At 46.6% G+C, this 56,311-nt stretch carries 62 protein-coding genes (1 of these 62 cut by a window edge); 40 read left to right on the top strand and 22 right to left on the bottom strand.

Annotated features, from left to right (window positions below):
• On the bottom strand, positions 1–155 hold the start of the coding sequence (locus M3212_RS12630; RefSeq protein ID WP_251194344.1) for a GNAT family N-acetyltransferase. It extends 271 nt beyond the left edge of the window; 155 of the gene's 426 nt are visible here — the first part of the coding sequence; the start codon lies at positions 153–155; the stop codon falls past the left edge of the window.
• Between the two features lie 42 nt (positions 156–197).
• Positions 198–932 (bottom strand): alpha/beta hydrolase, encoded by a 735-nt coding sequence (locus tag M3212_RS12625; protein ID WP_251194343.1) that lies wholly within the window; start codon positions 930–932, stop codon positions 198–200.
• Between the two features lie 237 nt (positions 933–1,169).
• Between M3212_RS12625 and M3212_RS12620 the strand changes: the two genes are divergently transcribed.
• The gene (locus M3212_RS12620) at positions 1,170–2,450 is read left to right on the top strand and encodes a molybdopterin molybdotransferase MoeA (protein WP_251194342.1); all 1,281 of its coding nucleotides are present in this window, start codon (positions 1,170–1,172) and stop codon (positions 2,448–2,450) included.
• Positions 2,414–2,935: a molybdopterin-guanine dinucleotide biosynthesis protein B gene (gene mobB, locus M3212_RS12615; protein WP_285874350.1), complete on the top strand. Its 522-nt coding sequence runs from the start codon at positions 2,414–2,416 to the stop codon at positions 2,933–2,935. The genes M3212_RS12620 and mobB overlap by 37 nt, the downstream gene beginning before the upstream one ends.
• 82 nt (positions 2,936–3,017) lie before the next feature.
• Here the strand turns inward: mobB and M3212_RS12610 are convergent, their stop codons facing one another.
• Together M3212_RS12610 and fdhD are read right to left on the bottom strand one after the other, a co-directional pair.
• Positions 3,018–3,245 carry a group-specific protein gene (locus tag M3212_RS12610; RefSeq protein WP_251194340.1) on the bottom strand — a complete coding sequence of 76 codons (228 nt, stop codon included), beginning with the start codon at positions 3,243–3,245 and terminating at the stop codon, positions 3,018–3,020.
• A gap of 245 nt (positions 3,246–3,490) precedes the next feature.
• Positions 3,491–4,279, bottom strand: coding sequence for a formate dehydrogenase accessory sulfurtransferase FdhD (gene fdhD / locus M3212_RS12605; RefSeq protein WP_251194339.1), 789 nt, complete (start codon positions 4,277–4,279; stop codon positions 3,491–3,493).
• A gap of 439 nt (positions 4,280–4,718) precedes the next feature.
• On the opposite strand from fdhD, the gene M3212_RS12600 reads away from it, so the two are divergent.
• From M3212_RS12600 to M3212_RS12565, 8 genes are all read left to right on the top strand, one after another.
• Positions 4,719–5,978 (top strand): L-lactate MFS transporter, encoded by a 1,260-nt coding sequence (locus M3212_RS12600; RefSeq protein ID WP_251194338.1) that lies wholly within the window; start codon positions 4,719–4,721, stop codon positions 5,976–5,978.
• A gap of 67 nt (positions 5,979–6,045) precedes the next feature.
• Positions 6,046–6,408 (top strand): DUF2294 domain-containing protein, encoded by a 363-nt coding sequence (locus M3212_RS12595; protein WP_251194337.1) that lies wholly within the window; start codon positions 6,046–6,048, stop codon positions 6,406–6,408.
• A gap of 128 nt (positions 6,409–6,536) precedes the next feature.
• Positions 6,537–8,897: an FdhF/YdeP family oxidoreductase gene (locus M3212_RS12590; RefSeq protein ID WP_251194336.1), complete on the top strand. Its 2,361-nt coding sequence runs from the start codon at positions 6,537–6,539 to the stop codon at positions 8,895–8,897.
• 366 nt (positions 8,898–9,263) lie between these two features.
• Entirely contained in the window at positions 9,264–9,815 is a 552-nt protein-coding gene (locus tag M3212_RS12585; RefSeq protein WP_251194335.1) for a phosphatidylglycerophosphatase A family protein, read from the top strand.
• A gap of 439 nt (positions 9,816–10,254) precedes the next feature.
• Complete coding sequence (locus M3212_RS12580) at positions 10,255–10,440, top strand: hypothetical protein (protein ID WP_251194334.1); 186 nt, start codon at positions 10,255–10,257, stop codon at positions 10,438–10,440.
• 250 nt (positions 10,441–10,690) lie between these two features.
• Positions 10,691–11,758 (top strand): C4-dicarboxylate TRAP transporter substrate-binding protein, encoded by a 1,068-nt coding sequence (locus M3212_RS12575; protein ID WP_251194333.1) that lies wholly within the window; start codon positions 10,691–10,693, stop codon positions 11,756–11,758.
• Between the two features lie 114 nt (positions 11,759–11,872).
• On the top strand, positions 11,873–12,352 hold the full coding sequence (locus M3212_RS12570; protein ID WP_251194332.1) for a TRAP transporter small permease: 480 nt from the start codon (positions 11,873–11,875) through the stop codon (positions 12,350–12,352).
• A gap of 1 nt (position 12,353) precedes the next feature.
• Entirely contained in the window at positions 12,354–13,637 is a 1,284-nt protein-coding gene (locus tag M3212_RS12565) for a TRAP transporter large permease (RefSeq protein WP_251194331.1), read from the top strand.
• A 144-nt stretch (positions 13,638–13,781) separates the two neighbouring features.
• Here M3212_RS12565 and M3212_RS12560 read toward each other — a convergent pair whose 3' ends face one another.
• Complete coding sequence (locus M3212_RS12560) at positions 13,782–14,102, bottom strand: helix-turn-helix domain-containing protein (protein ID WP_251194330.1); 321 nt, start codon at positions 14,100–14,102, stop codon at positions 13,782–13,784.
• 163 nt (positions 14,103–14,265) lie between these two features.
• On the opposite strand from M3212_RS12560, the gene M3212_RS12555 reads away from it, so the two are divergent.
• A complete protein-coding gene (locus M3212_RS12555) occupies positions 14,266–14,475 on the top strand; it encodes a helix-turn-helix domain-containing protein (protein ID WP_251194329.1) in 210 nt (69 codons plus the stop codon).
• 95 nt (positions 14,476–14,570) lie between these two features.
• On the opposite strand, the gene fumC is transcribed toward M3212_RS12555, so the two are convergent.
• Positions 14,571–15,962, bottom strand: a complete 1,392-nt coding sequence (gene fumC / locus M3212_RS12550; protein WP_251194328.1) for a class II fumarate hydratase — start codon at positions 15,960–15,962, stop codon at positions 14,571–14,573.
• Between the two features lie 407 nt (positions 15,963–16,369).
• Between fumC and M3212_RS12545 the strand changes: the two genes are divergently transcribed.
• The 4 genes from M3212_RS12545 (at position 16,370) to M3212_RS12530 (ending at position 20,007) form a co-directional block, all read left to right on the top strand.
• Positions 16,370–17,590 carry a NupC/NupG family nucleoside CNT transporter gene (locus M3212_RS12545; protein WP_251194327.1) on the top strand — a complete coding sequence of 407 codons (1,221 nt, stop codon included), beginning with the start codon at positions 16,370–16,372 and terminating at the stop codon, positions 17,588–17,590.
• Between the two features lie 162 nt (positions 17,591–17,752).
• Positions 17,753–18,148 (top strand): GntR family transcriptional regulator, encoded by a 396-nt coding sequence (locus tag M3212_RS12540; RefSeq protein WP_251194326.1) that lies wholly within the window; start codon positions 17,753–17,755, stop codon positions 18,146–18,148.
• Positions 18,135–19,013, top strand: a complete 879-nt coding sequence (locus M3212_RS12535; RefSeq protein WP_251194387.1) for an ABC transporter ATP-binding protein — start codon at positions 18,135–18,137, stop codon at positions 19,011–19,013. Before M3212_RS12540 ends, M3212_RS12535 begins: the two co-directional genes overlap by 14 nt.
• On the top strand, positions 19,003–20,007 hold the full coding sequence (locus M3212_RS12530; RefSeq protein WP_251194325.1) for an ABC-2 transporter permease: 1,005 nt from the start codon (positions 19,003–19,005) through the stop codon (positions 20,005–20,007). The genes M3212_RS12535 and M3212_RS12530 overlap by 11 nt, the downstream gene beginning before the upstream one ends.
• 84 nt (positions 20,008–20,091) lie before the next feature.
• Here M3212_RS12530 and M3212_RS12525 read toward each other — a convergent pair whose 3' ends face one another.
• Positions 20,092–21,042, bottom strand: a complete 951-nt coding sequence (locus tag M3212_RS12525; protein WP_251194324.1) for a DMT family transporter — start codon at positions 21,040–21,042, stop codon at positions 20,092–20,094.
• A 78-nt stretch (positions 21,043–21,120) separates the two neighbouring features.
• Between M3212_RS12525 and M3212_RS12520 the strand changes: the two genes are divergently transcribed.
• The 3 genes from M3212_RS12520 to M3212_RS12510 all read left to right on the top strand — a co-directional run bounded on the left by M3212_RS12520 (position 21,121) and on the right by M3212_RS12510 (position 23,777).
• Positions 21,121–21,690 carry a TetR/AcrR family transcriptional regulator gene (locus M3212_RS12520; RefSeq protein WP_251194323.1) on the top strand — a complete coding sequence of 190 codons (570 nt, stop codon included), beginning with the start codon at positions 21,121–21,123 and terminating at the stop codon, positions 21,688–21,690.
• 51 nt (positions 21,691–21,741) lie between these two features.
• Positions 21,742–22,686: an SDR family NAD(P)-dependent oxidoreductase gene (locus M3212_RS12515; RefSeq protein WP_251194322.1), complete on the top strand. Its 945-nt coding sequence runs from the start codon at positions 21,742–21,744 to the stop codon at positions 22,684–22,686.
• A gap of 281 nt (positions 22,687–22,967) precedes the next feature.
• On the top strand, positions 22,968–23,777 hold the full coding sequence (locus tag M3212_RS12510; protein ID WP_251194321.1) for a nucleotidyltransferase domain-containing protein: 810 nt from the start codon (positions 22,968–22,970) through the stop codon (positions 23,775–23,777).
• Positions 23,778–24,184: 407 nt separating this feature from the next.
• Here the strand turns inward: M3212_RS12510 and msrB are convergent, their stop codons facing one another.
• Positions 24,185–24,619, bottom strand: coding sequence for a peptide-methionine (R)-S-oxide reductase MsrB (gene msrB / locus M3212_RS12505; protein ID WP_251194320.1), 435 nt, complete (start codon positions 24,617–24,619; stop codon positions 24,185–24,187).
• Complete coding sequence (gene msrA / locus M3212_RS12500) at positions 24,612–25,154, bottom strand: peptide-methionine (S)-S-oxide reductase MsrA (protein ID WP_251194319.1); 543 nt, start codon at positions 25,152–25,154, stop codon at positions 24,612–24,614. The genes msrB and msrA overlap by 8 nt, the downstream gene beginning before the upstream one ends.
• Before the next feature lie 154 nt (positions 25,155–25,308).
• On the opposite strand from msrA, the gene M3212_RS12495 reads away from it, so the two are divergent.
• Positions 25,309–25,485 (top strand): hypothetical protein, encoded by a 177-nt coding sequence (locus M3212_RS12495; protein ID WP_251194318.1) that lies wholly within the window; start codon positions 25,309–25,311, stop codon positions 25,483–25,485.
• A 58-nt stretch (positions 25,486–25,543) separates the two neighbouring features.
• Here M3212_RS12495 and M3212_RS12490 read toward each other — a convergent pair whose 3' ends face one another.
• From M3212_RS12490 to M3212_RS12455, 8 genes are all read right to left on the bottom strand, one after another.
• Positions 25,544–26,620 carry a Ger(x)C family spore germination protein gene (locus M3212_RS12490; RefSeq protein WP_251194317.1) on the bottom strand — a complete coding sequence of 359 codons (1,077 nt, stop codon included), beginning with the start codon at positions 26,618–26,620 and terminating at the stop codon, positions 25,544–25,546.
• On the bottom strand, positions 26,617–27,702 hold the full coding sequence (locus M3212_RS12485) for a GerAB/ArcD/ProY family transporter (RefSeq protein ID WP_251194316.1): 1,086 nt from the start codon (positions 27,700–27,702) through the stop codon (positions 26,617–26,619). The genes M3212_RS12490 and M3212_RS12485 overlap by 4 nt, the downstream gene beginning before the upstream one ends.
• 56 nt (positions 27,703–27,758) lie before the next feature.
• Positions 27,759–29,273 (bottom strand): spore germination protein, encoded by a 1,515-nt coding sequence (locus tag M3212_RS12480; protein WP_251194315.1) that lies wholly within the window; start codon positions 29,271–29,273, stop codon positions 27,759–27,761.
• Positions 29,274–29,361: 88 nt separating this feature from the next.
• Positions 29,362–29,832 (bottom strand): hypothetical protein, encoded by a 471-nt coding sequence (locus tag M3212_RS12475; protein WP_251194314.1) that lies wholly within the window; start codon positions 29,830–29,832, stop codon positions 29,362–29,364.
• A gap of 3 nt (positions 29,833–29,835) precedes the next feature.
• On the bottom strand, positions 29,836–30,831 hold the full coding sequence (locus tag M3212_RS12470) for a DUF3231 family protein (protein ID WP_251194313.1): 996 nt from the start codon (positions 30,829–30,831) through the stop codon (positions 29,836–29,838).
• Between the two features lie 211 nt (positions 30,832–31,042).
• The gene (locus M3212_RS12465) at positions 31,043–31,195 is read right to left on the bottom strand and encodes a YvrJ family protein (protein ID WP_251194312.1); all 153 of its coding nucleotides are present in this window, start codon (positions 31,193–31,195) and stop codon (positions 31,043–31,045) included.
• A complete protein-coding gene (locus M3212_RS12460; protein ID WP_251194311.1) occupies positions 31,192–31,413 on the bottom strand; it encodes a DUF2922 domain-containing protein in 222 nt (73 codons plus the stop codon). Before M3212_RS12460 ends, M3212_RS12465 begins: the two co-directional genes overlap by 4 nt.
• Before the next feature lie 40 nt (positions 31,414–31,453).
• Positions 31,454–31,663, bottom strand: a complete 210-nt coding sequence (locus M3212_RS12455; RefSeq protein WP_251194310.1) for a DUF1659 domain-containing protein — start codon at positions 31,661–31,663, stop codon at positions 31,454–31,456.
• A gap of 178 nt (positions 31,664–31,841) precedes the next feature.
• On the opposite strand from M3212_RS12455, the gene M3212_RS12450 reads away from it, so the two are divergent.
• From M3212_RS12450 to M3212_RS12440, 3 genes are all read left to right on the top strand, one after another.
• Positions 31,842–33,563 (top strand): BCCT family transporter, encoded by a 1,722-nt coding sequence (locus M3212_RS12450; protein WP_434084048.1) that lies wholly within the window; start codon positions 31,842–31,844, stop codon positions 33,561–33,563.
• A gap of 162 nt (positions 33,564–33,725) precedes the next feature.
• A complete protein-coding gene (locus M3212_RS12445) occupies positions 33,726–34,043 on the top strand; it encodes a hypothetical protein (protein ID WP_251194309.1) in 318 nt (105 codons plus the stop codon).
• Between the two features lie 93 nt (positions 34,044–34,136).
• Positions 34,137–34,607: a spore coat protein gene (locus M3212_RS12440; protein WP_251194308.1), complete on the top strand. Its 471-nt coding sequence runs from the start codon at positions 34,137–34,139 to the stop codon at positions 34,605–34,607.
• Between the two features lie 61 nt (positions 34,608–34,668).
• Here M3212_RS12440 and M3212_RS12435 read toward each other — a convergent pair whose 3' ends face one another.
• Positions 34,669–35,535 (bottom strand): sulfite exporter TauE/SafE family protein, encoded by an 867-nt coding sequence (locus M3212_RS12435; protein ID WP_251194307.1) that lies wholly within the window; start codon positions 35,533–35,535, stop codon positions 34,669–34,671.
• Between the two features lie 323 nt (positions 35,536–35,858).
• On the opposite strand from M3212_RS12435, the gene M3212_RS12430 reads away from it, so the two are divergent.
• From M3212_RS12430 to M3212_RS12405, 6 genes are all read left to right on the top strand, one after another.
• On the top strand, positions 35,859–36,011 hold the full coding sequence (locus M3212_RS12430) for a hypothetical protein (protein ID WP_251194306.1): 153 nt from the start codon (positions 35,859–35,861) through the stop codon (positions 36,009–36,011).
• Between the two features lie 274 nt (positions 36,012–36,285).
• Entirely contained in the window at positions 36,286–37,149 is an 864-nt protein-coding gene (locus M3212_RS12425) for a transporter substrate-binding domain-containing protein (RefSeq protein WP_251194305.1), read from the top strand.
• A 106-nt stretch (positions 37,150–37,255) separates the two neighbouring features.
• A complete protein-coding gene (locus M3212_RS12420; RefSeq protein WP_251194304.1) occupies positions 37,256–37,909 on the top strand; it encodes an amino acid ABC transporter permease in 654 nt (217 codons plus the stop codon).
• Positions 37,902–38,624, top strand: coding sequence for an amino acid ABC transporter ATP-binding protein (locus M3212_RS12415; RefSeq protein WP_251194303.1), 723 nt, complete (start codon positions 37,902–37,904; stop codon positions 38,622–38,624). Before M3212_RS12420 ends, M3212_RS12415 begins: the two co-directional genes overlap by 8 nt.
• Before the next feature lie 137 nt (positions 38,625–38,761).
• On the top strand, positions 38,762–39,730 hold the full coding sequence (locus tag M3212_RS12410; RefSeq protein ID WP_251194302.1) for an aromatic acid exporter family protein: 969 nt from the start codon (positions 38,762–38,764) through the stop codon (positions 39,728–39,730).
• A gap of 37 nt (positions 39,731–39,767) precedes the next feature.
• Positions 39,768–40,277 (top strand): L,D-transpeptidase, encoded by a 510-nt coding sequence (locus M3212_RS12405; RefSeq protein WP_251194301.1) that lies wholly within the window; start codon positions 39,768–39,770, stop codon positions 40,275–40,277.
• A 237-nt stretch (positions 40,278–40,514) separates the two neighbouring features.
• Here the strand turns inward: M3212_RS12405 and prli42 are convergent, their stop codons facing one another.
• Positions 40,515–40,604, bottom strand: a complete 90-nt coding sequence (gene prli42 / locus M3212_RS12400; protein WP_251194300.1) for a stressosome-associated protein Prli42 — start codon at positions 40,602–40,604, stop codon at positions 40,515–40,517.
• A gap of 149 nt (positions 40,605–40,753) precedes the next feature.
• On the opposite strand from prli42, the gene mce reads away from it, so the two are divergent.
• The gene (mce, locus tag M3212_RS12395; RefSeq protein WP_251194299.1) at positions 40,754–41,188 is read left to right on the top strand and encodes a methylmalonyl-CoA epimerase; all 435 of its coding nucleotides are present in this window, start codon (positions 40,754–40,756) and stop codon (positions 41,186–41,188) included.
• Positions 41,189–41,252: 64 nt separating this feature from the next.
• On the top strand, positions 41,253–42,377 hold the full coding sequence (locus M3212_RS12390; protein ID WP_251194298.1) for a M20/M25/M40 family metallo-hydrolase: 1,125 nt from the start codon (positions 41,253–41,255) through the stop codon (positions 42,375–42,377).
• 165 nt (positions 42,378–42,542) lie between these two features.
• On the opposite strand, the gene M3212_RS12385 is transcribed toward M3212_RS12390, so the two are convergent.
• The gene (locus M3212_RS12385) at positions 42,543–42,749 is read right to left on the bottom strand and encodes a hypothetical protein (protein WP_251194297.1); all 207 of its coding nucleotides are present in this window, start codon (positions 42,747–42,749) and stop codon (positions 42,543–42,545) included.
• 290 nt (positions 42,750–43,039) lie between these two features.
• On the opposite strand from M3212_RS12385, the gene M3212_RS12380 reads away from it, so the two are divergent.
• The 8 genes from M3212_RS12380 (at position 43,040) to M3212_RS12345 (ending at position 53,077) form a co-directional block, all read left to right on the top strand.
• Complete coding sequence (locus M3212_RS12380) at positions 43,040–44,230, top strand: DNA polymerase IV (protein WP_251194296.1); 1,191 nt, start codon at positions 43,040–43,042, stop codon at positions 44,228–44,230.
• 65 nt (positions 44,231–44,295) lie between these two features.
• The gene (locus M3212_RS12375) at positions 44,296–47,706 is read left to right on the top strand and encodes a hypothetical protein (protein WP_251194295.1); all 3,411 of its coding nucleotides are present in this window, start codon (positions 44,296–44,298) and stop codon (positions 47,704–47,706) included.
• Positions 47,703–47,999 (top strand): EscU/YscU/HrcU family type III secretion system export apparatus switch protein, encoded by a 297-nt coding sequence (locus M3212_RS12370; protein ID WP_251194294.1) that lies wholly within the window; start codon positions 47,703–47,705, stop codon positions 47,997–47,999. Before M3212_RS12375 ends, M3212_RS12370 begins: the two co-directional genes overlap by 4 nt.
• 120 nt (positions 48,000–48,119) lie before the next feature.
• Positions 48,120–48,539 (top strand): flagellar export chaperone FliS, encoded by a 420-nt coding sequence (gene fliS / locus M3212_RS12365; RefSeq protein ID WP_251194293.1) that lies wholly within the window; start codon positions 48,120–48,122, stop codon positions 48,537–48,539.
• A 25-nt stretch (positions 48,540–48,564) separates the two neighbouring features.
• The gene (locus M3212_RS12360; protein WP_251194292.1) at positions 48,565–50,013 is read left to right on the top strand and encodes a flagellin; all 1,449 of its coding nucleotides are present in this window, start codon (positions 48,565–48,567) and stop codon (positions 50,011–50,013) included.
• A 211-nt stretch (positions 50,014–50,224) separates the two neighbouring features.
• Positions 50,225–50,662, top strand: coding sequence for a YaaR family protein (locus M3212_RS12355; RefSeq protein WP_251194291.1), 438 nt, complete (start codon positions 50,225–50,227; stop codon positions 50,660–50,662).
• Positions 50,663–51,016: 354 nt separating this feature from the next.
• Positions 51,017–52,591, top strand: a complete 1,575-nt coding sequence (locus M3212_RS12350) for a methyl-accepting chemotaxis protein (protein ID WP_251194290.1) — start codon at positions 51,017–51,019, stop codon at positions 52,589–52,591.
• Positions 52,592–52,738: 147 nt separating this feature from the next.
• Complete coding sequence (locus M3212_RS12345; protein WP_251194289.1) at positions 52,739–53,077, top strand: hypothetical protein; 339 nt, start codon at positions 52,739–52,741, stop codon at positions 53,075–53,077.
• A gap of 107 nt (positions 53,078–53,184) precedes the next feature.
• Here the strand turns inward: M3212_RS12345 and M3212_RS12340 are convergent, their stop codons facing one another.
• A complete protein-coding gene (locus tag M3212_RS12340) occupies positions 53,185–54,369 on the bottom strand; it encodes an Acg family FMN-binding oxidoreductase (RefSeq protein ID WP_251194288.1) in 1,185 nt (394 codons plus the stop codon).
• Between the two features lie 10 nt (positions 54,370–54,379).
• Positions 54,380–54,973, bottom strand: a complete 594-nt coding sequence (locus M3212_RS12335; RefSeq protein WP_251194287.1) for a TetR/AcrR family transcriptional regulator — start codon at positions 54,971–54,973, stop codon at positions 54,380–54,382.
• Positions 54,974–55,251: 278 nt separating this feature from the next.
• On the opposite strand from M3212_RS12335, the gene M3212_RS12330 reads away from it, so the two are divergent.
• Both M3212_RS12330 and M3212_RS12325 read left to right on the top strand, forming a co-directional pair.
• Positions 55,252–55,884, top strand: coding sequence for a pentapeptide repeat-containing protein (locus M3212_RS12330; protein WP_251194286.1), 633 nt, complete (start codon positions 55,252–55,254; stop codon positions 55,882–55,884).
• 85 nt (positions 55,885–55,969) lie between these two features.
• Positions 55,970–56,152 carry a hypothetical protein gene (locus tag M3212_RS12325; protein WP_251194285.1) on the top strand — a complete coding sequence of 61 codons (183 nt, stop codon included), beginning with the start codon at positions 55,970–55,972 and terminating at the stop codon, positions 56,150–56,152.
• Positions 56,153–56,311 lie beyond the last annotated feature (159 nt).

Here is a 56,311-nt window from a genome sequence, read left to right as displayed (position 1 = left end):
TGGTCCTCGTCATAGACGACGAAATGGGTTGCCGTCTCTTCATATTGATCGATTTCTTCCTCCAAGGGCACCTTTTGTTCTTTAACGAAAACTTCCGTGCGAATATGGAAGGCATCGTCTAATTGCTGTTTTGTTTCCACTTTGATCACTTGCATCGTTCCAATTCCTTTCTGAGATGAAATGGTTCCAACACTTTGTTAGTAAGGTAAAAGAGTAATCAGTCCCCGTGGGAGGTCCTTTTGCCAGTATTTCCACGTATGATCCCCATCAAACTCTTCGTAAAAATAAGAAAATGGTTTTGCCTGTAACGCCTGGTTAAGCTGACGGTTCGGCTTTAAAAAGTCGAGTGTTTGTCCGTCGGTCGTTTTCACTGCGGTCTCTTCCAGACCGATCACGTGATAAATCGCCAGCTCTGTCGGTTTATCATAGTGCTCAACTGCCGTCAGTACGCGCTCATCAACATAAGGCGAATGCATCATCACCTGACCGAACAGGCTCGGGTATAATAAGGCGGTCATTAGCGAGACCGTTGCCGCTAGAGAATCACCGGCCAGGGTCCGAGATGAGGCAAGCTGATGGGTCGGATAGTGCTGATCGAGAAACGGCAAAAGCTCATGCGCGAGAAAACGGATATAAGCGTCTGTTTTCTCTCCTTGTGGATGATAGCGCCGGCGGCGTTCGTCGACAGAAGGATATGGAATTCCGACGACGATTGTTTCGCGGATTTCCGCTTCTTCAATTAAGGACTCGACCTGGCGGGGGATTCGCCCCAGCTGAAAATAGTCGTTGCCGTCCTGGCAGATCAGGACATCGTATGTATTCAAAGGTGTAAACTCGGGAGGCGTGTATACAAGTAGAGGGATATCCTCTTGTAGCTCCCGGCTCTGGATCACATGGTCATGAACGGTTCCCTTCAGGTTACGTCTTGTCATAGCGGTCAAATCCTTTCTATGATAGTGGCTCTGCCGATTAAACAGCTCTGTCAATCGAGCCGCTGCAAATTGGGCCTGTACAATCACAAAAACAGGATAACAGATCCAACTTTCATTCTACCTAATTCCAGAAAAGATTGCTACATTGACAGTGAGCCGAAAGATTGTCCTTGCAATGTCTTGTTCATCTATGGAATTATAGAGTCAGCAATTTTCTTAAAGGACGGAGTGAGCATAATGGTTGAAAAGAGAACACCGATTCCGGTTGGGGAAGCCGTTCAGCGTCTCAGTACGCAGAATGTGTCCGGAAAAACAGAATTAATTCCGCTTGAGCTGTCCTTTGGCAGAATCCTGGCTGAGGATATTTGCGCTTCTCACGATGTGCCTGCCTTTGACCGCTCGCCTTATGACGGCTTTGCTGTGCGAGCCGACGATACGCAGCATGCGAGCCAGGATCAGCCGGTCCGCTTCAAAGTGGTCGGTGAAATTGGCGCCGGCTCGCTTTTTAGCGGAGAAGTGAAACCGTTTCAAGCCGTGCGGATTATGACAGGAGCTCCGATTCCCGCCGGCTGCGATGCCGTCGTGATGCTCGAGCTGACGAAGGAACTAAGCCGGGACGAAATCGAGGTTAAGCGTGCTTTCCCGCGTGGCGCCAATATTTCAAGGCAGGGGGAGGACACGAAAAAAGGGACGGTGCTCGTCAAAAGAGGGATGACGATCAATCCGGGAGCCGTCGCCTTGCTTGCGACCTTTGGCTACCGTCATGTTAAGGTCGCTGTGAAACCGCTGATTGGCATTTTGGCAACCGGAAGTGAGCTCGTCGATGTTGATGAGCCTCTTGCACCGGGAAAAATCCGTAACTCCAATGCCTATATGATGATCGCCCAAATTGAGCGGGCGGGCGGGAAGGCTGTTTATTTCGGCAAGCTTGAGGACGAATTTGAAGCCTGTTTGCGAGCCGTAAAGCAGGCGTTGACCGAGGTTGATTTCCTCGTAATTTCTGGTGGGGTGTCGGTCGGTGATTATGATTATGTACCGGCAATTTTGCGAGAACTCGAAGCGTCTGTGCTATTCAACAAGGTCGGGATGAGGCCGGGAAGTGTGACCACGGCTGCAACGGTGGGAGAAAAGCTGATTTTTGGACTGTCGGGCAATCCGTCTGCCTGCTATGTCGGCTTTGAGCTCTTTGTCCGGCCGATGATTCGCAAAGCATTATTGGCTGACAAGCTTCATTTGCGCAAAGTTCAGGCGGTGCTCGGTACTGACTTTCCAAAGCCGAACCCATTCATGCGCTTTGTCCGTGCCCGTCTGTCGCAGCAGGCGGAAAAGCTGGTTGCGGCTCCTTCCGGCAAAGATAAATCAGGGATTGTCAGTTCATTGGGAGAAACGGATTGCTTCATTGTCCTCCCGAGTGGGACGCGCGGCTATGAAAAAGGAATGATTGTTGATGTGCTGTTACTCGATGATGAACAGGGGAGTGAATGGCCGTGGAGCAATATAGTCCCGTCTTACAAGTAGTCGGTTTTCAAAATAGCGGCAAGACGACACTGGCGGAAAAGCTGATCAAAACAGGAGGAGAGCTTGGCCTGAAAGTAGCGGCGATTAAGCATCATGGCCACAATACGCCGCAAAAACCCGAAGCAGGCCTGAAGGATAGTGAGCGGCACAGGCAGGCGGGTGCAGCGATTACGGCAGTGGAAGGCGGCGGCTCCCTGCAAATTCATATTCAGCAGCAATCCTGGTCTTTAGCCGAAATACTCGCTCTTTATGAGCAGTTTTCCCCCGATCTGATCGTCGTTGAAGGCTACAAAAAGGCGCCCTATCCGAAGCTTGTCCTCCTCCGGGGGGAGGAGGATCTGGAGCTTTTACAGGAGCTGACGAATGTCCGGGCGGTCATTACCTGGAAACAGTTGCGGCTTGGGACGCATCCGTTTCCTGTTTTTTCACTGGAAGAGGCGGACCGACAGCTCGCTTCATTCATTCAATCGGTTATGCCCTCGTAAAAAAGCCTGGTATAAAAGGTTGATTTCACCACCTTTTAACCCGGGCTTTTTGTCACCTTAAATCCTGCATTTGTCGCACTTTTTAATAAACTAGCTTCTTCAGTTTTTCATTTCGCTCCTGTTGTTCAGCTGCCGAAGCGAGGTCGTATTTTTTTAAGAGATGAAACAGTTCATTCAGCTCAGGCTGGGATGGTTCTGTTGTGAGGAAGGCGGAGCTTTGCTGATAAAGCTCGTTTGGCAAGAATGGCTTTTGCGCTTCCAGTTTGTGACGTACATCGTCAAGTGGATGATCCAGTTTACATGAATTCATGTGTAGTTCCTCCTTCAGTAGTGTAGGTAGATTCGGAAAGGCGCTGCGCACTTAAAAAGAATGTAACGGCTCGAAGGACGCTTACCGAGCTTAGACAAAACTCGGTAGCATACAGTAGCAATGGCTTCGCTCGCCACAAGTCCGTTATGAGAAACCCACTCATAACGGACTTTAAAAGATCGTGGCGGCTCCGCTCATTGCTTAGAGGATGGGCAAAATGATAAAAACAACCTTTTTGCCCATCCTCATAAAATAATCCGTTCGGGCTTCGAATAGATGTTAAAGGACGTGCCGCGGATAAAGCCGACGGCCGTAATATTTAAATCTTCGGCGAGGCGGATCGCCAGGTCGGTCGGCGCTGATTTGGACAGAACGATGCCGACGCCGATTTTGGCGGCCTTTGTCAAAATTTCAGAAGAAATTCGACCGCTGAATACGAGGATTTTATCCTTGACGGGTATCCCGTTCAGAAGGGAATAACCATACAGCTTATCAAGCGCATTGTGACGGCCGATATCGGAGCGGCTGACGAGCAGCTCATCGGTCGAACAGAGAGCTGCATTATGGACGCCGCCTGTGTTCTGAAAGACAAGGCTGTCGGCTTGCATCCGCTTCATTAAGGTCAGGCACTGCTCAGCAGTAACCGTGGTCGCTGCCATCGATGTTTTCGCAGTGCGGACATCATTTTGAAAATAAAACTGGCGGCTTTTGCCGCAGCAGGAGCCGATGAAGCGCTTCGAAAAGGATTGCTGGTTGATGAAGTCGTCTTTATAAAGCTCGACATAGGCAAAGCCTTGATCGCGATCAATCGTCATATCCTTGATCTCTTTTCTAAAACGAATCACTCCTTCAGAGGCCAGAAAGCCGAGGACGAGTTCGTCGAGATTCTCCGGGCTGCAAACCATTGTCGCAAACTCCACTTGATTAATAAAAATTGTCAACGGAAATTCGACCGCGATTTCATCGACACACGACGTAAATGATTTGTCTTTATATTTCACAATCTGTTCTTTCGAGCTCAATGACTCCGTCAACATGTCCCTCCTCCTTTTTCCCCATCTGTTGCTTTTATGACTATCATATAACCATACTCTTTGACAACTGACAAGTAGAAAGAAACTGTTATTCAAGAATATAAAATGTTGGAGTGAGGAGAGTGAAGGCAGCGGATTATCCGTTGCCGGAGACACGTGGAACAGCTTAGCAAAGCAATTTCTTTGAAATTTGTATGAGAAAAAATATTGAAAAGAGACAAGAAACACGTTATGATTGAATAGAATTCAATAAATTGTAACATTTAATGATCGAGGCAGCGACCCTGTCGTCGGTGTTAAGTGTTGCAATGAAAGCGATTACTATTGGTGCGAAAGTAGCGAATCCTGCTTGAGACTAATCGTCGTGCTTCTTAAAGGAATCTGTCTGTTCCTTTGAGCGAGTCACGGCGATTTTTATTTTGATCAGAAAAAAGGAGAGATGAAGATGGGGGAAGGGAAAAAAGTAAAAAATCGGTGGTTAATCGCGCTCGCTGCTGTGGGGATTCATATTTCAATCGGGTCGGTTTATGCGTGGAGCGTGTTCACGAATCCGATTATCGAGCAGCACGGCTGGGATTTAAGCGCCGTTTCGTTGACATTCAGTATCGCCATCGCTTTTCTCGGCTTGTCAGCAGCTTTTATGGGTCATTTTGTTGAGAAGTACGGGCCGCGCGTTTCCGGCTTAGTGGCGGCGACTTTTTTTGGAATTGGACTTGTCGGGGCCGGTTTTGCCATTTCGATCGATTCCCTGATTCTGCTATACATAACGTATGGAGCACTCGGCGGGATCGGCCTGGGGGTCGGCTATATTACACCTGTTTCGACGCTGGTCAAATGGTTCCCGGACCGCCGCGGGCTTGCGACGGGGCTTGCCATTATGGGCTTCGGCTTTGCGGCGATGATTGCCAGTCCGATCATGGCCAGTCTGATTCAGTCAGTCGGGATCGCAAACACGTTTTTCACATTAGGCATTGCCTATTTCGTCATTATGTTTGCCTCGGCATTATACATTGAGCGTCCGCCAGCAGGGTATATGGAAGAGGTGGAAACGGGTGAGAAGCGTGTCAGCACAGATCTTTCTCAGCTGACTGCCAACGAAGCGGTGAAAACGAGACGGTTTTGGTATTTATGGCTGATGCTCTTTATCAATGTTACCTGTGGGATTGCGATTTTGTCCGTTGCCTCGCCGATGGCGCAGGAAATTGCCGGCCTGTCCGCCGCAGCCGCTGCGACGATGGTTGGGATTATGGGCGTCTTCAATGGTTTCGGCCGTATCGGCTGGGCTTCGATTTCCGACTATCTTGGACGCGCCAATGTGTATACGCTGTTCTTTTTGATCCAGATCGTTTCCTTTTTTGCCTTGCCGAGCATTACCCATGCCGTATTGTTCCAAGTCGTATTGTTTTTAATCCTGACTTGCTATGGCGGGGGATTCGCCTCAATTCCGGCCTACATCGGTGATCTGTTTGGCACGAAGCAGCTTGGAGCGATACATGGCTATATTCTCACCGCCTGGGCGGGAGCTGGTCTGGTTGGCCCGATCCTTGCTTCATGGATTCGGGAAACGACAAACAGCTATGCCGGCACATTGTATATTTTCGGCTTTATGTTTATTGTGGCATTGGTTGTCTCCCTTGTCATTCGCATTGATATTAAGCAGCTTAAGAAAAAGAATGCTGTCACGAATTTAGCAAGCTAGTTTATTGACATTTTCATGGCGGCATTCTACTCTTTTAAGAGAGAACATGTAAACGAGGGCCACAGACATGAATAAATACGAAGCGGAATTCAGTAATTTAGTCCGTTCCTTTCGCAAAAAGCATATGGGAAAGGGACCGAGTCAAATTAATACGACATTTTGTAAGAATTGGGCGATTTGCGAAATGCAGGGGAACCTTTCTCCGGTAGAGAAATTCATTGCGACCGCCGACGAAGGCAAGCAAATGCTGCGTGCGGCGCGTACGGAAATGGTGAAAGAGATGTATCGCAAAAACCGTCCTGTTGAGATGGAGGAGTTTTTGCAGGCGAAGTTTGTTGATTTATTTGTCGATATTGATATTGAACGCGATTTTGGCATGTCGATCTTCGTATTTGATGATAATATAGAAGAGAAGTTTTCAAAAAAATAATTGGTTTGGCACTTAGTAGCGCACCTGCAAAAGACTCAACCACCGTCTACCCTTACCTGGATTCTGGCAAGGAGAAGCGGTGGTTTTTTGCGAGAATGACTGAAAATGCAAGAAGGAGTGATCTGTTTATGGGGAAAACAAAGCATTCAGGACCGATCAAACTGCCGCATACGCCGGCACCGAAGCTGTGGGCAAGCAAGGTACCATTCGGCTTAGGAAAGGTTAAGCCGAAGCATATTCGCGATACGATGAAGGTCGTCTGGAATAATCGAGATAATTTGCAATATGCGAAGAACATTATTACAAAAGGGGTCTGTGACGGCTGTGCCCTTGGCGTTGCTGGGCTGTATGATCAGACGCTGGCCGGGCCGCATCTTTGCACGACCCGTTTAAATGTGCTGCGGCTCAATACGATGCCGGCGATGAAGGAAGAGATTGTCCACGCTGATATTGATGAGTTGCGCAAGTATTCGAGCGCCGAGCTGCGTGAGCTCGGACGAATTCCGTATCCGCTCATCCGTCGCCCGGGCGAGCGTCGCTTTTCGCGAATTGAGTGGGATGAAGCGATGGACCTCATTGCTGATAAAATGAAGAAGCTCGATCCGAAAAACTACGCCTTCTATTTAACGGCGCGAGGCATTACGAATGAATCCTATTATGTCGCTGCCAAGGTAGCGAGATTTCTTGGAACGAACCATATTGACAATGCGTCGCGGATTTGTCACTCACCATCGAAAACAGCGCTTAAGCGCTCGCTCGGCATCGGGGCCTCAAGCTGTAACTACAAAGACTGGATCGGTTCAGATGTGATCGTCTTCTGGGGTTCGGTCGCAGCGAATAATCAGCCGGTGTCGACGAAATACATGTACGCGGCGAAACGAAAAGGAACGAAAATCATTTGCATTAACCCGTACCGCGAACCATCGATGGAGAAATACTGGATTCCGTCCATTGGCGAGTCGGCTTTATTTGGCACAAAGCTCGCGGATGATTTTTACCAGGTGAATATTGGCGGAGATATTGCGTTTATGCACGGGATTATGAAGCATTGGTTTGAGATGGAAGCAGCAGAACCGGGTTCAGCGATTGACCATGCTTTCGTGGAGGCTCATGTCAATGGCTATGAGGAACTAAAGGCGAAGGTCGCCGAGCAGTCCTGGGAAGCGATTGTTGCCTCTTCCGGGGTAACACAGGAAAGAATCGCGGAGCTGGCTGAGCTGCTTGCCAAGAGCAAGTCTGGGGTGTTTGTCTGGTCAATGGGACTGACAATGCACACCTTCGCTTCAGATAATATTTCCCAGGTGGCAAACCTTGCTTTGCTGCGCGGATTTTTAGGCAGAGAACATTGCGGTGTCATGCCGATCCGCGGTCATTCCGGCGTTCAGGGAAGCGGTGAGATGGGCGCTGATCCGTTCGTGCTTCCGGGAGGGGACTTTGAACCGGCCAATATTGAACGGATTGAAAAGCTCTGGAAATTTGAGCTGCCAAAATGGCAGGGAGATGTGCTTGGCGTGTCGCTTGAGAACATTATGCTCCCTGAAGACCATGAGCGGAAAATCAAGCTGTATTACTTATCGGGCGGGAACTTCCTTGAAACAATGCCTGATCCTGACTTTGTTGAAAAAGCATTATCCGAGCTTGAAATCCGCGTCCATCAGGATATTATTTTTAATACGTCGACGCTCGTTGACGCGAAGGAAGCGGTCATTGTCCTTCCGGCGAAAACACGTTTTGAGCAGGATGGCGGAGGTACGTCAACTTCAACGGAACGAATGGTCTACTTTTCTCCGCCGATTGATGGAAACAAACAGATGATTGAAGAAGCACGTTCCGAGTGGAAAATTTATCTTGATCTTGCGAAGCGGGTCAGACCGGAAGATGCCGAGTTGATCGACTTTGCGGACGGTCAGGCGATCCGCGACGAAATTGCATTGGCGAATCCGAATTATGATGGCATTCAGCATTTAAAGGAACAGGGTGATGTGTTCCAATGGGGAGGAGCCTGGCTCTGTGAGGACGGCGTTTGTCCGACACCGGACGGCAAAGGAAATTTAATCGCTGTCGACATTCCCGACTTGAACAAAACAGCCGGTGATTTTTATATCACAACAAGACGAGGCAAGCAATTTAACTCAATGGTGTACAGCGAGAATGATCCGAATAATGATGCGGATCGCTACGACGTGCTCATGAATGCGGAGGACGCGAAGGATTTAAGCATCACAGAACGGGAAAATATCGTCGTCTACAACCAGTACGGTGTGTTCAGCGGCAAGGCGCGTTTTATCGACATTGCCCGAGGCAACATTGAATTGTATTTCCCTGAAGGAAACTTCTTGTTGCCAAAAGGTGTGTACGAGGATCTGGCGAAAATCCCGAGCTACAACATCGCCGTCAAGGTTGAAAAAGCCGAGCGCTTTAACGCCCGCAAAGATGTCAGCTACCTGGAAAGAAGAATAGAAGAATTAGAAGAGACAGCAGAAGGTTGATTAACAACCGGACAGCAATAGTTATAGAAGGAAGCTGCTGAAAAAGTACGATTTCACTTTTTCAGCAGCTTTTTCGTAATGAGCCTAGTCGTTGCCTGATTTTGAAAGCAATGCGACGAGTGGGTTTAAAGATCGTGGCGGTTATGCTCATTGCTTAGAAGCAGCAAATTTATGATGGTTAAGCAAATAATAATACCTAATTCTTTATTATTCATTCGAGGCCAGAGTGAAGGAAGTATAGAGTTGGCGCTTTAAGACCGGCGCAAAAGGAGAACATCCTTTGGCCCAAGCTCTTCTTCTTTTTTCCTGTTACCAGACGGGCGGATGCGGGTATGGTAGAATATGATAGATAGAGGAGGGAAATCAATGAAGAAACCAGTACCATGTGAAGCAGTAGAGAAAGCAGCTCGTGATAAGCTGACAGAACGGGGCGTTGCCGTTCAGGATATTGCGAATATTGTGTATGATCTGCAAGTGAAATATAATCCCGATTTGACGATCGAGGAGTGCTACGAAAGCGTCGATGCCGTTCTTTGCAAGCGTGAAATTCAGCACGCAATCCTCGTCGGGGTTGAATTGGATATATTGGCTGAACAGAAAAAGCTGTCCGAGCCGCTGCAATCACTCGTCGAATCTGATGAAGGCTTGTTCGGGGTTGATGAAACGATAGCGCTCGGCTCCGTGTTCGGCTTTGGCAGTATCGCCGTGACAACATTTGGCTACCTTGACAAGGAAAAGGTCGGAATCATTGATGAACTGGACAAGCGGAAGCCGAAAATTGACACGTTTCTTGATGATCTTGTCGCAAGTATCGCGGCGAGCGCTGCAGCCAGACTGGCCCACCGCCAGCGCGATCGCGAAGAGAACCGCCGCCTGGAGGATATCAAGCAACGGGAAAACGAAGAATTAATTGGATAATAATCAAAACATACTAACAGAAGAGGCTGGGACAAAAGGTTGTTTTTTTACCTTTTGCCTAGCCTCTAAGCAATGAGCGGAACCGCCACGATCTTTTAAAGCCCGTTGTGAGAAACCCACTCACAACGGGCTTGTGGCGTGTGAAGCCATTGCCAATTTGTCTCAAAGCCTGTTTAGCGCAGTCTATTTCAGGAGCGGGGTCCCTCGTGATCATCATCTTGTTGTATTAGCCCGTTCTTCTCGTCCAATTTTTTTCAACGTTAACATTTGCTTAAAAAAGAGAATAATTTGTAAAAAAGCTGAAAATAAATATAATTATAATCAGTAACCAAAACGCTTAAGCTGTTAATGAAATTCCAGTATGATACCATTATCTCTACTTGATATAGTCACAAATGATAAGCAGAACGACGAAAAAGTGGAAAGGGAAGGGCCGGATATGAAGAAATTGCCGAAGTGGGTCTATTATAAGCAAGTGTTTCAATCGAAGTTTCAGGCTGGCTGCGTCAAAGCGAAAATCGAGGACAACTGGATCAATGGCTATGAAATCGGGCCGGTCGTTGAGATCAAAAAGCTGAAAACAAATCGCTATGTCGTGCGCTATACGTATGATGAAATTATGTGAAAAGCAAGGAAATAACAAAATGATAAGCCTCCATAAAAACGGTGGTTTCCCAACAATTTAAGCAGGGAAACGCCGTTTTTGTAGTATGGAGACTTTTATCCTGTAACAATATCAAAAAAAGGTATAAAATCGCAATTTTAGGCAATTTTTATTTATCCAGTGGTTGCTATAATTGGAAATGGGGATGAGAGCGATCGCGTTTTATGTAAGCGCTATCCTTCCTTAGATGACATAAAAAAGGGGAATTATGATGAAAAAAATCGGTAAGCTGTTACTATTTTTATTTACGGTTTTCTTGTTAACTGCTGTTGCGGCTTGTTCTTCCGGTACGAGTGAAGAGGGGGCTGCCGAGAATGCAGAGCCAGAGGCTGCTGATAACGAAGCGGACGAGGCCGTAGATGGAGAGCTCTATTCGATCAATATCGCTTATGGAAATCAGCCTGGTGAGCCTGTCGATGAGCTGGCGAAAAAGTGGAAGGAATTAGCCGAGGAAGCGAGTGGCGGAAGGCTGGAACTGGTTCTTTATCCGAGCTCGCAATTAGGCGCTGAAAAGGATGTCGTCGAGCAGGCGCAAATGGGTAACAATGTGATCGTGCTTGCCGGGTACGACTTCTTAATGGATTATGTTCCTGATGCCGGCATATTAACGGCTCCTTATTTAGTGGAAGACATAGATGAACTGCTTTACTTAACGGAGACAGATTGGTTTGAAGGGTTACGGGGAGATTTAAGGGAGCAGGGCATTGAAGTTGTGACAACAAGAACGGTGTATGGAGAGCGTCATCTTTTAACAAATGAAAAGGTGGAAACTCCTGAAGATTTAAACGGGTTAAAGATTCGTGTGCCAAATAATCAAATGTCAATTCAGGCCTTTGAAGCAATGGGGGCGGCAGCGACACCAACGCCTCTAGGAGAGCTGTATACGTCACTTCAACAAGGTCTTGTCGATGGAGCAGAAAATCCGCTGCCCGTTCTTCAAGGGGTGAAAGCACATGAGGTGTCGAAGCATCTTGCCTTGACAGGGCATCAGAAATTTATTACCGCCTGGATTGGCGGCACAAGCTTCGTCGAGACGCTACCTGAGGATCTTGTGCAAATATTGAGAGAAACAGGTGATGAGGCGAGTGAATTTGCAAGAGCGGTCCTGGATGAACAGACAGAGGATGTGTTGGCGGAATTTGAAGCGGCAGGTGTCGAAATAAACGAGGTTGACACGGAAGCGTTTAAACAATTGGTGCAAGATGTATATGAAGCGTTTCCTTCCTGGACGCCTGGTTTATATGACGAAATTAAGGAACTGCTGGAGAACCAACCATAAAAAATCGATACAATTGCGACAGACTGTATCGCGGTTTGAAAAAAGTCAGTCATGAAGCGTTTTGTTCATGGCTGGCTTTGTCGACTACGGTTCAGGTGTCAGGGGGAAAGCATAATGGTCAAGTGGTTAAAGTGGCTCGATGATGGTATTGCCACAATCGCCCTTTCGGCAATTATTTTGCTGACGGGTACGAATGTGTTTTCACGTTATCTGTTAAATAATCCACTGCCGTGGGTGGAGGAATTGACAATCGGGCTGTTTGTCTGGTTTGTCTATATCGGTATCAGCTCGGCGATGAAGCGCAATAGCCATGTTGGCGTCGATTATTTTGTTAATAAAATGCCGCGGCCGTTACGGATCATCAGTCTTTTCGTCCGGGCGGCAGCGATTTATTATGTACTGTTTTATATTTTTATTTACCTCGGCATGGACTTTACGATGCAGGCATCGAGCAAGCTGACACCAATTCTCGGGATCAGCTATCAGACGATCAACATCGCTGTGCCGATTGCCGGACTGTTTACGGCTATTTACTTTACGAGGTCGTTCATTCGTACCCTCCAGCTGGAATTTAGAAAGGAAGGAGGGGCTTAGGATGTCACTGGCTGTTGTTTTATCGGTTTTACTGATCTTATTTTTGCTGAATGTCCCGATTGCGTTTGCCTTAATCGTCAGCACTGCTGTTTATTTTTTCTTTACCGATGCTTTTTCGAGCACCGTTCTGATTCAACGATTAGTAGGAGGGGTGGAATCCGTTCCTTTGCTGGCGATTGTTTTTTTTGTGGCAGCCGGTATTTTAATGAATTATACAGGCATCACAACCAGAATGCTGCGCTTTGCCCAAGTGCTGACAAATCGTCTACCGGGATCATTAGCCCAGGTCAATGTCGTCTTAAGCACGTTGATGGGGGGACTGTCGGGTTCCAATGTCGCCGATGCGGCGATGCAATCAAAAATCCTAGTACCTGAAATGGAAAAGAAGGGCTACAGCCGTGCCTTCGCGACGGCGTTAACGGCGTCAACCTCCCTCATTACTCCGATCATTCCACCGGGGATTGCCTTGATTATGTACGGCTATGTGGGAAATGTCTCAATTGGAAGCTTATTTCTCGCCGGTGTGCTGCCGGGAATCGTGCTATGTTTATCTTTTATGATCTATGTGCATGTTTACGCCAAAAAACATAAAATTGAAACGGAAAATAAAGTTAAGGTGACGAGGAAGGATTTTTTCTTTACATTTAAAGATGCGATATTGGCGTTACTGTTGCCGATTATCATTATTGGCGGAATCCGCCTGGGGGTGTTCAGCGCTACGGAGGCCGGGGCGATTGCCGTATTTTATGCTTTATTTTTAGGGCTGGTCATTTACCGTGAGATGAGGATGAGACAGCTCGTTCATGCCCTTGTTGAAACGGTTCAAACGGCCGCATCGATTTTAATTATTATTGCTGCAGGCTCCGCGTTTGCCTGGGTGCTGACGCTCGAACAGGTGCCGCAAAGGCTAACCGAGTTTATGGTGGGGCATGTGTCTTCGCCAGCGATGTTTTTTATCGTGGTCCTGATTTTTCTACTGGTTATCGGGATGTTTATCGAAGGAAATGTGTCAATTGTTATTCTGACGCCATTATTTATGCCGATGATTCAGCAGTATGAGATCGATCCGGTCCACTTTGGTATTTTCTTTATTGTTTGTATCAGTATCGGTACATTAACGCCGCCGCTTGGCACGATTATGTATACGACGTGCTCGATAACGGGGACGAAGGTCGAACAGTTTATTAAATATAGCTGGCCGTTTTTATTGATTCTTATCACGGCCGCTCTATTGCTTGCCTTTCTGCCAGGTATTTCGCTTTGGCTACCAACGGTTCTGCAGTAGGGAAGAATGGTTAGGCGGCTGCCACATGCAGAGAGCGAAAGACAAACGAGCTTTGACCTATTGGCAATGGATTCGCTCATTGCTAAGGGGCTGGATCAAAAGGTTTTTTTACCTTTTGATCCAGCCCCTCTTCTTCGCTATCTGTTATTGTTTCGCGCGGTACTTCCTAAAAACAGCCAGTGATTCTTTCAAGTAGTTAATCTCTTCATCGGTGATCGTATCAGAATAGAAAAGCTTAAGCTCTTCAGACTGCTCTAACGGGGCCGGGTTGTCTGTACGGCCTATTAAATAATCGGTTGAGCTGTGAAAAAAGTCCGCCAGCTTTTGCAATGTTTCCATATCGGGCTTGCGGTTGCCATTTTCATATCCGGAAATCGTGGATGGTGCGACATTTAGTTGTTTTCCTAGCGCCTTCATCGTTAACCCATGCTTCAATCGCAATGCTCGTAGGCGTTGTGAAAACATGCTTACTCCCTCATTTCAGTACATTCTGATTCTATTATACTTTGCGTAATGCAAGCAGTCAGCACCCAACGAAAATTTACGCGAAATGAATTGACGATTATGCGTTATGCGTTGTAAACTTATAAAAGAATATGTAGAAATTCTTCATAAGGGTGTGAGTGTGATGAGCTTAGCGAAAAAAGCGAGAAAAAAGATGGGATACAGCTTAGATCAGGCAGCCCAGAAGATTGGAATTTCAGCAGGGTATCTCTCACAAATTGAAAATGGGCAGCGGCATATTAGTGCTGATAGAGCGGGACAAATTGCTCATATTTATAATAGTGAATGTGAAGAAATATTTGTAGCAACTCGCTTTGCTCGCCGGGAAAAGTAAACTTCAAGTCAACATGATAAAGAGAAGGCGGCTTCGTTTTACACATCGGAAGTGTGGAACGAAGCCGCCTTTCTTTGAAAATAGGCGGCAGACTGCTATTCCTTTTCCGGAAACGCCATCGCTTTTGGATCAATGAGCTCCTCAAATTGTTCCCCGGTCAGATGACCGCTCTGAATCGCGGCTTCTTTTAACGTAAGGCCTTCTTTAAAGGCAAGCTTGGCAATTTCAGCCGCCCGCTCGTAGCCGATATGCGGATTTAAGGCGGTTACGAGCATCAGCGAGTTGTGAAGATGCTCCCGAATCACGGGTTCGTTCGCTTCGAGTCCGAGCAGCGTGCGGTCGTGAAAGCTTTTGATCGCATCGGCGAGCAGCCGGATGGACTGAAGTGTATTGTAAATAATGACAGGTTTAAATACGTTTAGTTGAAAATGCCCCTGACTGGCGGCGAAGCCAATCGTCGCATCATTGCCGAAAATTTGGGCCGCTACCATCGTCAGGGCTTCACTCTGGGTCGGGTTTACTTTACCCGGCATAATCGAGCTTCCCGGTTCATTTGCCGGGATTGTAATCTCGCCAATACCGGAGCGCGGTCCGCTGGCGAGCAGCCGGACATCGTTGGCGATTTTAAAGAAATCAGCCGCTGTCGCTTTCAAAGCTCCATGAAAATAGACAAGCTCATCATGACTCGTCAGCGCATGGAAGTAGTTTGGTGAAGCGGCAAACGGAAGCGCGAGCTCTTCGGCAAGCCTTTCTGCGACCTGTTGCCCGAAACGGCGCCGGGCGTTAATTCCGGTACCGACAGCGGTGCCGCCAATTGCTAATTGATAGAGATGTTTCAATCCTTCCCCGATTAATTCTTCACTCTTCTCAACCATTCTCAGCCAGCCGCTTATTTCTTGACCGAGCGTCAGCGGGGTGGCATCCTGCAGATGAGTTCTGCCGATTTTTACGACATCCCAAAATGTTTCTACTTTTTGCGCCAATGTTTTCCGGCATTCCTTGAGGACAGGTACTAATTGTTCAGTCGTCGCCAGGACCGTAGCGATATGCATCGCAGTCGGAAACGTATCGTTTGAGCTTTGTGAATAATTAAGATCATCATTCGGATGGACTTTCTCGCTGGAACCCTGTTTTTCCAGTAGTTCGTTTGCCAGACGGGCCAACACTTCATTGACATTCATATTCGTTTGCGTTCCACTTCCAGTCTGCCAGACAGCGAGGGGGAAGTGGTCGGACAATTCACCACGCAGAACGCGCTCGGCGGCGGCAATTATCGCGTCTGCCTTCTGTTTGGGCATATCGCCGTTCTGCTGGTTGACGAAGGCGGCGGCCTTTTTAATATGAGCGTAAGCCCGAATGACCTCCTGCGGCATTTTTTCCTCACCGATTGCAAAATTTGTCAAGCTTCGTTGTGTTTGCGCGCCCCAAAGACGGTCAGTCGGGACGTGAACCTCACCTAATGTATCTCGTTCTACTCTTGTTTTCATCGTAGCACCTCTGTTTCATTTGCATTTTTTTAGGGAAGGGAAGAATGATGCAGCGATACCTTTTTTTATCATTTGTTGTCTCTACGAGTCTCATTCACGAAATGGCTAAAAAATAAACCCTATTTACTTTTAAAATTGAGCTTGTTATAGTTTACGAGGAAGTAAGACGTCTGACTAATAATTGCGCGCGGTAAAAAGGTCAGAAAGGGTAAAAAGTGCTCGGGTCGCTGGCTTTCGGGCGTTGCGCGTTTTGCCCGCATACCCGCGTCAAAATCACTAATTACTTAAATGACTTAGTGGGTATCTTTCCGCAAAACGGTGCATGCTAGTAGGAAAGTGGACAAAGTGGGTTTATTCGCATTGTTTGGGCTTTGCATCGTACATATTGAAATTGAGGTGAAACGAAGATGAATATTTTATGGGGCTTAATGGGCGTAGTCGCTGTGTTCGCTGTCGCTTTTGCCTTTTCGGCAAACCGTCGGGCGATCCGCTTGCGGACAGTACTTGGAGGATTGGCAATCCAAATGCTGTTTGCCCTGCTTATTTTGAAAACATACTGGGGGCAGGAGCTGCTCATTGGGCTGACGAATATGGTGCAATGGGTCATTAATTCAGCCAATGAAGGCATTCAGTTTGTTTTTGGCGGTTTTTTTGAGGAAGGAACCGGAATTGAGTATGTGTTTGCAATCAATGTGTTGTCAGTCGTGATTTTCTTCTCGGCGTTGATTTCGGTTTTGTATTATCTCGGCATCATGCAATGGATTATTAAAATCATTGGGGGAGCTCTTTCCTGGCTGCTCGGAACATCAAAAACCGAGTCGATGTCGGCCGCGGCGAATATTTTCGTCGGCCAGACGGAAGCGCCGCTCGTCGTGAAACCGTATTTAAGTAAAATGACGGAATCTGAGCTGTTCGCCGTCATGACAGGAGGTCTTGCTTCAGTGGCCGGTTCGGTGTTGATCGGTTACTCGCTGCTCGGTGTTCCGCTGGAATACCTGCTTGCCGCGAGCTTCATGGCGGCGCCGGCCGGCTTGATTATGGCGAAAATGATGGTGCCTGAGGTCGTGAAAACAACCGATGCCGACAGTGAATTTACCTTGACGAAGGATGAAGAATCCGCCAATGTTATCGATGCGGCGGCGCGCGGCGCGAGCACCGGTTTGACACTGGCTCTCAATATCGGAGCGATGCTGCTTGCCTTCGTCGCCCTTATCGCCTTAATTAATGGAATTCTGGCTTTTGTCGGCGGCTTGTTCCAATTTGAACAGCTCTCGCTCGAACTCATCTTGGGCTTTCTTTTCGCTCCGCTCGCTTTCGTTATCGGCGTGCCCTGGAGCGAGGCGGTCGTCGCCGGTGGGTTTATCGGTCAGAAGCTCGTGCTGAATGAATTTGTCGCTTATTTGTCCTTCAGTGAGACGATTGATCAATTAAGTGACAAAGCGGTACTGGTGATCAGCTTTGCCCTGTGCGGCTTCGCCAATCTGTCTTCGCTCGGCATTCTGCTCGGCGGTTTAGGTAAACTGGCGCCGGATCGCCGGCCTGATATTGCCAAGCTTGGCTTGCGTGCGGTGGCGGCCGGAATGCTGGCTTCCTTATTAAGCGCGGCCATTGCCGGAATGATGATGTAAGTTTGTTTGAACGGATAAGCTGTCTTTATCGGCTGATATCAGCGATAGGGACAGCTTTTTTCTGTGCACGGCAGGGATTGCCAAAGACAGGAAAGTTTGCTACACTTTGTTTGGATTAACTGTACTATTTGTCATAATACAATTAAGGGAGGTGGTTCAGTCGTGTATATTCAAATTGACCAAAGAAGCACCACGCCCCTTTATGAGCAGGTTACTCAGCAAATTAAGGAGCTGATTGCGAAAGGGATTTTGCAAGAAGGAGAACAATTGCCGTCCGTGCGTGAGCTGGCAGCGCAAATCGTGATTAATCCGAATACGGTCAGCAAAGCGTATAAAGAGCTTGAGCGGCAGGGCGTGATTGTCACGTTACGAGGAAAGGGAACGTTTGTCGCCGCGCGTGAGGATTATATCGTCGACCCGAAGCAGCTGGAACGGATTAAAGAGCAAATCCAGCAGCTTGTCATTGAAGCGACCTATGCGGGCATCCTGGAAAAAACCTTTGCCGGCTGGGTGAGAGAGGAATATGCGAAAGTGAGGGGGAAGGATCATGCAGATTGAGCAGTTGAGCAAAACGATTCATCAGAAAAAGATCTTAACGGATGTCAGTTTGACGATTGAGCCTGGGAAGGTAACTGGGTTAGTCGGACGGAATGGAGCAGGGAAGACGACGCTGCTGCGCCTGTTAGTCGGCATCCTTCAGCCGACAGCTGGCGATGTAAAGCTCGATGGAAAAAGCATTTACCGGTATCCGGAGCTGAAGCAGGATGTTGTGTTTGTGCCAGATTCGACAGAGGCGCTCAAAGGCTATCGTGTCAGTGAGATTGAGAAGCTGTATGGCGATATTTACCCACGCTTTGACCGAGTGTTATTTTATGAGCTGATTGATAAATTTTCCTTGCCGCACAATGGAAGGATCGGAGCTTTTTCTAAAGGAATGAAGGCGTTGTTTGCGCTAATTCTCGCTTTTGCGACGAAAGCAAGCTATATTTTGCTTGATGAACCGACGGATGGACTAGACGTGATCGTCAAAAAGCGCATCCTGCAGTTTATTATCGAAGCGGTTGCTGATTTTCAGGTCGCCGTTGTGATTTCCTCGCACCGGCTTGATGAGCTGGAGTTTCTCGCTGATTCGATCATCATGCTGAAGAACGGGGTCGTTACAGAGCATTATTCACTGGATACCATGAAAGAATCATTTAAGAAGGTTCAGGTTGTCTTTCCGGAAGGATTGCCGGCCTCTGTGAAAGCATGCAGCGTCTTGCTTCAGCAGACAGGCAAGGTCTATATTCTGCTTCTTGAAGGAGATCTTGCGTCGCAGACGGCGGCCATTCGCGCTACGGAGCCGCTATATTATGAAGAGCTGCCGCTAGCTCTCGAAGATCTGTTTGTTGCCAAATTGGGAGGTGATGAGTTTGTCAATTAAAGCGTTGTTCCGGAAGGAATGGAAGCAGTCCTGGGTGCTGTTGACGATGATTACGTTATTGTTTATCTTTTTATATCCGATGCGGACTTTTTTAGGATTGAATGATTGGCGGGAACGGGTGAACGATCCATACTTCTATCCCCAATATGAGGTTCCGGCGATCTTCGGAGTCAGCATGACAGCAATGATGATACTGATCTTTCTTGTTTTGCTTGCCGTTCAGTTTCTCGGGACGGAACGGAATACACGCCGGCATGATTTCGCCTTTGCCCTGCCGTTCAAGCGGCGAACGATGTTTTTCGTCAAATGGCTGTTTGGCGTCGGGACGGTGACGGTGGCGATGCTTGTCACGTTTACGATCGCTTATGCCGTCATTATGGGCTCGGAATTTGCCATTTATCTTGACGGCAATCAGTTCTGGGACATGTTTTTGTCACCGTGGCTCGGTTATATCGCGATGTATTCATTTACGCTGTTTATTGGTACGATTACCGGGGAAATGGTGTCGCAAATTGTGTTAACGTTTATCTTTACCATCTTCCCGATTGGTTTTATCGCGCTGCTCGCCAATTTTATTTCCACGCATACCGGGTCTTTTCCCGAGAATCTCGACATCTTCTTTTTTCAGCAGTTTGTCTGGCCGATTTACAACTTTGCCGGAATGACCGCTGCGGATGCCGGCTTGAATCTTTGGATTCCGGCAGTCGCGATTGTGCTTTTTCTTACTGTCGGGGCCTGGCTCTATGAGCGCAACCCGAGTGAATATAATGGCGAATTCTTATTGTTTAAACGCCTGGAACCACTATTCCGAATTGGCATCATCACTTGCTTTTCTTTGTTTGGTGGAATGATCGTGGCCGGACTCGTACCGTTTACCCTTAGTGAGGGAACGAAAATTATCTTTTATTGGCTCGGATTTTTTCTTTTTCTTGTTTTAAGCTTCTTTTTTACAAAGCGGTTGTTTGCGATGAATATTACAGTCAAAGGCAAATAATAGATTAAGCAAATGGGGAGGCCACTGAAAAAGTGAAAATCGTACTTTTTCAGCAGCTTCCAAACGGGCGGGCGTCTGATCTGATTAAGCTTTACTACGATCAGGCGCTTTGTCTGTTTTCGGCTGAATCGTCGATAGATAGACTCCGGTTAGGACGATCAGACCACCGAATAATTGGAACCATCCAGCCGACTCGCCGAGCAGGGCAATGGCAAGAACTGTCGTGAAAACGGGAACCAGATTAAAGAAAATGGACGCCTTCGACGGCCCGATGGCGGCTACTCCGCGGTACCAAAATAAAAGAGCAAGGGCACTCGGGAAAATACCGACATACAAAAATGCGGCGGATGTTGCCAAGCCGAAGGTGAAAGGCAGGCCGTGACGCCATTCGTAGGCGACAAAAGGGGAAAGCATCAGCACACCAATGATAAAGGTCATGACCAGGCCGGCGATGACAGGGTAGTCATCGCCATACAGTTTAATCAGAATCGAATAAATCGCCCAGCAGATGATCCCGGCCAGCATAATCAAATCGCCGATATTAAAAGATAATGAACGGATGACCGCTAATGAACCGCCGGACAGCAGCAGCAGGATTCCGCAAAATGACAGAATGACGCCGCCACTTTGAATGGCAGTGAGGCGCTCTTTCAAAAAGAAATAACCGAGAACCGCCGCCACAGCGGGAGTAAGCGCATCAACGATCGAAGCATTGATCGTTGTCGTATAATGAACGGAGACATAGAGGGCGACATTAAAAAGAAAAACGCCGAAGAAGGCGATGGCGGTGAGAGGCAGCCATTTATCCAGCCAAAGCTGACGATTGCGGATAATCGTTTTATAGCAGAGTGGCAAAAGGACCAGGGTACCGATAAAAAAGCGCGCCCACGCCAGGGTGAAAGGGGGCACATCATCGGCAAAGGCTTTTCCAACGATGAAATTTCCCGAAAAGAAAATCATCGCCAATGTCAGTAACAGATAAGGGTGAGTAAAACGCATCATAACCTCCAGCAAAATCAATAGGGATGAAATCATCGTAACATATCTTCTTGACATCGTACGGGAGAAGCAGTAATCTTTAATTGAACAGTGGTTAATAAAGGGGAGCGAAAGATGGCACCGAGGCGGAAAACAGAGGATGAATTAACGAAGAACCAAATTATTGAGGCAGCGAAAAAGCTGTTTGCTGAAAAAGGCTATCACCAGGTCAGCATGCGCAGTTTAGCCCGGGAGTTAGGCTGTAGTCATGGGGCAATCTATTATCATTTTCCTAATAAAGCGGCAGTGTTCACAGCTTTTATTGAGAGCGGCTTTCAGCTTTTGAATGCCCGGCTTACAGCTGTGATGGAAGAGACGTCGCTGACGAAAGAGGAAAAATTGATTGAACTATTTCGGCGTTTTCTCACGTTTGGGATTGAGTATCCCCATCATTATGAAGCGATGTTTCATCTGAAAGATGATGAACTCAGGCATACCGTACATGCTTCGTACGAAAGCTTTCAACTATTTGGGGAAGCGATTCAAAACCTCTCCGTAAAGCCTGTTTCTCAACGAGATGCATGGTCCTGTCTCTTTGCTCTACATGGTTTTGTGTCGTTTTTCCAACGGAGAGGGCAGACCGTTCAGGAGCTGAAGGTGATGATCGACCATCATGCACAATTTCTTGCCGGCAGCTTGCAGTAAAGCAGCTGCATGTTTAAAATTGACCAGTGGTTAATAAGGAGGAAGATAAGGATGAAAAAAGCGGTGGTAGTAGGGGCGACTGGAGCCATGGGGTATGCGTTGGTAAGTGAATTGCAGCAGCAAGGGACGGAGGTGCTGGCATTTTGCCGAAACGTCCAAAAGGCAGAGCGATTGTTTCAGGGAATGGCAAATGTAACGGTCGTCAAAGGGGATGTGCGCGACGAAAAGTTGTTACGGCAAATATTTGAAATGGTCGATGTTGCTTTTATCAGCATAAATATTCCTTATCAAAACTGGAAAGATGAGCTGCTCGCTTTGTTTACAGCTGTCTTTTCGGCCGCACAGGCAAGCGGGACCAGGCTGGCTGTCGTTGATAATATATACAGCTACAGCATGGAAAGCCAATGGCTGACAGAAGAGACGGCGCGCGAGCCGGTTACGAAAAAAGGACAGCTTCGAAAGCAGCTGCTGCAAGAGGCGGAATCGTGGCAGAAAAAAGGAGCGGAGATTCTGATCGCTCATTTTGCTGATTTTTACGGGCCTTATGCCGATAATACGATCCTTCAGCAGACCATTACATCCATGCTGCGTGGGAAACGCCCGCTGTTTGTGGGACCGATAAATACCAAGCGTGAATTTATTTATACACTGGACGGAGCGAAGGCCTTAATCACCCTGGCCCGTCACAGTGAGGCCTATCAGCAATGCTGGAACATTCCGGGTGGAGAGCTGGCGAGCGGGCAGGAGATCATCAGCATCTTACGCGAGCTGACTGGAAACCGGAAAAAACCATTTGTTGTTTCCGGTCAAATGATACGATTTTTAGGAATATTTTCAGGCTTCATGCGCGAGGTCAGTGAAATGATGGTCCTGACCGAAAAGCCGGTTTATTTAAGTGGAGCGAAATATGAGGAGAAAATCGGACCGCTGCCTAAAACAAAGCTCGCTGCCGGCTTGAAGGCGGTGGTTGAAAGCGAGCAGCCTCAGACGAAGTGAGAAGAGCAGTGGAAGAGGGGGTATGACCTTCAAGCAATGCTATGCTCAAGAGGCCGTAGCTTCGTACGCTACTCGTCCAGAGAGAAGAACCTGTGCAGAAATATAAAGTTATATTGATAATAAAGCTTTTTTTACTGCGTAGTGTCTAATGTTAATAAATTTGGTACAATTATTAAGTTATAAAAGAAAGGAGCATGAAGATATGTGTTGCTCATGTTGTCCAGTGGTAGATATGCAAAAGACTCTTTAATGAATAAAAAAATTAGGAGGTTATTTTGTATATGCTATTACAGGAAAAAGTAATTACAAAAATTAAAGAGAAGTGTCAGAGTGATCCTCACATATGTGCATGTATGATGTATGGATCGTTTACAAAAGGTGAAGGGGACCAATATTCGGATGTTGAGTTCTATATCTTTTTAAAAAATACAGAAATTGAACAATTTGAGTCTTCTAAATGGATTAGAAATATTGCCCCCTATGATTTACTCTTTTTTAATGAGTTTGGTTCTGAAGTTGTCGTGTTTTCCAACTTAATTAGAGGGGAATTTCATTTTCAGCCCGAATCTGAGATTGAAGTTATTAAGACATTTAAGGACACAGGCGTTTTCCCTGACACAGAATCTATGTTTATTTACGATATAACAGGAAAATTAAAAGCATGTTTAGATTATCTAAAAGGTGAAGGACCGGAAAGAATGACGAATGAGAATGTCAATTTTGCTTTTAATAACTTTGCTAACGCATGGCTTATGGGTGTAAACGTTTTAAAAAGAGGGGAAATTGCACGTTCAGCGGAATGTCTGACATATGTTCAAAAATACGTTTTACAATTGATTAGGATTCGTGAAAAAAATGTAGAACGTTGGCTGAACGCTACAAAAAACTTAGAAGATGACCTCTCAGAAAAGGCGTATGGTGAGTATGCTTCAATTACGTCAAAAGTAGATAAAGAAAACTTATATCTTGCCTATTCTAATGCAATTAATGTAGGTAAAGGGTTAGTTCTTGTACTTTCTAATTATTACCAGTTTGACATTGATCTAATGTTTATGAAGAAATTAAATTCTTATTTAACTAAACATTCTTAAACGCATTTTTTTACTTGTAAAGTAGGAAGCAAATGAAAAAATAGTGAACTTGAATTAACAGGTGCTTATAGAGGCTGGGAAAACGGTAAAAAAACTACCTTTTTCCCAGCCTCATGCTTGATGGAGGTATAAAACTAAATAACTTTATTGTCATGGTACAGCACTCCACTTCTCTCTGGGAGTTAAAAAGCTGTAACGACTTCGCAAGCCGAAAAGGCTGTCCTAGATGAGTCGGTGGTTCCGTTCTGCACAAACGAGCAGGAAAGAACCCCACTTTCCTGCTCGTTTTAAACCCCTGTGCAGACTCCACTCACCGTATCGCAGAGATCACCAAAGGGAAGGCAGCGGCTTCGTACGCTGCTTCGGACTTGTTCTAAAAGGTGAAGTTCGACCTTTTGGAACAAGTCCTATTCAAATAATTTCTTATAGGCGCTGTAGCCTTTTTCGTCGAGTTGTTCTTTTGGGATGAAGCGGAGGGCGGCTGAGTTGATGCAGTAGCGCAAGCCGTTTGGTCCGGGTCCATCCGGGAAGACGTGGCCGAGATGGGAATCCGCTTCCTTGCTTCTCACTTCGATCCGTCGCATGCCGTGGCTCAGGTCCTGCTTTTCCAAAATTTCTTCATCGGCAATCGGCTTGGTGAAGCTTGGCCAACCGCAGCCCGCATCATATTTATCGCGGGATGAAAACAATGGCTTACCGGAAACGATGTCGACGTAGATTCCTTCTTCTTCAAGATCGTAATATTCATTTTGGAACGGCGGCTCGGTCCCGTTTTCCTGTGTAACCTTATATTGCATTGGCGTTAAACGCTGTTGTAATTGTTCTTTGCTTTCTTTACTCATCATCAGCCCTCCAATGTGTTTGAATAAATGCTTCCCGTCCGGAACCAATCCGGTATCGGTTGTAATGAAGCGGGTTCTTTTTGTAATAGTCCTGATGATATTCTTCCGCCGGGTAAAACGGTTTAGCCGGCAGAATCTCCGTCGCGATCGGCCTGGTGAAGCGTCCGCTGGCGGCGAGCAGTTCTTTGGACTGTTCCGCTATTTTTCGTTGTTCTTCGGAATGGTAAAAAATCGCCGTCCGATAAGAAGAGCCACGATCATAAAATTGTCCGCCTGGATCGGTCGGGTCTATTTGCTGCCAGAAGATTTCAACCAGACGCTGATACGAAAAGATGGCAGGATCAAACGTGATTTGCACGGCTTCGTAATGACCGGTTGTTTCCGAGCAGACCTCTTTGTACGTCGGGTTCTCCGTATGTCCGCCGGTATAGCCGGATATGACTGAAATAATGCCGTCATATTGATCAAATGGCTTAACCATGCACCAGAAGCAGCCCCCGGCAAAGGTCGCTTTTTCATAAACAGGCTCTGTCATCTTTCTCACCTCTTTTTCTGCTTCTTACATGTAGTATACCACGCGTCGCCGGTATCTTCCCTTGATTTGCATTTGCTGATAAAGGTTTACATACCTTCGCCGCCGTTGATATGATACATGTACGACTTGAGAAGTGAGGGGAGTTTTTCTGGGGATGGATATCAATATTGGCTCATTCATTTATCAGTTGGTCAGCTTTCTTGTTTTGTTTTTCATTTTTGCTGCCATCATCTCGTTTTTTGGTAACCGAAAAAGACAAGTGGATCAGCTCGTTGAAATTAATAAAAAACTTGACCGGCTTCTTGCTGAAAAAGAAACCGATCAAAGATAAGGCTAGAAGTAGCCGGGAGAGCGGTAAGTCCAACTCCGGACCGGTCTGACTTGCTTTGTTATTGACGAATTCCGGTTTCTTTAATTTTGACGTTTACGGTGACATCAATTTCAGCATCCGGATAATACGCTTTCCACTCGTCAAGCTTAAAGCCGTAGTTGCGCGCTTTTACCCGGCTGCCGATCCCGAGCGGGTCAATGTTTTTTTCTTGAAAAAGCCTGAGCGTCGCCTTAATATCATCTTCTAATTGCTTTTTTAGCGTTTCGACAACTTCAGTGAGTGTTTTACTGTCAAGCTCACCGCCGGAGTATTCATTTAATTTTCCGGTAAAATTGACAACGATATTGATCTCGGGCGTATTCGTATTCGGCTCAATATGATAGTGGGCTTTTGAATGAATATTTTGAAGTACGGCATATTCACCCTCTTCGGGAAGCGAGATTTCATAGGTTCCATTTGCGAACGGCTCAAGCAGAATTTTCATCATAAATGCTTCTTCTAAATTCAATTTACCGGCATAACGGTCTCCTTGAAATAAAGCAACCCCGTCAATTTTAACCGTGTTTTCCTTCAAGCTTAAATACGGCAAAAATGGATCCTGCCCATCCTCATAATATTGTTTCAAAAACAAATGAAAATTGGAAGTTGGAATGTTCTGCCGGTCGATATTCTGTTCAATTAATTCCTTAATATAGACAGCGATGTCGATTTCCAATGGAGAAGATAGTTCAAGCATTCTTTTTGGGGAATCACGGGTGATACAAATGAAATTTCGCATCCCGATAGCTGAATCGCGGGAGAACGAATCAAGAATCTGCATGATTCCCATTTTTTGTGCCATCTCTTCACTGAACAAAATCGAGGAAATCTTCCCGCTGTGCAACGGTTTTGAGGATCTGGCATTCAGCTCCAGCCGAACATCGCGAGTTGTCGAGGCAATCGCAGAAATCGTTTCACTGCCAACCTGTTCTTCCATCTTATAAATCGGGATACTTGCCGTACCTTCTACCCTTTCTTCGTCGACATAGTCATATCCGACTGAATGAATAAACTGCAGTTCATCAAGGATCAGTGTTTCCACACATCCGCTTAACAGGAGAGGCAGGCCACATAATAAAAACAGTTGTCGTCTCATGTTTTCTTCCTTGTCCTCCATTTCATCAAAATAAACAAAACGGGTATATAGAGATACGTAACATAACGGCCGACAAGTGAAACCGCATTGTTTAACCCATCGATCAAGGAGCGGGTTTCAAAGAGCAGAGAAATGGCAAAGGCAACAATTGTTACGATAGGTAGCGTGATGCGGTGGGCGATCTTCAACTGCTGCTTGAGCAGGCGGCTCGCAGCCCAGATGCCAAGTGTAATATTGGGCAAAATGACAAACATCCACGTTGCGATGCCTAAATATTCAAAGCGTTCAATAAATGGAAGCTCGACGACCTTCCACGCACTTAATGTAGGAAATATGGTCGTTTTTAGCTGTTTTTCACTATAGAAAATAAACGATAAAATGGCGATCAATAAATAGATAAACGTCGTGAACAGGATCGCAAAATGAGCAAACTTTTGCGACCTTTTCCCGTCCTGGATAAAGGGATAAAAGACGAGCAGGATTTCCGGTCCGAGATAGCTTAATGTCATCGTCATCACAGCATCAAGCTGTACTTTCAAGGATGTGTCAAATAATGGAAGTAAGTTGCGGTAGGTGGCAAACTCAAACGTAGCGAACGCTGTTAAAAATAAGAATAACGGGATGACGACACCGAGAAAGCAAACGCCGGCAACGACACGAAAGCCATGAGTGACCGCATAATAAACAACAACAAGCAGACTGAGGGAAAGAGCCCAGGTCGGCAAATCAGGAAAAACCCACGTCTGTACGACCTCTATGTAGGTCCGCAGCACGGTAATCGCCAGAAACAGCAAATAAATCATAAAGAGAAAGCTGAGGACATGTCCAAATAGCTTGCCGAATAAAAAGCGGTTGATCTCGATAATATGTGATTGCTTATTCGTAAGAATGTGATACATCATCCAGATAACGAGATGATAGAGCAAACCTGTCAGGATGACGGCGATCCATGCCCGAAAGCCCGCCGCCTCGGCAATATAGCGGGCGAAGCCGAGTATGCCAACTCCGATTTGCATCGAATGAATCAGATAAAACACTAAAAACGGCGGAACAAGCAAGGATTGTTTGGCGTGTTCGGTCATTTCCTTTCCCCTTTCCTGCAAGTAAGCAATCTGGCCACTCCCGTCTGTTCTTCATCTTAGAGTCCTTCATCGATATCCTTTTTCTTTTTCGCTTTTTTTGCATTAAAGCGTTTCGACTTTTTCGTTTGTAGTTGTTGCGGACGTTCTGATTGAAAATTGAACGGCAGGCGATAGAAGGCATCCTTGAAGTCAGCCAGTCTTGGCGGATAAAGTGGCGCCAAATAAGGCCGGCCTAACGAAGATAAGGTAAGTAAATGAACTAACAAAAAACAGAACAGGACTGCCAGGGCGATTAGTCCCCAAAGCTGGGCGGCGATAATAAACGGAAAACGAAGGAGCCTGATCGTATTACCCATCCGGTAGACGGGAGTCGTAAAGGAGGCCAGCGCGGCCAGGGCGACAATAATTAACAGGATGTTACTTGTCAGTCCGGCTTCGACTGCCGCCGTCCCGATCACAATCCCGCCTACGATACCGATTGTTTGCCCGACCTTTGTCGGAAGCCGGGCCCCCGCTTCACGCAGCAGTTCAATTGTAACTTCAAGAAAGAGAGCCTCAAGAATCGGCGGAAACGGAATCGCGCTTCGCGAAAGAATAATCGTCGCCAGCAAATCCTGCGGAACGATTTCGGCATGATAAGTAAGCACAGAGACATAGAGAGGTGTCGCGAAAGTCGAGAACCATACGGAAAACAAACGAATCGACCGTAAGACGCTTGCGATATGCCAGGACATAAAGTAATCCTCAAAAGCAGCGAAAAACTCAATCAGTGTCGTTGGACCGGTGATCGCCTGCGGAGAGCCGTCAACAAGGACGATTACTTTTCCTTCCGAAAGAGCAGCGGCTACCCGGTCAGGCCGTTCGGTATCAATAAATTGTGGAAAAGGGCTCAATGAGTTATCCTCAATCATCTGATTGATGAAAGAGCTGTCGATCACCTGATCGAACTGAATGTCACTGACCCGCTGAATCATCGTCCTCACATTTGCTTCGTTGGCAATTGATTCAATATAAAGAACGCACACTCTTGATCTTGATAGATTTCCGATGATAAATTCAGTTGTTCGTAATTCTGGGACGGGAATCCGTTTTCGTACTAAAAAAATGTTGACATCGAGTGATTCAACAAAGGATTCCTTCGGGCCGACGACGCTGAACTCAACCTCCGGGATCGAAATGTCACGTTTTGTATCAGTCGGAATCGGAATAAGGAGACACAGCTTATCACATTCCTCAAGCTGAAGACAAACATGTCCTCTCATTAACGCGTCGCTGACCTGCTTGGCATCCGATGACAGCCGAAGTGTGCCCAATGTCACAAATGTTTTGATTTCTTCCAATGTGGAAAACGGGTTGCTCTGCAGTTTTTTGATTAATTCTTCGTGTAAGGAATCTTTGTCAACGAGCGTGTGGTAAAACGACAGCCATACAGCACGTGACGGTGTGAGCAATTGATAATGGGAAAAGTCACTGGAAGAGACGGCTTGTTGAATGACCGTCGTGATCGGCTCTTCGGGATCCATCTGCTTTGTTGGGATCGCCAACCGTTTTTTTAAAGTAAACCAAGACACAAAATCTCCCTCCCGCTGCTGACATGCTAGCAGTTTGATTTGGCGACTGAAGCTATGTATGAACGAAACCACAGCATGCGGTGAAGGATCATGACTGTGGCTTCATGATTGTCAAGACGATCAAACGTATACCTAATCCAATAAAGAAGCCGGTCAAATGAAATAGAATCGGTGACCAAATCACCCCAAGTAAAAAGCCAACTATCTTAACATGATGCGAATAAATCACGCCGACTGTTCCGAAATAGGCGGAAATCGCAAAGGGAATTGCCGCATAGCGCATTCTCTGGCCGGGGGCATCCCGGTACGCATCATACATCGAGAATAAGTATAAACAGGGGTAAAACATGATCCACTGGTAATTAACGGTGTCATTAGCCGTCTGGCCTTGTCCGTAAAAACTGGGAATAATCGCTGCATTTAATCTCGCCTGGACGTTAACGGCAAATTCAAGAGTGACAAAAATGAATCCTTTGACGTATTTCTTATTTAAGAGCTGCCCGAAGCCTGGAAAAGCAATGCTCCATAAAATCGCTTCCACTTTGCGTTCGTTTTCCATAGGCTAACGCTTCGCAAATCGGTTCCGATCAGGACCAACCGGCGGCTGTTCGTACCAATTTCGTTTTATCATCAATTTGGTGCCCTCTTGAGCAAACTTCATGACTTCCGCAGCGAGTCTTGTGTAAGCGGTGATCGTATCTTTCTGTGCCTCACTACTAATGGCAAGACCATAGTTGGAAATGCTGGTCGCACTTAAGTACAAAATATGGGTTATCATCAGCTTATCGGTAAATGGCGGCTTCGTAGAAGAGGTTGCTTCACAATCCCATGTTTCCGGAGTTGGCAAATGATGATCGTCCAAAAAGGCGCGAAAGATTTTTAAATGTTTCTCAGCAATGTCGCGTCCTTTAATAAAATAGTAGCGGACTTCTGTATCATGGGCGACTTGACTGAAGCCGATCAGGAGTGAGCGTCCGAGCACATTGTTTTGAATATTGCTAAAAAAATTAGAAATCTCTAACGCCGTCATAAGGCGTCTATCATTCGTCCAACGATCGACAAAAGTAGCTATTTGCACATAGGAAATCGAGGCTGGTGGCTCGATGGCAGGAGGACGAATCAGCTCACCGGTTTCAGCCATCGCTTTCACCACTTGATCATGCAATACGATACTTTTGTTCAAAGCCTGGTGCATCAGGTGGCGAATGTCATGGCGATAAGCGTTGCTTAAAGCTAAAGAATAGGTTTGCATCGAAAATTTGGCGATGTTGTTCAAATAAAACAAATAAAATTGGTCGGAGTATAATTTGGAAGTATGGTCATGCAGCTCCGCCTGCAAACTTTCCGAAACGGGTAAGCCTTCTGCCTTATAGAGATGAGTAAGCTTTGTCAGCTGATTGTCGCAATTGCTTTTCGCCGCCTGAAGCAACTGTTCGATTACCGGATTTTCCACATGCTGCAAAAATTGACTGAGCATGGTGCTGGTTAAATCATTACTGTGACGATCATTCCATAGCAGGCTTATTTCTGAAGAATTCAGTTTCACATTCGTCGTCATCACTCTTCCTCCGTCATCGTAATAGAAGTTCCATATCGATAGTGTGCGTGAACATTCCTTTTCTAAAACAGTAAAATACAGGAAAGAAAATTTTCTGTTTCAATTACAGGCTGTCAAAATAAAAAAATGTGCGGAACATCCTTATCTTTTGACAAAATGAGAGCCGCATCCGGGGGCTGGTTTCCCAAACCGGATGCGGCTCTCTCTCCAATCAGTCCGAGATGTTGAGCTTGCCTGGCAGCTGTTCGACTGCTACTGTGACATTATCGAGCTTCTTCTCTAAACGATGAAGCAAATAAAATGTGACCACAACAGGAAAGCCATATTCAGCGAGCAGTGGAATCCATAGATCGACGGGCGTCATAGCGGAAGCTCAATGTCCTCGACATTGCGTTCCACGAGGCGGGCGCCGCGGATGGCGACGACATCTCCTCCGCTTGAGAATAAGACATTTCCTTCGACAATCGCTGTCATGGCCTCAATAATGGCGTCAGAATCCACCGGTTCAAGCGGATTATCAAGCGAGATGGTCACCTGGCGTCCTGTTTCGTTTTCAAACAAAAGTTCAAGTTGCTTGCTCACTTGTTTCACTCCTTTTTTGATTAGTCTTTGTCAGTGGGTCTTACATAAGGGAATAATGATTCGTTCGTGTTGCTTCGGCGAGCGGGTATGCCTGCAAAGAGACGAGGGCCTCGGCAAGCGCAATCAACTCTTGATCCGTAGCATCTCCTTTGACATTGGCCAGCGCTTTTCGGCGAATGATGTTCTCGCCATTCTCGTTCACCCCGACAATAAATGTTAACGTGAGACGGGATTCCTGCTCATTGTTCATATGATCACCTCCTTCGTTATATAAATAGAAGCAGTGAAGCATAATAGGTGGGACAAGTCAGCATGGGGAGGAAAAAAGAATCATCCTGCAAGAAAAAGGTTTCAATCCGAGGTAAAAGAGGGTAAACTAAACTGTCTAAAAAGCTGTCAGCTAGGATGGAGAGAAGGGAAGAAAAAGAATGATTGAAATGGAAGAAAAAGACAGAAATCGTCCTGGAAGTGTGCTGATTATTTCCGCCATCATTGTAGGATTATTTGTTCTATGGGGGGCACTTTCACCAGGTTCATTAGAGCGTGCAGCAGAAGTCGGACTAGGCTGGATGATTGAAACATTTGGCTGGTTTTATATGCTGTCCACTGCTTTTTTTGTGTTGTTTGTCCTTGTAATCGCCATTAGCCCATTTGGCAAATTGAGGCTTGGGAAGCAGCATGAGCGGCCGGAGTATACATGGTATTCGTGGATCGGGATGCTGTTTGCGGCCGGAATTGGCGTCGGATTTGTTTTTTGGGGGGTAGCTGAACCAGTATTGTATTACCATGATGCACCTGTAGGCTATACACCGGAAACCCCGGCTGCCGCTGTGGCTGGACTGAGATATGCGGTTTATCATTGGGCGCTTCATCCGTGGGCGATCTTTTCGATTGTCGGTTTAACGCTTGCCTATGTGCAATTTCGCAAGGATCAGCCTGCTTTGATCAGCTCCGCCTTTTATCCGTTAATCGGAGACCGGATTCACGGCTGGGGCGGCCGGGCAATTGACATTCTCGCCGTTATTGCAACATGTACCGGGGTTGCGACAACGTTCGGGTTAAGTGCTCTTCAGATTACCGGAGGGCTCTCTTATATTTCACCGATTCCGAACTCTGTTTTCACCCAGATTACGATCATCATTATTGTCACGTTTCTGTTTATGTTTTCTGCAGCAAAGGGTGTTGATAAAGGAATCAAGGTGTTAAGTAATATTAACCTTGCTGTTGCGACTGTGTTGCTCGTCTTTGTCATCGCAGTCGGTCCAACACTGTTTATTGCAGAAAGCTTTGTGACGACACTCGGGGGCTATATTACGAATGTGGCGGCGATGAGTTTGACGATGACGCCGTTTACGGAAAGTGCGTGGCTTGGTACGAATACGATTTTCTTTTGGGCATGGCATATTGCCTGGGCGCCGTTTATGGGGCTGTTTATTGCCAGAATTTCGCGAGGGCGGACGATTCGTGAATTTATGGCGGGCGTGCTTCTCGTCCCTTCGTTGCTTGCATTAATTTGGTTTACGACCTTTGGAGGCACCGCGCTTAATCTCGAAATTGCCGGAGCAGCTCCCATTGGCGAGCTGGTGATGGGAAATGTTGAGCTCGCCCTGTTCGCCACGCTCGGGGAATTGCCTTTAAGCTCGATAACGAGTATTATCGCCGTTATTCTCATTTTAATCTTTTTTATTACGTCAGCCGACTCAGCTTCCTACGTCCTTGGAGCGATGACGTCACACGGCAGTCTTCATCCGAGCTTATTTGTTAAGATGTTGTGGGGCTTTTTGATTGCCGGTACGGCAAGCGTCCTGTTGGTTAGCGGAGGCGGGGGACTGAGTGCCCTGCAAACCGCTTCAATCATCGCCGCTTTACCGTTCGCGGCGATCATGATCGGGATGATCGTTTCCATTCTCGTCATGTTTAGCAGCGATTATCAGAAAGAAGGCAAACGAACACGCAAAAAGCGGATCAGGCAGTTAAAGGAAGAAATACGCGATGAATTTTATGATGATATGAAGGAAGAAGTATACGAAGAAATGAAGGAAGAAGTCTATGAGGAACTAAAGGATGAAATGAAGGAAGAAATGTATGAGGAACTGAAGGAAGATCTTTATGATGAATTGAATTCTGATTCCGATAAGGATAAAAAATAAACAGCTTAGGAATGTGAAGGCTGGAGCAAAAGGGTTTTTAAACCCTTTTGCTCCAGCTTCTTCTATTTTTTGGCTTGCCTAACACATTTGTGGTGCTTGTTTCATATTGTAATAATGCCATTTATGCAAAAACGAAAACAACGAAGGAAAGGGTGTTGGCAAGTGGCAGAACAATATCAGCAGCAGCTCATGGAGATCGTCGTCGACAAAGTTCTAAAAAAGTACAATGTGGACTCTTCAGTGGAGTTAACATCAGCCGAGCGTGACAAAGTGAAGGAAATTGTTGAAAAAATGCAGGCGGATGTTGAACACTTTTTGGCTAATCAGAATGTGCAAATAAGCGATAGAGACTTTAGCAGCGCCCCGGCACAGGGGGAGACTCCTGCCACGCAAACCGGTGGCCCGAAGCCGGGTAGAACCTTTGTCCAAAGTCCAAATAACGTCCACAATGTCAAAACGTTTACGAATAAAAAAAGATAAACAAAAAAATGGATGATAAGCCATCGGCAGAGAGACCAAGCACATGAGAAAAACTTGCATACAGTGAAGTAGAACGGAAGGGAGGAAGATTCAATGAATCAAGATGTATTTTATTCTGCAAGTGCAAGTGAAGAAAGACCAAAGTGGTCAGCGCTCGACCCTCAGGCTTGTCATCCATTGAGCAATAACAATGAGGGAGAGACGCAGGAAGGAAATCAGGTCAACAAAACATTGCAGCTATCCGAAGAATATATTTTTATTAAGGACTCCTGTGATGTGACGGTCAACACGACTGATACGAAGGCGGCACTTTCGCTTCAGGCCTCATTACAGGCAGCGATTGCCCTCGTGATCAGCATCTCGATTGCCGACAGTGAAAGAGCGGAGCAGATTACGCAGGAATTACTGCAAAGCACGAAAATGAAACAAATCACCTATCAAAAAACAGTTGTCGAAAATTCAAGAAATGTCGACGTCAGCACGACAGATACGCAAATTGCCGTTAACATTCAATTGTTGTTGCAAGTTTTGTTAGCCTTGCTTGTAAGGCTCGATATCCTTTAATGATAGTCATGTCTCAGCAGGTGAAGCCGCACCTGTTGAGACATTTTTTTGTTGAAAAAGTTTATCCGCCGGCCGCCTGTTCCTTTTTGCTGAGCCATTTTTGCCGGATGAGCGTCGTAAAGAAAAACAAGGCAAATGCGCCGATAATGATCAGCCCGATAAACGAAGGCAGGAAGAGATTGACGATAACGCTCATAATCATGCAAATATACAAGCTTCCCAACAGCAAACGCATAAACGACTCTTTCACTAACAAGGTTGATTTAGCACCGATCGGAGCACCGAGAAACGTCCCGATGATTAGAGAAATGCCGGCAATATAATCCAACGTACTTGATATACTATATGAAATAAAGCCGGAAGTGACAATAAAGACGACAGATGCCAGGCTTGTCCCGACCGCATGAGGCGCTTTTAACCCTAATAGCGAAATTAATAAAGGAACGATAAAAAAGCCGCCGCTGACTCCTAAAGCGGAAGAAATAAAACCCGCACCAAGTCCGATAAGGCCCGCAATCAATAAGGGAAAGGCAGGAGCCGGTCTGTTTGCAGGCCTGCTTTTTTGCTTTTTTAATAACGTCACGGCAAAAAAGCCGAGCAGCATAATGTAGAAAATCGAGATCGCTGTCTCCGCATAGCCAAGCGACTCTAATTTTGTAATAAGGGGGTGGGCGATTTGCGTCCCAATAATTCCCATCACGTTAATAATGGCAACATATTTCCATTGGATGTTCCCCATCCGGAAGTGGGCAATCGCTCCGGATATCGACGTTCCCAATGAAAGCATGAGGCTTGTGCCGATTACAAAAGTGGGCGGATAGCCGAGCAAAAGTAAAAGCGGAGTTAAAATAATGCCTCCGCCGATTCCGAAGAAACCGGAAAAGATCCCGATTAGGCCGCCAAGTAAAATAAATAGAATAATGTCCATAAAAACCTCCTTCCTTCTATTATAACGCGAATGATAAGTAATTCCAGCGCAGGTACAAGAAATGTCCTGTACCGCTCAAACCGAACCGCTGCCATACCCGAGCTGAAAGCAGAAAAACAATCAGTCTTGGTTGTTGTTGTAGGTAGAAAACGAGCAACGTAATTGCTGGCAATTTGGAGGGACTTGGAAGTAAATGAAAGAATGTCAAAGAAGTTTGTGAAAAATTGTAATTATTGCCAATACTCTTTTGTTTTAAGGAGGCGTTTAGTATGATGAAAATGGTTGGAAACACACCAGCTCTATTCATTAAGGAGGAATTCATAATGAGCAAAAAATTACTTTACATGATTCTAGCGGGAGCTCTATCTGTAAGTGTTTTAGCGGCTTGCGGAGATCCGGCAGAGGATCCGGCTGCCCCTACTGATGATTCAGGAGTTGAAGCACCGGCAGATGAAGCAGAAGAGCCGGCTAGCTAAAGAAGCAATATATACTAAAAAAACAATCTATTCGCCGAATAGATTGTTTTTTTAGTAGGACAATATGCTGATTTTTGCTGGAAAGAGTTATGTCACAAGAATAAACGGGTAAAGGAAAAGAAAGGAAAGTCATTTCGAATAAAGGGAAAATTCTGTCTTTAATCTCGCTGTTAGCTTTTTTTACAAAAGGTATTCCCTTTTTTAAGAGCCTTGTGTTATTATGCAAATGCGAGTATAAATATTATATTACAAGAAAGAAAACGGGGGTAACACGATGAAAAAATTATGGATGTTTGGGTTATCGGCGGCTTTATCGTTCGGTATTTTAGCAGGCTGTGGAACTGGTGGAGAAGAAGCGCCAGCTGGCGATGCACCGGCTGATTCAGAAGAGCCGCAAACGGAAGAGCCGACAGAGGCGAGTGAAGGAGAAGGCGGCACGCTTGTAATGGGAACTTCTGCTGATTATCCTCCTTATGAATCAATTGATACACAGACAGGTGAAATTGTCGGCTTTGATGTTGATATTGCGAGATATATTACAGAAGAGCTCGGTTATGAGCTGCAAGTTGAAGATATGGATTTCAATGGCTTGATTCCGGCGATGGAAGCAGGACGTGTTGATTTTGTGCTTGCCGGGATGACGCCAACGGAAGAGCGGCTGGAAAACGTTGATTTTTCCGATATTTATTATGATGCGAAGAATTTAATCGTCACAACGGAAGATGCAGGTATCTCCGCAGTTGAAGATTTAGCTGGCTTAAAGGTCGGTGTTCAGCTTGGTTCAATCCAAGAGGGAGACGCAGAGGCGCTGGCTGAAGAACATGGCTTTGAAGTAGTGAAGCTGAACCGGATTCCTGAAATTATGCAGGAACTGCTTGCCGGCCGTATCGACGCGATCCTGATGGAGGATACAGTTGCAGCAGGTCACATGGAAGCCCAGGACCAGCTTTTGAGCTTCGAAGTTGAAAGTGAAGAAGAAATGGGTTCAGCGATTGCCTTTCCGAAAGGCAGCGAGCTTGTTGAACCGTTCAATGAGAAGTTGAATGAGCTGATTGAAAGTGGTAAAATGGATGAGCTTATCCTGCAATGGTTTGATGCTGAAGGCGAAGTAGAAGACGCTGAAGCTGAACAAGAATAGAACGGTTGAATCCCGCGTGCAGTTGGTGTCCGCGGGATTCAATTCTTTAAAGAAAAGCCATGCGCGGCTTTTCTTAATAAGAATGAAATAGGAAGGACAAACTGACATGCTAGATTTTAATCAAATTGTGCCGCATATCCCTTTTCTTTTACAAGGGGTGATTGTCACCTTACAATTTGTTTCTGTCGCTTTGATTTTCGGGCTTGTATTGGGAATTGTCCTCGCGATCTTCAAAATAGGGCGTTTTGGAATTCTGCGCTTTATCGCTGATGCTTACACCTCCGTGTTCAGAGGAACCCCGTTAATTTTACAGCTTTCCATTATTTATTTCGGTTTACCGCAGTTTAATCTCGATATTTCGGCTTATCAGGCCGGGGTTTTAGCCTTCGGACTGAACTCAGCCGCTTATGTGTCGGAAATTATTCGTGCCGGAATTCAGGCAGTCGATAAAGGACAGAAGGAAGCGGCGGCGGCTCTCGGTATTCCTTACCGTCCGATGATGCTGAAAATTATTTTGCCACAGGCGTTTCGCAATATTTTACCGGCCTTATTTAATGAATTTATTAATCTGACGAAAGAATCAGCGATTGTCTCGGTCATCGGCGTGATGGATTTGATGCGCAGAGCACAGATCGTCAATGCGCAAATTTTTAGTTATTTTGAGGCGCTCTTGTTCGTCGGCTTAATTTATTATCTGCTTGTAATGGTGCTGACGTTGATTGGCCGGATGATCGAAAGGAGGTTACAGCGCGGTGATTAAGGTGGATGATCTTCATAAATCATTTGGAAAGGTTGAGGTGCTGAGAGGCATTTCAACGACGATTCATAAAGGGGATGTTGTGGCGATTATCGGTCCGTCCGGTTCGGGAAAGTCAACCTTGCTGCGGTGCATGAATTTATTGGAGAAACCGACGCAGGGGAAGATTTGGCTTGCTGAGAAAGAGCTGACAGGTCCGAAGACGAACATTATGGCCGCCCGTCAGCAAATCGGCATGGTCTTCCAGCATTTTCATCTTTTTCCTCACATGACTGTTCTTGCTAACTTGACGTATGCACCGATGACGGTGAAACGTATGGCACGGGAGGAAGCAGTTGAAAAAGCGGAGGAATTGCTGCGGCGCGTCGGTCTGTATGAGAAGCGCGATGAATATCCGAACCGCCTGTCAGGCGGGCAAAAGCAGCGTGTCGCGATCGCCCGGGCTTTAGCAATGGAGCCGGAGGTGATGCTGTTCGATGAGCCGACTTCCGCACTTGATCCGGAAATGGTCAAGGAAGTGTTGGCGGTGATGAAGGATTTGGCTGTCTCCGGGATGACGATGGCGATTGTCACTCATGAAATGGGCTTTGCCCGTGAAGTGGCTGATCGTGTCCTTTTCTTAGATCAGGGGATTCTGATGGAGGATGCCCCGCCAAGTGAATTTTTTACGGCACCGAAGTCAGAGCGCGCGAAAGACTTCCTCGAAAAGGTGTTATAAAGCAGTTAGGCTTGCAGACAGGCTCTGCAGGTCTTTTTGTGCCGGGTATCGCTGTCTTGGGTACCGCAGCGGAGGTGGACTTTTGAGACACCCTCTCCCCATGTTACACTATAGAAAAAAACGAGATGAGGCGAATTATGGCATTTAAGATAGGGTATCGCACATTGAAAACAGCTGTCGGGGCGGGCGTGGCGATTGCGATTGCGCAGGCCTTACAGCTGGAGTTTTATTCTGCGGCCGCAATTATTGCCATTCTCTGCACGTCGATTACGCGGCGAAGCTCATTAAAAGCTTCCGGATCAAGGATTGTGGCGTGTTTAATTGGTATGACCGTCAGCGGGCTGTTCTTTCAGCTGCTCGGCTACTATCCGTGGACATTGACAGCAATATTACTTGTATTCATTCCTTTAAGCGTGATGGCGAGGGTGAAAGAAGGAATTGTCACGAGCTCGGTGATTATTCTCCATTTATATACCATTCAAACGTTGTCAGTTGAGATTATCGTCAATGAATTATTGCTGATTGTCATCGGTGTCGGGGTAGCATTGCTGATGAATGTGTATATGCCGAATATTGACCGCGAGCTGCGTCATTATCACCAGGAGATTGAAGATCATTTCAAAACGATTTTGCGCGAGCTGGCGACTTATTTGCGCCATGGGGAAAGTGACTGGGATGGGAAAGAGATCCCAGAAACGGTGCAATTGCTTCAGGAAGGGAAGAATGTCGCCTTCCGCAACATTCAGAATCACATTCTCCGCTATGAAGATCAATATTACTATTACTTCAAAATGCGTGAGAAGCAGTTTGAAATCCTTGAGCGGGTTATGCCGTTTGTCTCTAAAATTACGTATTCGGTTCCGCAGGGGGAAACGCTCGCTGATTTCCTGTCCGAGCTGAGCGGCGCGGTCAGTCCCGCGAATCGGGTCCCGTATTTCCAGGAAAAGCTGAGAGCGATTAAGCAATCATTTCAAGAGACGGATCTTCCGGCGACACGGGAGGAATTCGAAGTGCGCTCGGCGCTGCTCTACATTATGTATGAAATGGAGCAATATTTGTATATTAAAGACCGTTTGTGGAACAAGGCGGATAAAAAGAAGCTCTGACTGAAATCCTAAGGAAAAAAAGATAGGATTGAAACAGATGAGAGTTCTAATCATTGCCTTGATCAGTTGTTTAATCTCTTCCCCGATTTGGCCGATCGGCGACAATCCGATGCAAGGAGATCCTTTTATTATTATCAACACGAACACGAACCAGCTTGCTTTTATTCAGGGGGGAGAGGTCAAAGAAGTGATGCCGGTCGCGAGCGGAAAACCGGGAGATCAAACGCCACTCGGTACCTTTACTGTCACAGTGAAGGCTCATACGCCGTATTACCGCAAAAAAAACATCCCGGGTGGCCACCCGAACAATCCGCTCGGGGCGAGGTGGATCGGCTTTGATGCGCTCGACACGAATGGCAGGGTGTACGGCATTCACGGCACAAACCGACCGGAATTGATTGGCAGAGCTGTGTCGGCCGGCTGTATCCGCCTGAGAAATGAAGCGGTGATCAAGCTGTTTGATGTGGTACCGCTCGGCACAAAGGTTCATATTACAAATGGCAGTCATTCGTTTGAGGAGATTGCCAAAGAGTTTGGCGCCATATGAAAAAAGCTGCTGAAAAAGTGAAAATCGTACTTTTTCAGCAGCTTCGACCAAAAGTTAGCCTTCAAGCAGTATGCGGACCCGTTACACTCTTAAAAGCCTGGAGAGGGCCCGGATTTCGTCTTCAGGCGAGTAGCGGACGAAGCAATGTCAACTGGAAAACATGCTCCCCAACCTGACAGTTTGACAAAGCTTTCTATTGAAAGGAAAGATTCATGCTTCTATCGCTGCTTTTTCTTATTAGAAAAAGGAGATGCCCATCAGGACGGAACCAAGAACCATAGTGGCTATCATAATGTAAATAATCGTCTTGCGAAATTTGCGTGGCATTGTGCACCCTCCTCTAAATCATACGTTCTTTTATTTTACTGTGTTCTGCTTTTGAGGACAAGGGGGAGAGAAAAATAAGCGGCGAAGAAGGATTTTTTGGTAAAATAGACGAAGTAAGGGAGAAGACAAAAGGGTTTGGGGGGAGCAGCATGAATGAAAAGTCACCAAAAAAAATTGATCATATTGGCATTGCCGTTTCTTCAATTGAAGAAGTGCTTCCGTTTTATGTAGGGAGTCTTAAGCTGCGTTTGTTGGGAATCGAAGAAGTACCTGCTCAAGGGGTGAAGGTCGCCTTTCTGGGTGTCGGGGAATCGAAAATTGAATTGCTTGAACCTCTTTCAAGTGAAAGTCCGATTGCCAAGTTCATTGAGAAGCGCGGCGAAGGACTGCATCATGTCGCCCTCGGTGTCACCGATATTAGAAAGAGAATTAAAGATATTCAGGAAAACGGCGTGGAAATGATCAATCATGACCCGGTTCCCGGAGCCGGCGGAGCGCAGGTCGCTTTTTTGCATCCGCGCTCCGCACGCGGTGTGCTGTTTGAATTCTGCGAAAAAGAGGAAGGAGCAGTTCCAAAGGGGTGATTTTCACCTTTTCGGGACTACTCCGAAGCAACTAAATCATTTGTTTACATACTGGAGGAAAATCATGATAAATGAACAACGATTAGTCGAAGAATTTCTGGAGCTTGTCCAAATTGATTCAGAAACGAAGCACGAACAAAAAATTGCGCCAATCTTAAAGGAGAAGTTCGAGAAACTCGGGGTAAATGTAATTGAAGATGATGCGGCGAAGAAAACCGGTCATGGCGCAGGCAATTTAATTTGCACCTTGCCTGGGGTAAAAGGAATCGAGACCATCTATTTCACCTCGCATATGGACACGGTCGTACCGGGTAACGGGGTTAAACCGTCAATTAAAGACGGCTATGTCATCACGGATGGGACAACAATTTTAGGTGCCGATGACAAAGCAGGGATCGCCGCGATGCTTGAAGCGATACGCGTCCTAAAGGAAGAGCGGATCGAACATGGCACGATCCAGTTTATTATCACGGTCGGGGAAGAATCAGGTCTAGTCGGGGCGAAAGAGCTTGATCCGAGTTTGATCGAGGCATCCTACGGCTTTGCTCTGGACAGCGATGGTCCGGTCGGGAATATTATTGTCGCTGCACCGACACAAGCTAAAGTAAAAGCGATCATCCACGGTAAAACGGCTCACGCCGGAGTCGCCCCGGAAAAAGGCGTTTCCGCGATTACAGTAGCCGCAAAGGCCGTCTCGAAAATGCCGCTCGGCCGGATTGACGAAGAAACGACGGCGAACATTGGCCGTTTTGAAGGTGGAACGCAAACGAATATCGTCTGTGATCATGTTGAAATTCTCGCCGAAGCGCGCTCCCTCATTAAGGAAAAGATGGAGGCACAGGTGGCAAAGATGAAAGCAGCCTTTGAGGCAACTGCCGCCGAGATGGGGGCACGGGCCGAGGTGGAAATTGACATCATGTATCCGGGCTTCAAGCTTGGCGACGGTGATGAGGTTGTGGAAGTCGCGAAAAGAGCGATGGCAGCGATTGACCGCCAGCCGGAGCTGCTGCAGAGCGGCGGCGGAAGTGATGCCAATATCATCGCAGGGCATGGTATCCCGACGGTTAATCTTGCTGTCGGCTATGAAGAGATTCATACAAAAAATGAACGAATGCCAATTGCTGAACTGACTAAGCTTTCTGAAGCGGTTGTGGCGATCATTCAGGAAGTAGCGAAGGGGAAGAAGTAACATTGGGGAAGTTTTGAGCGTCGAAGAATAGTTCCCGTTTCAAGGAGACGGTTACGCTCATTGCGCAGAGGCGGGGCAAAAGGGTCAATAACCTTTTGCCCCGCCTTTTTAAAGAGTAAAGGTAAAAATGTTCCGGCTGACAAGAAAAGTCGTCCATAGGCTTTTTTAATGGTAATACGTTTGGATTTCAGGAGGGCTTGCTTGACCAAACTCCATGCTTTCAAGAATATACTCTTCGGAGTCGCCGGTAATGGCTGCAATTTCCGCTATTGTCGGTGATTTTTTGTGTTTTTTACGCGCTATCCGCTGGACAAACTGAATCTGCTTGAACGAGAGGTAGAAGGACTCCTGTTTTTGTTTGCTTATATGCATAAAAGCAGCCTCCAATCTACAGGAAGGAAAGACTTCTCCTGTATGTTCACCATAACGAAATCCTCTCCATCTTTCAACCAACCTTATTCCTAAATCGAACATTCTTTCGTATAATAGAGGTGGACATATGGAAGGATATTGTCGGAGTGATGGAAGCTGAAGTGTTGCTGCAGTCTTAGAGCGGAGAGGAAGACCATCTCCGTAACAGCCGCAAACAACTACCCGCAATCGTCTGATTCGGGTTATGTTATCAAAAATGTCATAAAATAATGGGAAAGGAGGAAAAACAGATGAAGCCGGTTCGTTTAATCTTTCATCTTGATATGAACAGTTTTTTTGCCTCAGTGGAAATCGCACATGATAAGAAGCTGAAAGGAAAGCCGGTCGCGATTGCCGGCAACCCGAAGGAACGGAAAGGCATTATCGTGACGAGCAGCTACGAAGCGAGGGCAAAAGGGGTCAAAACAACGATGCCGATTTGGCAGGCGAAAAAGCTCTGTCCATCGTTAATTATCCTGCCGGCCAACCGAGAGCGGATCCGCCTGGCCTCCCAAAGAATGTTCGCCATTTTGGCGAGCTATACACCGCTAGTTCAACAGGTGTCCGTCGATGAGGGCTATTTGGATCTTACTCATTACTTAGGCCGGATTCATCCTGTGGTGCTCGCCGGGCAAATTCAGGCAAGAATTGCCGAGGAACTTGATTTGCCATGCAGCATCGGAATTGCGCCGAACAAATTTCTGGCGAAAATGGCGAGCGATATGAAAAAGCCGAACGGCATCACCGTACTGCGTAAACGTGATATTGAAAAAAAGCTTTGGCCGCTTGCGATTAGCGAGATGCACGGCATTGGCAAACGGACAATTGAAAAATGGCAGCGCCAGGGAATTTTAACGATTGGCGATCTGGCCAAGGCTGATCCATTGCTGGTAAAGCAGAAATTTGGCGAGCGCGGTCTTGTCTTGCGGGAACGGGCCAACGGACATGACGACAGACCGGTCGATCCCGATGCCTATGAGGAATTTAAATCGGTCGGACATTCAACTACGTTACGCGCTGATACACGAAATGAGCAAATCATTTTTCAAACACTTGCTGAGCTGGCGGCCAAGGTTCAAAAACGATTGAAGCAAAAAGGAGTGATGGCGCGGGGCGTTCAGCTGACGATCCGTTATCACGACTGGAAAATGGTGACCCGCAGTCAGAAAGTGCTAAATCCGATAAGAGAGCAAGCGGACATACTTCGGCAGGCAACTTCTTTGTTTAAAAAGGCATGGACGCAGGAGCCGGTGCGTCTACTCGGAATAAGCACATACGATTTGATTGAGCAGCAATATGCGTATAAACAGCTTGACCTCTTTTCTTATGAAAAAGAGCAGAAAGAGGAGCAGCTGCTCGAAACGATCAATGACATAAAAGCCAAGTTTGGTGATCATGCTGTCCAAAAAGGCTGGCTGCAAAATAGAGGCACGGAAAAGTAAACAATCAGCTGAAAAAAACCGATAAGAAAGTAAGGACTTTTTTACAAGCCAGGAGCGTGAACCGTATGCAAATACAACAATACACCCAAGCCGTCAGCCAGACACAGGAGCGGCCGGTACAGCTTAGAGAAGGCGATGTGTACCGGGCAACGATTAAGGAGCGGAAAGGAAAGGACGAGGCTGTGCTCTCGATCAGGGGACGAGAGGTTGTCGCAAGATTTGAAGGAGGTGTTCCTGCCGGAGAGCGGACGACGATTCAAGTAGTCGACCCCGCAGGTGAGTCGATTCAGGTAAAAGCACTTGGCAACAGTGACAGGAAGCTTCCCGCCGGTGAACAGGGAAGCGCAGCTCGCCAGCAAGAGCTGACTCAAACTTTGCGACAGCTCGGCGTCAGCCAGCCTACATCCGAGCTTAGACAGGCAGCGGCGATGCTGATGGACAAGGGCGTCCCGCTTTCCAGGGAAGCTGTCGCCGATTTGCAGCGTTTTCTCCAGCAAGGAAAGCCGGAACAAAGACTGCAAACGGTCCAGGCATTGGCGAGCAAACGGCTCGATGTGACATCCTCTCACCTGAACGCTGTTCACGAGGCGCTTCACGGTCGTCCGCTCAACCAGGTGCTGACCGATTTGGCAAGGGAGCTGGACCCGGACTTCAAGGCCCGGCCGGTGCAAAGGGAGCAGTTGGACCGCCAGCAGCCGCCAGCTCGCGAGGTTAGACAGGAAGTGCAGCGGATGACAACGGTGGAACGGGCAGCGGCCCATATCGAACGCCAGCTGCTACCATCTGTCACGAGTGAGCAGGCAAGGACGCTTTCAACTGCGATTGAACATGCCCGCACAGACGCGGCCCGCGGCCAGGAAAGAGAAGGAATCACGCGGTTGGTAAGGGCGCTGGAGCAGATCGAGCGTCCGGTATTACCGTCACAGGGGGAGCGCCCAGTTCAGGCAGAGCGTCCACAGCCGTCAGCGCCATCACCTGCCCGGACAGCGGAAGTAGAGCAGGTGCGTCAGGCAGTGGAGCGGGCGCCGAGTGTCGAGCGGGCGGCACAGCAAATAGAAAGCCGCTTAATCCGCTCTCAGGCGTTGAGCGCTGAGCAAACAAGAGATGTGACACGTGCGATCGAGCAGGCGAGAGCAGACGCGGCCCGCAGCCAGGAGAGAGAAGGAATCACGCGGCTGGTGAGAGCGCTGGAGCAGATCGAGCGTCCGGCATCACCATCGCAGGGGGAGCGCCCAGTTCAGGCAGAGCGTCCACAGCCGTCAGCGCCATCACCTGCCCGGACAGCGGAAGTAGAGCAGGTGCGTCAGGCAGTGGAGCGGGCGCCGAGTGTCGAGCGGGCGGCGCAACAAATAGAAAGCCGCTTAATCCGCTCTCAGGCGTTGAGCGCTGAGCAAACAAGAGAGGTAACACGTGCGATCGAGCAGGCGAGAGCAGACGCGGCCCGTGGCCAGGAAAGAGAAGGAATCACGCGGCTGGTGAGAGCGCTGGAGCAGATTGAGCGTCCGGCATCACCATCGTCACAGGGGGAGCGTCCCCAGTCGCCAGCAGCGGCACCTGCCCGGACGGTGGAAGTAGAGCAGGTGCGCCAGGCAGTGGAGCGGGCGCCGAGTGTCGAGCGGGCTGCTGAGCGATTGCAGGACTTCGCCCAAAAAGCACCGTTAGATCGCGAAGGTCGGCGAACTGTAGATCGAGCTATTGCTGAAGCAAAGCATCTTGATCGAATCGCGGCAGAACGAATTCTGCAAACATTACAACAGTCCGGTCAAGCGAATTCGCAGCAAAATCAAAGTAAGCTGATTCAGGAGATGCGCACAACTCTCGTCCGGGAAGGCGTCACAGAATCATTCCGAGATCAGTTGCAGGCTGTGCTGAAGCAGGCCGGATCGCGTCCGGAGTCAGCCGATCAGCTGCAGCGGGCTGTGCTGCAATCAGAGCAGCTTCAGGCAGTGGCAAAAGAGCGCCTTCTTGCTTCTTTGGCAAGAATCGAGCAAACGCTGCCGGCGCTTGCTGGTACTCAGCCACAGCAGCAAGCATTACCGCTTGAGGAAGCCATTCGGCAGGCGGAAACGACGTTGCAACGGGAGCCTGTGTTAGCGCGGGCGATTCAGCAAGCTCAAGCATTGCTCAGTGAACAGGCGCTTCCGCCGGAGCTGAGCCGGCAAGTGAATGAAAGACTGGAGGCGGCGCGGGCATTTGAAGAGCAGGGCCGGGAATTAAGAGCGCGACAAGAGCTTGCGTCACTTATTGAGCAGGTGAAAGCAGGCAGTCCGAGGGCAGAAGCTGTGCAGCAGACTGCTGAAAGCAATACATATGTGCAAAATGAGCAGTTTCAAACGAGCGTGGAAATGGCCAGCAAATCAATTGCAGTGACGACGATTACCGAGAAGCTGGCGCAAATGACAGCTGAATTTAAAGCGTTACAGCGCGATGTTACCCGGCAGCTTGATGTTGTATCCCGGCAAATCGAGCAGTTCCGCAATCAGGCCCAGCAGCAGGCAAAGCCGTTGCTTGAAACGACGATCAAAAAGCTCGATCATGCCATTTTGCGCAGTGAAATGATGCAGTTTGCTGATATGAAGACAGAACGCCAGCTTATGCAGGCCAGCAGTCAGCTTCATGAAGCGAAAAAACTGCTTGTCAAAGGGCAGCACCAGGAAGCGAACCGGATTGTCAAAGAGGTGACGCAGCTTGTCGAACGGCTCAATTTCAAACCCTCTGACACAAAGGTGAAGCACTACACGGCCGCGAGCGAGCAGGCGTTACGTGACGCTCAGCTTCCGGGGAGAAGTATGCCGCAACAGCTTGGGGAAATCGCCCGCGGACCGATGCAGGAAGGCTCCCCGCGCGCGATGTTCGAGATGATTCGCAGCCTTGGTCTAAATCGTGACAGCGAGCTTGCCCAGCAGCTTGCTTCCGCCCGGGATCAACAGCTGCCGGATGATCAGCGCAATTTAAAAACAACGCTGCTTCAGCTGGCACGCGGGGAAGAAGAGGGAGCCCGTGTCCAGCAGCTCGCAAACCAGGCGTTAAACAACTTGACCGGTCAGCAGCTGTTAAGCCGTTCCGATCAGCAAGGCAATTTGCAAAGCATGTTTTTTCAGCTTCCTCTTTTACTGGAGGAAAAGGTTCAGAATTTGCAAGTGTTTGTCAACTCGCGCAATGAGGGCGAGCAGGTTGATTGGGAGAACTGCAGCCTTTATTTTCTGATGGAAACGCCGAAAATGGGTGAAATCGGCATTGTTGTGTCGGCTACAGAACGGCAATTATCTGTAACATTAAAAAATGATCAGGCTGACTTTCAAAGAAAGATGGAACCGCTTGTCGAGGCGGCGGTGGAAAAACTGTCGGAGATCGGATATTCAATCAATGGAATAAAATATGCGCAGCTGTCAACGGCAGAGCAGGCGGAAAAAGAGGATACGGAAACACGCCAGCAGCCGATATTTACCGAGAAAGGATTTGATTTTAAAATATGATCGTTTCGAGGCATTTCAACCAAAAACAACGCAGGCAGATCAATGGCCCAACCGCTGCGGTCATCCGTTATGACGAGGAGAGCGATGCGCCGAAGGTTGTCGCACACGGCAAGGGCCAAGTCGCCAATCAAATTATCGAGCTGGCCAAGCAGAATCACATTCATATGCAGGAGGATCCGGGGCTTGTCGAAAACCTGCTTGATATGGATTTGGGGGACAATATCCCGCCCCAGCTTTATTCAGTGATGGCGGAGATTTTGCTTTTGATTGAAGAGATGGAGAAATCATATTAACGATTCATTTATGTAAGAAACATGGCGGCATAAACTTTTTTTATGACAATCTATTAAACAATTGGTACGAGCTTCCGATAATAAAAGTAGAAGCAGACAGATGGAGGTGAAGCCTTAGCCATGTTTCTGACAAATGAAGCACTTCATCAAAAGACACCGCAGGAAATCACGGCTCTTCTTTATGAAGCATTGCTGCTTAATTTAGAAGATGCAGCTACATATATTAAGGATAAAAGCTATATTGACGCCAATGAAAAACTGCAAAAAGCTAGCGACATTATCCATCGGCTCGGAGCCGGGATAAACTATGAAGCCGGCATTATCGCCGATCAGCTGGAGCAGCTTTATAATTACATAGCGGATAAACTTGTTGAAGCCAACTTTAAAAAAGATAAAGCGATGATTGACGAAGTCATTGCTGTGCTTAAGCCAATTATGGAATCATGGAATCAAGCGATGAAATCAAATCGCGATGTCCAATCAAAAGCTGTAAAGCAAAAAGTTAATGTCTATGAAAATCATTCAATTTACGATAATTAATTAATAGAGGAAGGGCGTTGTTTTCATGAAAATTAATAATAATATTCAAGCATTAAATGCATACCGCAACTTAAATAAAAACCAGTTCCAAACATCAAAAAACCTGGAGAAGCTTGCCTCAGGGATGCGTATCAACCGCGCTGCTGATGATGCGGCCGGGCTTGCCATCTCTGAAAAAATGCGCTCACAGATCCGCGGTCTGAAAATGGCGGAACGGAACGCGATGGACGGAATTTCGTTAATGCAGACAGCAGAAGGCGCTCTTCAGGAAGTGCATGCCATTCTGCAACGGATGCGTGAACTCGCGGTCCAGGGTGCCAATGATACAAACACTGAATATGACCGTCAGCAAATCCAAAAAGAGGTCGAGCAGCTCAAGCTTGAAGTCGACAGCATCTCTGAAAAAACAGAATTTAACACTCGTAAATTGCTAAACGGCTCCAGTGCAGTATTGGCTTCAATCAGTGAGGATACAGATAATGGTGCAAACGTAATTGGAATGCCGAAAGTCATTGATCCACGTTTACAATCAGGGGTTTATCATGTCAAGGTGGAAGGTAGTACAGAAGTCGTAACGTTGAATCAAGTAGGAGCTGGAATTGCCGACGAAGATAATATTTCATTGGATGAAGACCTAGGAGAGGGTGATGACTTCTATCCGCAAGCGTTTGGTGAATACACGATTAATGTTAGAAGCTTCTTAGCGAATGACCCTGACCCGGATGACCCGGCTAGTGATATTCAATACAGTGCAACAATTCAAGTCGTTGGTCCAAATGGCTTACCGCTTGAAGAACGTTCAGTCCCGGTACACAGTAGTAGTGTGACTCCTAATAATGAATTCTCAATTGGCGGACTCTCCATTAACACAGCAAATATCCGTGAAGCCGGTACAATCAAAGTCTCGATTGAGCAAAAGGCAACGTTTTCTGTCTACCGTGGTGAAGATACAGCCGATGAGAATAAAATTGCTGCTGAAAAAACAATCACAACTAGAAACGGTGTAATTACCCATGGCGGTATTGAATTTTCATTTGACAATTCAATTGCTGACGATGAAACAAAGTTCTCCATCACCAACAACGCCCTCGCTTTCCAAATCGGGCCGAACACGAATCAAAATGTAATGATTGATGTTCCGCGTCTTGATGTTGTAACACTTGGTATTGAAGAGGTGGACGTGACATCGCAGAAAGGGGCGAATGAAGCGATCTTTATCCTTGATAATGCGATTAATGTTCTTTCCGACGTGCGCGCTAAGCTTGGGGCAACGCAAAACCGAATGGAGCATACAGTCAATAATCTCCAAGTGACGCATGAGAACTTAACGGCGTCTGAGTCACGGATTCGCGATGCGGATATGGCGCTTGAGATGACGGAGTTTACCCGTAATAATATTTTGAACCAGTCGGCGACAGCGATGCTCGCTCAGGCGAATCAGTTGCCGCAAGGTGTTCTTCAGCTGCTGCAATAAGCTAAACAGCGGTTTTGAAAAGGAAATTCGATATGAAAGGAGCTGTTCCACTTGGACTTTGGGACAGCTCCTTTTTCAAAGAGAAGAGAGAGGGCCTTGCTCATTACAGGAATGCTCGTTACAGGTTTCGGAGAGAAACGTGTTGAGAAAAAGTGCCTTTGTTATGGTACACTGAAAAGACAAGATTATCGAGTAAAGAGGTGCGCATGATATGGACGTACAGCGAGTCGGTAAAACCGGCCTACAGCGGACAGGAACAAAAACTACCGGACCTGAAGCAAAGGTGTCCTTCAGTGAAGTGATTGGAAAGCAGCGCGATGAGAAAGCGTATGAACGTCTCTCCAAGCTGATGGAAAAAATCGATGATCAGGGAAGGGTGCTGGCAGAATCGAGAACGGTTGGCGAGCTGCGCAAATATAAACAGCTGGTGAAAGATTTTATGGAAGACGCGGTTTCGTTAGGACTGAGTCTTGAAGAACGACGGGGCTTTAACAGACGGGGACGGACGAAGATTTATAAAATTGTTCAGGAAGTGGACCGGAAGCTACTCGATTTAACAGATGCCGTGCTTGAAAAGCAGAAAAAAGGACTTGATATTCTAAATATGGTCGGCGAAATCAAAGGCTTGCTTGTTAATATTTATGCCTAGTTCGCCATTGTTTGCGATCCAACATGAAAAGCTGGACCCGATTTACAGGGTGCGGCTTTTTATTATGGAGAAGCTTTTATTATGTATAGTTGCTGGATAGGAAAGAATGGTATAACGGTTGAGGTGAACCGGAAAAACTATAATATAATTCAGTATTCTTTAGTTTAATTAATTGTCATTCATATTTTCATTATAAAAAGAGGAAGGTGATTTTATAGATAAATACTTCGAATTCATGTTAATCCACATGAAGATAACATAATTTTAACTAAAGGAAAGCGGGGGTTTGAATCAAGGAGTTTGTCTCTTATTCTACTGCTACAAATATCTATGCTATTTGATAAGGAGAGAAAAATGTTAAAAAAGAAAAACGAACTTATGTTGTATTTTGCCGCATTTGTCACGTTATTATCGTTTGTTGTTCATTTCCTCCATCGGGAGATCGGCTGGTTGGACACCTATTTGTTGCTATCGCCGTTTCATGACAGCCAAACAGCTCAGTTAACGTTTCTATTAAATGGGTTGTTGCTTATTCCGCTTCTACTGCTGCTTGCAGCGGTATTCGTTTATCGCAAAGACCGGTCTCACCCGGCTTTACCGTGGCTGATCATGCTTTCTTTGACGTTTGGCAGCATTTCGCTCGTTGCTGGCGGGGACGGAATGGTTGAATATCATTTTTCTATTTTTATGGTTGTGGCCAGCTTGGCTTACTTTGAAAATAGTAAAATCATTGTTGCCAGCACACTTATTTTTGCCCTGCAACATTTGGCTGGGTATTTCACCATTCCTGAATTAATCTGTGGGACGGATCATTACCCGTTTACATTATTGATGATTCACGCCTGTTTCCTCGTCTTGACAAGCCTTGTTACAATTGTGCAGCTAATGGCGCGCAATCATTATTATCGGATTGTCAATGAGAATGAACGAAAACAAAAAAATATGCTGCAAAGCTTAATTGAGCATATTTCAAAAATGTCGAAAGAGCTTTTAAACAATGTCGATGGACTGGAGAAGGGTGCCAAAGAGTCGACAACGGCTTCTCATTATATTATGGAATCAATGGTTGAAATGGTTGCCGGGGCTGATAATCAGGTAAAAGAAGCACAAAAGAGCAGTTTAATTGTGGGAAATATTGCAAATGATATCGACAATATCATTACCCAGGCAAAACACGCGGTTACATCCTCTGAACATACGGTAAGTCAAGCGAACCGCGGGAAAAGCAGCATGGTGGAGACGGTGAATACAATGGAGCAGGTTTCCTTCGCTGTGCAGAAGATCGAACAGGAAACGGAAAAGATGACGAAGCGGTCCGTCGACATACAGGAGATGCTGCTGCTCATCCAAAGCATCGCCAATCAAACGAATTTATTAGCGTTAAACGCCTCGATTGAAGCCGCCCGCGCGGGTAAGGAAGGACAAGGCTTTGCTGTTGTCGCGAGTGAGGTGCGAAAATTAGCCGATCAATCCCGCGGCTATGCAGAGCAAATTGTAACGACCATTACTGAATTGGTTGATGGGATGAAAAGTATGAGCGAGTATACAGAGTTGGGCCGAAAGCAGGCAGTACGTGGTGTGGACCAGGTCAAGCAAACAGGTGAATTACTAGAGACGATCGTGACCAATATTGAGCAAGTATCAAACGAAACGAGCACCTCCTATCATTTAGCCGCAAAAATTGGCGAGAAAATCAGTGAAATACAGCACTCCTTACAGCAGATGGAAAGCATCGCCCTGGAAAACAAAGCAGGCACTGAAAGCATTTCCTCTTCTTCGGATCAACAGCTGACTAATTTTGAGCAGGTCAATGACATTACGGCCGGCATTCAGCAGTTAACCGCCTCACTTACCAAGCAGATTGAAAAAGTGAGAACAGATATGCAGCAAGGCGAACAGAATAATGTCGGTAATGAAAGAGAGCAATGATGGAAGGGGAGAAGATTGATGAAACGTGAGCAAAATGATATTTTTTGAAAATGATAATTTATTCAGAATCTAATCATATTATCAAGCTAACAGCCAAATGATTTCCAATACTGGAAATGTGAATAATCTGAAGGAGGTTGAGATGAATTGCTCAGTCATTTTACTACAGAGGAAGCAGCGGGTTTTCAGGCGTATACAAGACTTACGGTTACCGCTCATGTAAAAGCAAAACGAGAGGGAGCAGACTTGCCTTACAAGCAGGCGCCGATCAGTTTCAAAGACTTCTTAGAAATGATAGACAAGGATGTCGTCGGAAATCATTTCTTGTCGAGGGAAATTGATCAATGGCAGCAAGAACATAGCGATCTGCAGAAGCGTATGGGCGGTGATCCTCAACGGGAAAAAGCAGCCTTGGGCTATCTTGAAAAAGCCTACCATCTAGGAATTGTCGACAAGTCAGGGCATTTGTACACAGCAAAAGCTTAATTTATAAATGACCGGGATAAAAGCCGCAGGACACTCCAAAAAGCTAGAAGAGAATTGATTCTACCTTTTGGGTTCCTGCGGCTTATGTATTTATAAAAAGAAGCGCTTTACATCATAACATCCTCCACAGCTCTGCGCGGACTTGGCAGAGGTGTTTTCAGCGGGTAGCCCAGTCGGAAAAGAAAAATACCATCCCAGCCAGGCGGGGTTAATTTGGATCGTTCTGCATGAAAGAAAGAAGTCTTCTTTAATGCCTGTTCCCGGTCGCTCATTTCATTTAATTGATTAAGGGGATGCATCCCTAATCCTTCCTTTGTGCCAAATAAATGAATCCGTTGCCAGACGCGCCCTGCCCGAACGGGCTGCTGCGGAACGGCTGCATTTCGAACAGAAAGCAGCCCGTAAGCAGCGGCGGTTGCCGTATGTCTATCTCTCGTGGCGTTCAGCCAAAACTGGTCATTCCTCTCTCGCGACAATGGCGGTAGCATCTTCCCAATTGCGCGAATAAAGAAGGATTCGCCCTGAGCATCTAATGTAATTCCGTCACGACTCTGTTGGACATCTTGCCAGCTATCCTTAAACCAGCGATTGCTTGCGATGCTCATTTCTTCATCGGCAATAATCGCTTCTGTCGATTGAACGATTAGGTCGCTGATCTTCTTTTTATCCTCAGTTGATGAAAACCAGCGCAAATCAACATTCTTTTCCTCCAGTGTAAGGTGTTCCATTTCTTGATAAAGCTGAGCGGGAATCGGACGATCGCCGTCATATACGCCACGATTTGTGTGGCGGTGAAAAATATAAGAAAAGAGCGGGGCAGGTGTGACATAAGCTTGTTCGAGGTGAACACGGGCGATGCAGAGTGGCTCCATTGAGAGAGGAGTGTATTGCAGGCGGGCAGAAAAGCCATTTTCAGCGGCGGCTTGCATCATGTTCTCAATCGCGCAGCCGAGCCCGATAAACATTTCCCGCTTGAAAGGATCAAAGGCACCGAGATGTCTGCTTTCGTCGGCATAAATATCAATATAATCGTCAGTTACTTTAAATAGCCAAGGTTGAGTATTATGTGGATTAGAGGCGAGAACGGCAGCCTGAATGAGCTTGAGCTGATCAGGAAAGGCACCATTGTCCTGCTTTTCCCACGGCTCAAAAGCTGACCCTCTTCCTGCCTGAAAGACACCCTGATCAACTGCCCGCCAGATGGACCCGCCCCAAATCATAACGATTAGGAACGCTCCTGTCTTTTTCAAAAAGTTTCTTCTTGAAAGTTTATCCTCCAGTTTTACGTTCATTCCGCGCCTCCTAATTCTGCTGGAAATAAGGGGTAAAGACGGTAAAGATAAGGTCGATGCCTTCCTCAAGCAGTTCTTCTGTTATGCCTTCTATTCCACTCGACTCAAGAAACATCAGCCAGTAATTACTGATCATCCAACTGATTTTCAGCAGGGCGTCCAACTGACCTTTTACAGTATCATGCAAGACACCGAGATCGATTAATTGCTGAAGAAATGCTCTTTGCTGCTGCATTCGTTCCTGTTGAATCTGACTATGTCTGGACTTTAAGTCCGGATCGTTTTTCATTAGAACGATCAATTCCCTGTAAAAAAACCGATACTTCCATTCCAGTTCAAAGCTGCTTTTCAACAAAGATCTCAACTCTTGGAAAGAAAGCTCATTTTGCTGTTTTGTGATTGACCAAAGGAGATGAAAATCGGCAACCATCCTTTCAAAAATCGCCCTGATAATTTCTTCTTTATTTTGAAAATGGTAGTACAGATTGCCGGGGCTGATCCCGATTTCCTTTGCAATATGGTTGGTGGATACTTCACCAGTGCTATTTACATTGAACAGTTCAATTGCGGCATCAATGATTCTCTCTTTCGTATTTTTAGCCAAGCGACCTCCTCCTTTTTAGAGTAAATACTCTAATTAAGAGTTTAGAGTATTTACTCTAAAAAATCAAGCGGCTTTATGCTGATCGCTACAGTTTAAACGGCGGGTTATATTCCAATGTCCCGAAAGCAGCCCGCCTCTTCCAAAGCTAAAGCGGGGGAACGGTTAGCGAAGCGGCTGATGCAGGAAGGAACTCTTGACACCTGGTGATATAATCAATCAAGTAATGTTTTCCAGTGAGAGTGATCTCTCCTGCTATCATGAAAAAAGTAGGTGCCTGAATGAAGATTGATAAACCTAAACTGCCCCGTGAGTTGCCAGTAGGAAAGTTTGAAGATATTTATAACGAGGAAGATCCTCATCTGCATGGATTGGAAGTGGAAAAGTCATGTTTTGATCATGAAACCATTGACCGGGTTCAATTGTATGGAATGGTGATAAAGAACTCTACTTTTCAGCATACGCAGTTTCGTCATATCGACATAACCGACGTTCATTTCGAAAATTGTGACCTCTCAAATGCGGATTTAAGTAATGCGAGCATTCATCGGGTAACCTTCAGCAACTGTAAGCTGTTAGGAGTTCAGCTTGCAGAAAGCCGATTCGGGAATGTTTTGTTTGATCATTGCTTGCTGTCGATGTGTAATTTTGGCGAGTCGAAAATGGAAAAACTCCACTTTAAAGACTCCAATCTAACCAACGCCGATTTTTATCATTGCACGATGAAAAAGACGGTTTACGAGCAATGTAACATTGATGGCGTCAGTTTTGATCGGACTGCATTAAACGGAATCGACATTAGCAGCTCTGACTTTCAATCGTTAACTGTTTCACCGGAGGAGTTGAGAGGATGTATTGTTTCCGAAAGGCAGGCTCTTTCGTTTGCGGCGATGCTTGGATTGGACATCAAATAAACAGTGATTGAATCGCGTTTCCGTACCGTGTATGATGGAAGTAAATAGTTGGAATAATTAGGAAAAAATTCAGGAGAGGTGGGACATGACTTGGTTCATCGGGATCGCTCTTGCACTTTTGGCCATTATTTGGCTTGCGATGGAGGTCGCCACGTCCGGGGACAGCGGAAAAGGGATTCGTTCCTATGTAACATCATTTAAGAAGAGCCTGCTTTTTGTGATTCCCTTGTTCGCCATCGGAGGCGTGATTTATTACATGTTTTTCTAATGAAAAAACTGCTGTAGAGGCTGGACAAAAGGTAAAAAAAACTTAGACGGCACAACTAACACAATGGTTTAGTTGTGCCTTAACCATTTGGTTTCAAGATTGTTTAAATATTCATTTGGTGCCTTCTTGAACCTTCTTTGTTTTGTATGTGTGTAAATA

It is taken from the genome of Halalkalibacter oceani (assembly GCF_023715705.1).
GTDB classification, from domain to species: domain Bacteria; phylum Bacillota; class Bacilli; order Bacillales; family Bacillaceae_D; genus Halalkalibacter; species Halalkalibacter oceani_A.
Note: the sequence above shows the minus strand (reverse complement) of the source record. Positions and strands in the feature narration are given on the sequence as shown.

Bases quoted from the DNA above. Each gene is read 5' to 3' on its own strand.
- M3212_RS12325 (WP_251194285.1), top strand. From the start codon at position 55,970: ATGACTTGGTTCATCGGGATCGCTCTTGCACTTTTGGCCATTATTTGG.
- M3212_RS12520 (WP_251194323.1), top strand. From the start codon at position 21,121: ATGGCACCGAGGCGGAAAACAGAGGATGAATTAACGAAGAACCAAATT.
- M3212_RS12600 (WP_251194338.1), top strand. From the start codon at position 4,719: ATGAAGATGGGGGAAGGGAAAAAAGTAAAAAATCGGTGGTTAATCGCG.
- M3212_RS12330 (WP_251194286.1), top strand. From the start codon at position 55,252: ATGAAGATTGATAAACCTAAACTGCCCCGTGAGTTGCCAGTAGGAAAG.
- M3212_RS12425 (WP_251194305.1), top strand. From the start codon at position 36,286: ATGAAAAAATTATGGATGTTTGGGTTATCGGCGGCTTTATCGTTCGGT.
- M3212_RS12620 (WP_251194342.1), top strand. From the start codon at position 1,170: ATGGTTGAAAAGAGAACACCGATTCCGGTTGGGGAAGCCGTTCAGCGT.
- M3212_RS12430 (WP_251194306.1), top strand. From the start codon at position 35,859: ATGAGCAAAAAATTACTTTACATGATTCTAGCGGGAGCTCTATCTGTA.
- fumC (WP_251194328.1), bottom strand. From the start codon at position 15,962: ATGAAAACAAGAGTAGAACGAGATACATTAGGTGAGGTTCACGTCCCG.
- M3212_RS12565 (WP_251194331.1), top strand. From the start codon at position 12,354: ATGTCACTGGCTGTTGTTTTATCGGTTTTACTGATCTTATTTTTGCTG.
- M3212_RS12405 (WP_251194301.1), top strand. From the start codon at position 39,768: ATGAGAGTTCTAATCATTGCCTTGATCAGTTGTTTAATCTCTTCCCCG.
- M3212_RS12515 (WP_251194322.1), top strand. From the start codon at position 21,742: ATGAAAAAAGCGGTGGTAGTAGGGGCGACTGGAGCCATGGGGTATGCG.
- fliS (WP_251194293.1), top strand. From the start codon at position 48,120: ATGTTTCTGACAAATGAAGCACTTCATCAAAAGACACCGCAGGAAATC.
- M3212_RS12465 (WP_251194312.1), bottom strand. From the start codon at position 31,195: ATGACGCCCGTCGATCTATGGATTCCACTGCTCGCTGAATATGGCTTT.
- M3212_RS12545 (WP_251194327.1), top strand. From the start codon at position 16,370: ATGAATATTTTATGGGGCTTAATGGGCGTAGTCGCTGTGTTCGCTGTC.
- M3212_RS12470 (WP_251194313.1), bottom strand. From the start codon at position 30,831: ATGACGACGAATGTGAAACTGAATTCTTCAGAAATAAGCCTGCTATGG.
- M3212_RS12385 (WP_251194297.1), bottom strand. From the start codon at position 42,749: ATGCATATAAGCAAACAAAAACAGGAGTCCTTCTACCTCTCGTTCAAG.
- M3212_RS12440 (WP_251194308.1), top strand. From the start codon at position 34,137: ATGAATCAAGATGTATTTTATTCTGCAAGTGCAAGTGAAGAAAGACCA.
- M3212_RS12410 (WP_251194302.1), top strand. From the start codon at position 38,762: ATGGCATTTAAGATAGGGTATCGCACATTGAAAACAGCTGTCGGGGCG.
- M3212_RS12490 (WP_251194317.1), bottom strand. From the start codon at position 26,620: ATGAGACGACAACTGTTTTTATTATGTGGCCTGCCTCTCCTGTTAAGC.
- M3212_RS12485 (WP_251194316.1), bottom strand. From the start codon at position 27,702: ATGACCGAACACGCCAAACAATCCTTGCTTGTTCCGCCGTTTTTAGTG.
- mce (WP_251194299.1), top strand. From the start codon at position 40,754: ATGAATGAAAAGTCACCAAAAAAAATTGATCATATTGGCATTGCCGTT.
- M3212_RS12355 (WP_251194291.1), top strand. From the start codon at position 50,225: ATGGACGTACAGCGAGTCGGTAAAACCGGCCTACAGCGGACAGGAACA.
- M3212_RS12510 (WP_251194321.1), top strand. From the start codon at position 22,968: ATGCTATTACAGGAAAAAGTAATTACAAAAATTAAAGAGAAGTGTCAG.
- M3212_RS12420 (WP_251194304.1), top strand. From the start codon at position 37,256: ATGCTAGATTTTAATCAAATTGTGCCGCATATCCCTTTTCTTTTACAA.
- M3212_RS12575 (WP_251194333.1), top strand. From the start codon at position 10,691: ATGAAAAAAATCGGTAAGCTGTTACTATTTTTATTTACGGTTTTCTTG.
- prli42 (WP_251194300.1), bottom strand. From the start codon at position 40,604: ATGCCACGCAAATTTCGCAAGACGATTATTTACATTATGATAGCCACT.
- M3212_RS12625 (WP_251194343.1), bottom strand. From the start codon at position 932: ATGACAAGACGTAACCTGAAGGGAACCGTTCATGACCATGTGATCCAG.
- M3212_RS12580 (WP_251194334.1), top strand. From the start codon at position 10,255: ATGAAGAAATTGCCGAAGTGGGTCTATTATAAGCAAGTGTTTCAATCG.
- M3212_RS12450 (WP_434084048.1), top strand. From the start codon at position 31,842: ATGATTGAAATGGAAGAAAAAGACAGAAATCGTCCTGGAAGTGTGCTG.
- M3212_RS12610 (WP_251194340.1), bottom strand. From the start codon at position 3,245: ATGAATTCATGTAAACTGGATCATCCACTTGACGATGTACGTCACAAA.
- M3212_RS12380 (WP_251194296.1), top strand. From the start codon at position 43,040: ATGAAGCCGGTTCGTTTAATCTTTCATCTTGATATGAACAGTTTTTTT.
- M3212_RS12375 (WP_251194295.1), top strand. From the start codon at position 44,296: ATGCAAATACAACAATACACCCAAGCCGTCAGCCAGACACAGGAGCGG.
- M3212_RS12590 (WP_251194336.1), top strand. From the start codon at position 6,537: ATGGGGAAAACAAAGCATTCAGGACCGATCAAACTGCCGCATACGCCG.
- M3212_RS12495 (WP_251194318.1), top strand. From the start codon at position 25,309: ATGGATATCAATATTGGCTCATTCATTTATCAGTTGGTCAGCTTTCTT.
- M3212_RS12390 (WP_251194298.1), top strand. From the start codon at position 41,253: ATGATAAATGAACAACGATTAGTCGAAGAATTTCTGGAGCTTGTCCAA.
- M3212_RS12350 (WP_251194290.1), top strand. From the start codon at position 51,017: ATGTTAAAAAAGAAAAACGAACTTATGTTGTATTTTGCCGCATTTGTC.
- M3212_RS12370 (WP_251194294.1), top strand. From the start codon at position 47,703: ATGATCGTTTCGAGGCATTTCAACCAAAAACAACGCAGGCAGATCAAT.
- M3212_RS12555 (WP_251194329.1), top strand. From the start codon at position 14,266: ATGAGCTTAGCGAAAAAAGCGAGAAAAAAGATGGGATACAGCTTAGAT.
- msrB (WP_251194320.1), bottom strand. From the start codon at position 24,619: ATGAGTAAAGAAAGCAAAGAACAATTACAACAGCGTTTAACGCCAATG.
- M3212_RS12595 (WP_251194337.1), top strand. From the start codon at position 6,046: ATGAATAAATACGAAGCGGAATTCAGTAATTTAGTCCGTTCCTTTCGC.
- M3212_RS12525 (WP_251194324.1), bottom strand. From the start codon at position 21,042: ATGATTTCATCCCTATTGATTTTGCTGGAGGTTATGATGCGTTTTACT.
- M3212_RS12475 (WP_251194314.1), bottom strand. From the start codon at position 29,832: ATGGAAAACGAACGCAAAGTGGAAGCGATTTTATGGAGCATTGCTTTT.
- M3212_RS12360 (WP_251194292.1), top strand. From the start codon at position 48,565: ATGAAAATTAATAATAATATTCAAGCATTAAATGCATACCGCAACTTA.
- M3212_RS12435 (WP_251194307.1), bottom strand. From the start codon at position 35,535: ATGGACATTATTCTATTTATTTTACTTGGCGGCCTAATCGGGATCTTT.
- msrA (WP_251194319.1), bottom strand. From the start codon at position 25,154: ATGACAGAGCCTGTTTATGAAAAAGCGACCTTTGCCGGGGGCTGCTTC.
- M3212_RS12560 (WP_251194330.1), bottom strand. From the start codon at position 14,102: ATGTTTTCACAACGCCTACGAGCATTGCGATTGAAGCATGGGTTAACG.
- M3212_RS12340 (WP_251194288.1), bottom strand. From the start codon at position 54,369: ATGAACGTAAAACTGGAGGATAAACTTTCAAGAAGAAACTTTTTGAAA.
- mobB (WP_285874350.1), top strand. From the start codon at position 2,414: ATGGCCGTGGAGCAATATAGTCCCGTCTTACAAGTAGTCGGTTTTCAA.
- M3212_RS12585 (WP_251194335.1), top strand. From the start codon at position 9,264: ATGAAGAAACCAGTACCATGTGAAGCAGTAGAGAAAGCAGCTCGTGAT.
- M3212_RS12455 (WP_251194310.1), bottom strand. From the start codon at position 31,663: ATGAACAATGAGCAGGAATCCCGTCTCACGTTAACATTTATTGTCGGG.
- M3212_RS12570 (WP_251194332.1), top strand. From the start codon at position 11,873: ATGGTCAAGTGGTTAAAGTGGCTCGATGATGGTATTGCCACAATCGCC.